Here is a 57,281-nt window from a genome sequence, read left to right as displayed (position 1 = left end):
TACGTCTCTGCGGATACGTGGGATTGCGCATTGGTGCTTTCGTTGGAAGGCGTGAAAGCGTCTCTGCTACTCCGTACATCCGTGGGAGTACGGCCATGACTCCACTCATCACCGCCGACGAGCGCATGCACCTGCAGGCCAACGGTCAGGCCCGCGCTGCCGGGCAGGACACCGACCCGCTGCCGGTGGTGCGCCTGTTCACGCCAGATGCGCATGCCACTTGGCTGCTGGCCTCGCTCGACCCAGCCGATGGCGATACCGCCCACGGCCTGATCGACTTGGGAATTGGCATGCCTGCGCTGGGTACTGTGAAGTTGTCCGACCTGGCCGCCATCGTCGGGCCGCGCCAGCAGCCCGTGATGCGGGATCGCTACTTCCAGCCGGTGCGGCGGCTGTCGGAATACCTGCGACTGGCCGAAGACAACGGCTCAATCACCGATTGAGTGCCACCGCCAAGCGGGGAGCACTGTGTCTATTTCGGTCTGATCTGTGACCCGTTCGGTCTGAATCGGCAGTATTGCACCGCAGTGGTGCGTGCCTGATCGAAACGGTCATGCTCTCTGGCGCGGGCTGCGGCAAGCTGACCGACGCGGCATGCCATTGGAGTGCGTTGCCGCCGTCGCACTCGGACGATTTCAGCAACGCATCGGAGTTCATCGGTCTTGACACAGCCAGCTTACGCTTCACCCATGACGTTTTGACGATGGCTTCGTAGCACGCCGTTTCGCCGTGGCGACGCACCCCCAGCACAGGGAGGTTGCCGCATGGCTGATCGCAGCGCCGAGCCGTGGTATGCCACGGCGGCCTATCTCTACGTTCTGCATCTGGATGGACCGGCGCTGGCCTGGGAGTACCTGCGCCGTCATCCAGACTATCGGCACGACTGGCTCCGCCGTCGTCGCCAACCGGATGCTGCCGGGCATTGGGGGCTTCGCCTGCTGGAAGATCCCGCTCTGGATGCGCGGGACGCGCACCCGGCCTGGTTCCCCGATCACGATGCGGTGGTGCAGCTCTACCCGGATGCCGATCCGCCGCCCGATGCCCTGTGCTTTGAGTTCTGGAAGCTGCCGGGCCACAAACACCTGATCCATGACGGCAAGCGCCTGGTGCTGGTGGCGCGCTGGCCCGGCTGCTGCCTGCGTTTCGTGCTCGCGCCAGGCTTGGCCGATGGCATGGCTTACGCCTATGCCATCCGGGCCTGCGCCGCGCCTTGCGAACGCTATGCAGCCCTGGCGAGCGAATTGAACAAGATCGCCGTAGCCGCCGGTGCCGCACCTGCGGCGACCGTCCGGCCACGTCCGCCGCTGTCCGCATTGCTGGAGTTGCACACGCTTCAGGCGCTGGACGCGACGCTGGCGGGTGCGTCCTTGCGCGAAGTCGCCGAAGGGCTGTTTGGTGTGGAAGCCGTTGCCGCCGACTGGCACGCCGACAGCGCTCTGCGCGCTCGCGTGCGGCGGCTGGTGCGCAGAGGCGATGGGCTGATGCGCGGCGGCGGTTATCGCCGTCTGGCACAGCTTCCGGCTGTCACTCCGCATGAGGGGGGACGTTTCGCATCCGCAGCAGAACGTCCCTGAGCAAGAGCCTCAAGTTTCTTGAGACTGCCTCCATCCGGCTGCGCTGTGTGGCCGGGCTTGATGGAGGTACATCCCATGCGACCCGCTCCTTTACGGCCTGCCGCCGCTGCTGTAGCTGCGCCCGCGCAGCCCCAACGCTACCTGACCAACGACGAAGCCGCCGACTACCTGCGCCTGTCACCGCGCACGCTGGAAAAACAGCGCGTCATCGGTGGTGGCCCGAAGTTTCGCAAGTTCGGTCGCCGCGTCATGTACGCCGTGGCCGACCTCGATGCCTGGGCGGAAACGCGCAGCTTCGAGACCACTTCCGACCCTGAATATGCCGAGCACCACTCGGCTGACAGCCGTGCGCGCTGATCGGCGCATCGTCGGTGGCTATCGCCATGTCTCGCCCACCAGGGCACGCCTTGCAGCAGCGCGAACAGCTCGACCTGTTCCGCGCACTGCCGGGCGAGGACATGGCACCGCGCGATGCCCAGGACTTGATGGCCTACCCGTTCTTCTCGCTGGCGAAGTCGCGGCGCACCGCGCCGATCGACTTCCGCAGCGGCCACATCACCATCCGCGTGGAAGGCACGCAGGAGCATGGTATTGCCACTATCTGGGATGCCGACATCCTGATCTGGGCGGCCAGTCAGATCGTCGAAGCCAAGGACGCGGGCATCCAGCCGTCCCGGCGGATGCAGGCTACGCCCTACGAGATCCTGCGCTTCATCGGGCGCGGCAAGTCGCTGCGCGACTACCAGCGCCTCAAGGCCGCACTCGACCGACTGCAATCGACCACGGTGGCCACGTCCATCCGCGAAACGACGGGAAGGCGGCTGCACCGATTCTCGTGGATCAACGAGTGGAAAGAGCTGGCCGATGCCAACGGCACGCCGCTGGGCATCGAGCTGATCCTGCCGGACTGGTTCTATGCGGGCGTGCTGGACGCTGCTCTGGTGCTGACCATCGACCCGGCGTATTTCCGGCTCACGGGTGGTATCGAGCGTTGGCTGTATCGCCTGGTGCGCAAGCACGGCGGCAAGCAGGAGCACGGCTGGCAGTTCGACTTCCGCTATCTGCACCAGAAATCCGGCAGCACCGCCAAGCCCTACGACTTCGCCTGCGATTTGCGCGCCCTGGTCGCCCGGCAATCCTTGCCTGGTTACGCGCTGGGCATCGTGCGCATGCCGGAAGACAACATGGAGTTGCTGACTTTCCGGCCCGTGCCACCCACGGCACGGGGATAACTTCGGGACAAGCTGTGGATGGGGTCGTGCTATCGGGCGTGCGGGGTGTCGTGCTATCAGGCGTGTCCCTATCGTGCTATCAGGCGTGCCAATCGGCCGCAAAGCCGCGCCAGCACTGGGTTTTCTCGCCCTCTAACTTACCTAACTTAAATTCTCTAACTTTTAGTAGAGAAGCAACGTTGCGGTGGACAACTGCCGAACCGCAAAAAAGCCAGCAGCCTGAAAGGCGAAATCAGCTCACAACCCAACCCCGTTCGGCACGGCAAAAACAGCCCGTTCTTCCAGACTGGAGGGCCGCGCCATGATCATCGCCTTGCTCAACCAGAAAGGCGGCGTCGGCAAGACCACGCTCGCCACCCACATCGCAGGGGAACTGGCATTGCGAGGCCAGCATGTCGTTCTGCTGGATGCTGACCCGCAGGGTTCCTCACTGGACTGGACACAGCGCAGAAGCCAGCAGGGCTTGCCACGTCTGTTTAGCGCCGTGGGCCTGGCACGCGAAACGCTACACCAGGAAGCCCCAGAACTCGCCAGGCGAGCCGATCACGTCATCATCGACGGGCCACCCAGGATCGCTGCCTTGGCGCGCTCTGCGCTGCTGGCGGCCGAGCGCGTGCTGATCCCGGTGCAGCCTAGCCCATACGACCTCTGGGCCAGCGCCGAGATGGTGGCGCTGATCCGTGAGGCCCAGGTGTTCCGGCCTGCGCTACGCGCGGCCTTCGTCATCAACCGGCGCGTCAGCACCACGGTAATCGGGCGCGAAGCACGGCAGGCCTTGGCCGAACAGCCGTTGCCAGCGCTGCGCAGCGAGGTGCGCCAGCGCATCGTCTTTGCCGACAGTGTGGCTGCGGGTCGATTGGCGCGGGAGACAGCCCCCGATAGCGCGGCAGCGCAGGAAATCACCGCGCTGGTCGATGAGCTGCTGCGGTGGCCGTCATGAGCGACAACAGCAACCCACCCAACGGCAAACGCCCGGCCAAGCGGGTAGGCATCGGCGCGCGTCCGCCCGCCAATCCGCACGCCGAGGCGTGGATTCGCCAAGGCGATGCCGATGTGCTGGGCAAGGGCGACCTCTACACGGCTCGCCTCACTCTCGACATCACGCCCGCGCTGCGGGCGCGCATCAAAGTGTCGGCCTTCACGCAAGGCGTGACCGTGGCTGACCTGCTGCGCGGTTTGCTGGAGCGCGAGTTTCCAGAACACCGCAGGGAGAACACGCCATGACCGCATCCGCATTGTCTGCTACCGCACGTGCCGCCATCGCGGTCACGGCTGAGCACGCTGCACCTTCCAGGCCGCCTAGCAGCGCACCGATGACGCGCGTATCGCTCGCCTACATCGAATCCAGCTTCAAGCTCTACCTGCGCTTCGGCAAACCAGCGCGCACGCTCCAGCTCGACCGCTGGCGGCGTTGCGCCATGTTCATGCCAGGTGCAATCCTCTGCCGCGTTCGTTGGCAGGCCAACGACTACGGCACGATCCGCTGGCAGCTCATGGTGATGCAGGCTGCTACGCCGCTCGATGCCGTACAGCGCATCCCAGGCGTGCAGCCAGGCGCGTGCCTGCTGCTGCACGCAGAAGGCGATGCCAACGTGCGCGCCGTGCTGGAGCGCATCGACGCCATCGAAGCGCTGGGCATCGCCGCCATCGACGTGTCGCCCGCGTACTGGCGCACGCTGGGCAACCGTCTGGCGGCTCGCCTTGCGCTGCCCGAATACACCGCCGAGCGGCACGCCGCTTGGTTGGCCGGGAAGGTGCTGCCATGACTGCCCATCCCACCACCGCACACACACCCAAAGCCGCGCCGCTTCCTCGCTCGCGCCTGCGCGCTCGCCTCGTGCTGGCGGGCTTCGCCGCCGTCGGCTTCGCTGCGCTGGCCTGGGCGGCTTTCGTGTCGCCGCTGCCGCGTCTGACCTACAACCCGTCCGACAGCGTGGCGGTCGGCTGGTATCGCATCGAACCGTTTGACCCGCGCACCACCTCGCTGCCACGTCCGCTGTCCGTGGAAAGCATCGTGCTGGTGCCGCTGCCCGACAGGGCCGCCATGCTCGCTGCGCAGCGCGGCTACCTGCCGACGCGCGTGCCGCTGCTCAAACGTGTAGGCGCGGTCGCGCCGCAACACGTTTGCATCGTCTCCGGGCGGGTACGCATCGACGGCGTGCCTTCGGCCACCGTGCTGCCTGCCGACCGGCTGGGCCGGCCGCTGCCATCCTTGCAGCTTTGCCGCCGCCTTGAACCGGGCGAACTGTTCCTGTTGAGCGTGACAAATCCGGCGTCGTTCGACAGCCGGTATTTCGGCCCGGTCAGCGCATCCGCCGTGATCGGCGTCGCGCATCCGGTCTGGCTGGAGACGCGCCCATGATGGCCGCCGATTCGCTGCACGTTGCCGTGCATCTCATCGTGCCATCAGGCGTGTCGTTCCGGCTGTTGCTACCGTGTCGTCGCGCATGCAGTGCGGATGCATTCGCATCGCACTTCGCGCTGTCTTCGGCGCAGCCGTCCGATGTGCAGGCGTCTTGCCTCGAACGCGCTAGGCCTGCGGCCCCAGGCTTGTCCATCTGCGCGTTCGCCGGTGGGCTGGCTGCGGGTGCAGCAGAGCCACCGGGCCGCCGATGCCCGGAGCGGGAGCCAGGGGTAAAGGCGGAAGGCAAGACAAAAGGACGCGGCACTGGGCCACGTCGAAAGCCTGTCTGCACATGGGGGTGGCGCGGCACGGAGCGGCTTCGCCGCCGTGCCGCGTGGGGCGCGAGGCCCGCGCCAATGCAGGCATGTCTGCGTGCTTCGCACGACCGGACACGCCGTAGCTTGCGGGGAGCGCAGCCATGACCGACCACCGCGACGACGATTTCCGCGTGCGTCCCAGCGCCCCGAAGAACCGGGGCAAGGGCCAAGGGCAGAGCTTCGTTTCCAAGGTGCTCAAGCAGGCGGGCAAGGCCAGCGGCGGCAAGTCTTCGGTGCGCCATTCCGCAGCCGGTGGCAGCGGCGCACGCGCAGGCCAGCGGCCCGGCTCGCGCTTGGGGCGCGGCCACACGGCGGCACGCTTCGCGGGCGCGAAGCTGACGCCCATGTCGCGGCGCGTGACCATCAAGACGCTGCTGGTCAATCAACGCAATGCCAGCCCGCAATCGCTCGCCAAGCATCTGCGCTACATCGAGCGCGACGGCGCCGGTCGCGATGGCGAACCGGGCCGGGCCTATGGGCCGCAGAGCGACGAAGCCGACCTGGATGCCTTCAAGGAGCAGGCCGCCGACGACCGGCACCATTTCCGCTTCATCGTCTCCCCGGAGGACGGCGCCGAGCTGGACGACCTGCGCACCTATACCCGGCATCTGGTGAATCGGATGGAAGCCGACCTGGGCACGCGCCTTGATTGGGTGGCGGTCGATCACTGGAACACCGACAACCCGCACACCCACCTGATCGTGCGCGGGCGCGACGATACCGGCAAAGACCTCATCATCGCGGGCGACTACATCGCCCACGGTTTCCGCCATCGCGCCGCCGAGCTGGCGACGGAATGGCTGGGGCCGCGCACCGAACTGGAGATCCAGCAGACTTTGCAGCGCGAGGTGGAGCAAGAGCGGTGGACGAGCCTCGACCGCACGTTGCAGCGCGAGGCCGGCGAGGAGGGCCGGGTGCAGATCGAACGCTTCAACGAACCTCGGCTGCAACGCCAGCGCCTGCTGCTGATCGGCCGCCTGCAACGTTTGCAGCGCCTGGGCCTAGCCGACGAGACGCAGCCCGGCACCTGGGCCGTCCATGCGGACGCGGAGAAGACCTTGCGCGCCCTGGGCGAGCGTGGCGACATTATCCGCACCATGCAGCGGGCCATGAGCGGCAAGCCGCGCGAGCTGGCGGTGTTCGAGCCGGACGACGACGGCCGTACCGTCATCGGCCGAGTGGCTGCAAAGGGACTGGCCGACGAGCTGCACGACCGCGGCTATCTGGTCATCGACGGCGTGGACGGCAAGGCCCACTACGTCGCGCTGAACGCCCGCGACGAACCGGCGAACTATCCCACCGGCGCGGTGGTGGAGGTGCGCGGTTCCGCCGAGGTGCGGGCCGCCGACAAGAACATCGCCGCGCTGGCGAGCGATGGCCTGTACCGCACCGATCATCACCTGGCGATCGAGCAAGGCCGGGCCAAGCCCGGACGCGATCCGCAGGAAGTTATCGCGGCACATGTCCGCCGGCTGGAAGCCTTGCGCCGGGCGGGCATCGTGGAGCGCGTGGCCGAAGGGCTATGGAGGGTGCCGGACGACCTGGCCGAGCGTGGCCGCCAGTACGACGAGCAGCGGCTGGGCGGCGTGGCGGTGGAACTGAAATCGCACCTGCCGATCGAGCGGCAGGCCCGCGTAATCGGCGCGACCTGGCTCGACCAGCAATTGATCGGCGGTGGCCGAGGGCTGGGCGACCTGGGCTTTGGTGGCGAGGTCAAGAACACCCTGCAACAGCGCGCCGACTTCCTCACCGAACAGGGGTTGGCCGAACGGCGCGGGCAGCGCGTGATCCTCGCCCGCAATCTGTTGGGCACGCTGCGCAATCGGGAGTTGGCGCGGGCCGCGAAGGACATCGCCGGCGAAACTGGCCTGGAGCATCGGCCAGTGGCCGATGGGCAGCGCGTGGCCGGCATCTACCGGCGCTCGGTCATGCTCGCCAGTGGGCGCTATGCGATGCTCGATGACGGCATGGGATTCAGCCTAGTGCCGTGGCGGCCAGTGATCGAACAACGGCTGGGGCAGCAGATCGCCGCGACGGTGCGCGGCGGCGGGGTGTCGTGGGAGGTAGGGCGCGCCCGAGGGCTGTCAGTCGGCTGACGCCTGGCTCAGCCACGGCCTTGTACCAAGCTCCCCCACGATCCAGTCTGTGAACGCCCGCGTCTTGGCTGGCACCAATCGCGCGGATGGATGCACCAGGTAGACCGTCTCGTTGTTCTCCACGGGATGGTCGGGAAGTACCGGCACCAGCCGGCCGCTGCACAGTTCCGGGCCGGCCAGCCAGTCGGACACCATTGCGATGCCTGCACCGGAAACGGCTGCTTGTACGAGGCTTTGCGCATCGTCCGTGACCAGCGGGCCTGCGATCCGAATCGCCGTTGCCTTGTCGCCGTCGCGCAGGTGCCAAAGAGGATGGGAGGCCAAGCGCGAGAACCCCAGGCAGGCGTGTTGCGCAAGATCGGCTGGCCGGACAGGCGTGCCGTGCGCTTGCAGATAGGCGGGCGACGCACAAAGCAAGCGCCGCGATGGCGCGAGCCTGCGTGCCACCAGCCTGCTGTCGGCCAATGTTCCGATGCGGACAGCCACATCGAAGGACTCCGCCACCAGATCGACATAACGATCCTCGAAGGCCGCTTCCACGAGCAGATCGGGATAAGTTGCCAAGAAGGCGGGAAGGATCGGGGCAACCCACATCCGGCCGAAGGTCGCAGGCAAGGCGATGCGCAGCGTGCCGCGCACGCCGGTCGCCGCTGCTGCGGTGTCCTGCTCGATCTCCTGCAAGGCTTGCAAGGCCCCGCGCATGCGCTGATGGAAGGCTTCGCCCGCTTCGGTCAATGCCAGCCTTCGCGTGGTGCGCTCCATGAGGCGCACGCCCAGGCGCCTTTCCAATGCCGTGACGCGCCGCGAGAGGATGGAGCCATCACGCCCCAGCGCCTGCCCGGCAGAGTTGAATCCGCCATGCTCGATGGCGGCCAAAAAAGCTGTGATTTGCTCGAACTCAGTGCCGTTCATATCTGCATTATTTGCAGTAGTCATATGTATTTAGGCCATATTATCATCTTCCGGTGAATTAATTAACCTGTAGGGCAATCGTCAAGCCCTCGGCTCTATGCGCATCCGGCGTGGACGGAGGGCGCATTGGAGTTGTAATGGAAAAGACACGTTCAGCGGTCGCCGTGGAAGACCGATACAAGATACTGGCGGCGATCTGCGTCTCCGCGATCATCATCCCTCTGGTTTTCACTGGCCCGGCCATATCCACGCCGGCGGTCGGGCGCGACTTAGGCGGAGACCAATCCAGCTTGAGCTGGATCGTCAACGCCTACGCCATCGCGTTCGGTGGTTGCGTCATGGCCGCAGGTGCCATCGGTGACCAGATCGGCCGCAAGCGTTGCTTCGTGGCAGGACTCTGGATATTCATCGCCACGTCGCTGCTGATCGGCCTGACCCCCAGCCTACTGTTGCTCAACCTGCTGCGCGCCGCCGAAGGTGTCGGCGGCGCTTTGGTGCTGACCTCGGCCACGTCGCTGCTGGCACAGGAGTTCGAGGGAGCGGAACGCACTCGGGCTTTCAGCTTCCTGGGGACCGCGTTTGGCGTCGGTCTTGCATTCGGACCAATGGCGTCAGGATTCCTGATCGAGCACTGGGGCTGGCGTTCGCTTTACTTCGCCATCGCGCTGATCGCTGTTTTGATCCTGCTGCTAGGTACGCCAAGAATCAGGGAGTCTCGTGACCCCAATGCCCAAGGCATCGACTGGCCAGGCACCATGCTGTTCACGGCCGCCCTTGTGTCTCTGACGTTCGGTATCGTGCGCGGGCCGCAAGACGGCTGGGCTAGCCTGCGCGTGCTGTCGCTGCTGAGTTGCACTGTTCTCCTGTTCGGCGCCTTCGCCACCGTGGAACTACGTCGTCCGCGACCCATGTTGGAACTCGCCCTGTTCCGTTATCCGCGCTTCATCGGCGTGCAGTTGCTGCCGGTGGCGACCGGGTTTAGCTTCATCGCCCTGATCGTCTATGTGCCGATCTGGTTCATGGTCATCCAGGGACGCGATGCGTTCACGGCCGGTCTTGCAATCCTTCCGTTGACCGCGCCGATGCTGGTAGTGCCGCTGCTGGCCGGGCGAGTAGCCCAGCACATCTCACCCGGCTTGCTGTCGGGCATCGGCTTCCTCATCTCCGCACTTGGCGCCTGGCTGTTGATGGGCCTGTCTGCTGACGGGAGCTTGTGGGCGATGGCGATCCCCATGCTGCTGATTGGCATCGGCAATGGTCTCCCGTGGGGCTTGATGGATGCCTTGTCGGTCAGCGTGGTTCCCAAGGAGCGCGCAGGAATGGCGGCCGGCATCTTCACCACTATGCGCGTAGCAGGAGAAGCCATCGCCATTGCCGTAATTGGTGCCGTGTTGGTTGGCTTGACGGCCGCGAATCTGCGCGCAGCGGCAAAGACCGCTTCGCTGTCGCTCCCGCAGAGCGCCACGGCGATCGCCAGCCAGATCGGAGCCAGCGCCGAGCACAGTTCGTCCGTCGACCCCATCAGCACGATAGACGGGGCGGTTATTGAACTTGCCCATCACGCCTACACCTCGGCTTTTCACGGCATCTTTGCTGTCCTGGCCGTGCTCTCAGTCCTAACCGCCGTGGTCTGCATTCTGACGCTGCGACGGTCAGCCGATCAGTAAGGCACATATTTGAAATCTTGAGGCAAGTCAATGAGCGAAACAACAATCAGTGGAAGCCGAGCGATATGGAGCTTCGCCATCTGCGCTGCTTCCTAGCTGTCGCTGAAGAACTGCACTTCGCCCGCGCAGCAGAGAAGCTGCACATAGAGCAGTCGCCCTTGTCGCGCGCCATCAAGGAACTGGAAGAAGAACTGGGCGTGGTGCTGTTTGCGCGAACTACGCGCAGCACGCGGCTGACCCGTGCGGGCAAGCTGTTCTTGGAGCATGTGCCGCGCGTCTTCTCTGCCTTGCAGCAGGCCCGCGACAGCGTGAAGGCAGCGGCCAACGGTTTCCACAGCCAATTGCGCATTGCACTATCCGACGGTATGACGCCCTCGCGTCTGCCGGCCTTGTTGGCACTGTGTCGGCAGGAAGAACCCGAGGTTGAAATCCGCTTCTTCGAGGTGCCGCTGTCGCAACAGATCAAAGGGCTGCACGGCGACCTGTACGACGTGGGCTTTGCGCGCGCTGATGAGGTCGGTGATGGCCTCATTGCCGAGCCGGTATGGAGTGATCCGCTGATGGTGGCCGTGCCGGCACGGCATCCCCTGCTGGCCCACAAGCGCATCCCTTTGGAAGAACTGCTGCGCTATCCCCTGGTGCTGTGCGATCCGCAGGCGTGCGAGGGCCATGCCCGGCAAGTGGATCGTGTGCTGCGCCGTGTGGACATGGAACCGCTGGTGGCCGAACGGGTGGCGTCCTGCGACCTGATGATGGCGCTGGTGTCCGCAGGCATCGCCCTGGGGCTGACGGGCTGCGCGCACATCTTGGCCAGCCAGGAACCTGGCGTAGTGGCACGGCCACTGACAGGCCGTTCACCGCTGCTGACGACCTACTTGCTGCGTCCGGGAGGCGAGCCTTCGGAAATGCTCGCCCGCTTCATCGACCGTGTGCAGGCCATCGAATCACCCGAAGGTAGCAGGCCCACGCCGGGTCTTGATGCCGACTCCCTGGAGGAACCCGCATGATGAGAAACTCCATTCCGTTCCTGCTGGCCGTGGCATTAACCGCTTGCGGCCAATCGGAAACGCCAAAGCAGGCCCAGGTGCCGACCGTGGAGGAACTGGCCGCCGATCCGGCACTGCTGAAGGAGCTGCGCCAGCAGTGCAAGACTGATCGCGCCAGGCTTGGCGACGTGCTGTGCAATCGAGTCGCCGAGGCTACGCGCAAGCGGTTCTACGGCGATGGCAACACCCCGTACACGCCCCCGAAGGAACCGCCCAAGTTCTGATCGCGGTCGATTCAACAACATATTCCGTTTTCTCGCCATACACGCCGCAATGCGCCTTCGCTTGCGGCGTTTTTCTTTGGCTCGACGCTGCACGAATTCTTTCCTTTTTCTAGAGCTTTCTCCCGATAGCGGTCTTTGACCGGCACCGACTCGGCACCGATCCTCGCGCTATGCGGCACGTCCTTGTGCTGCGTGTGAACGAGGAATCAGCGCAGAGGAAATCGGAGGCCAGTCAATGCAAGCTCAGGGTGTGCTATTCGGGCAGATCGCGGTTGTTTACAGCATCGTGATCGCCGGTGTGTGGAGTGCAACGCAATGGACAGCCGCCGCTCTGGCCTACCAACTACGCCTTGGCTCGCCCTGGTTCGACTTCTTCGGTACGCCGGTCTATCACCCCTGGCGGCTGTTCGAGTGGTGGTTCTTCTTCGATGCCTACGCGCCGCACGTCTTCGACATAGGCGGCGCCATTGCGGGCGGCAGCGGCCTGGTCGCCGTAGTGGTCGCCATCGCCATGTCGGTGTGGCGTTCGCGGCAATCGCGCCTGGTCACGACCTATGGCTCGGCACGTTGGGCCAATACCGCCGACATTCGCAAGGCCGGGCTGGTGCAGTCTGCCGGCGTCTTTCTCGGTCTGCATGACGGACAGTACCTGCGCCATGAAGGCCCGGAACACGTCCTGACGTTCGCGCCCACGCGCTCGGGAAAAGGCGTGGGCCTGGTGGTGCCGACCTTGCTGTCATGGCCTGCATCGGCAGTGATCCACGACATCAAGGGCGAGAACTGGCAGATCACCGCTGGCTGGCGCTCGCGTTTCTCGCATTGCCTGCTGTTCAACCCCACCGATGCTAGTTCGGCCGCGTACAACCCGCTGCTGGAAGTGCGGCGCGGCGCGCATGAAGTGCGCGACGTGCAGAACATCGCGGACATTCTCGTTGACCCCGAAGGTGCGTTGGAGAAGCGCAATCACTGGGAGAAGACCAGCCATGCGCTGCTGGTCGGCGCCATCCTGCATGTGCTCTATGCGGGCGAAGACAAGACGCTGCGCGGCGTCGCCAACTTCCTCTCCGATCCGGCGTGCCCGTTCGAGCTGACGCTGCACCGGATGATGACGACGAAGCACCTGGGCGATGCACCGCACCCGGTTGTCGCGTCCGCCGCGCGTGAAGTGCTCAACAAGTCGGACAACGAGCGGTCGGGCGTGCTCTCCACCGCGATGAGCTTCTTGGGCTTGTACCGCGACCCCACGGTAGCCGAGGTCACATCACGCTGCGACTGGCGCATCGCCGACCTGATTGCGTCCGAACATCCGGTGTCGTTGTACCTGGTGGTGCCACCTTCGGACATCAGCCGTACCAAGCCGTTGATCCGGCTCATCTTGAACCAGATTGGGCGACGCCTCACCGAATCGCTCGATGGCAGCGACGGCATCGAACGCCGCCACAAGCTGCTACTGATGCTCGATGAGTTCCCGGCGCTGGGCCGGCTCGACTTCTTCGAGACGGCGCTGGCCTTCATGGCCGGCTACGGCATCCGCAGTTTCCTCATCGCGCAGTCGCTCAACCAGATCGACAAAGCCTACGGCCAGAACCATTCGATTCTGGACAACTGCCATGTCCGGGTGACGTTCGCCACCAACGACGAACGCACGGCCAAACGCATTTCGGAAACGCTGGGCACCGCGACCGAACTGCGCGCGCAGCGCAACTACGCCGGCCACCGACTCGCGCCGTGGCTCGGGCATCTCATGGTGTCGCGGCAGGAAACCGCCCGGCCGCTGCTCACCCCTGGCGAGGTGATGCAGCTTCCGCCCGATGAATCCGTGGTGATGGTGTCCAGCGTCGCGCCGATCAAGGCGAAGAAGCTGCGCTACTACGCCGACGCCAATTTCAAGCAACGCGTGCTGCCACCGCCCGCGCTGGCGGCCGGACAGTACGCCGACGTGCCACCGGCCCGCGCCGACGATTGGAGTGGCCTGGCGATCCCCGTCGTGCCCGCCACATCAGCCACGGCATGCGCCGATGACCTGGGTGGCACCGATGACGGCGGCCCGCGCCGCCAACCCGAACTCTCCGAATCCGTCGCTTACGACCCCGAACTGGATGCGCCAGATGACCTGGCGCTGCTCGATGACGACGACGACCTGCCGCTGCCGCTCCCAGGCCAGCTTGACCCGGCCATGCAGCGCACGGCGCGGCTGGCCTCTCTCGACCCCAACGACGGAATCGACTTATGAGCCAATACCGCCTCAACCTGTTCATCCAACACGAGCATGCCAAGCGGCTGGAAAAACTGGCTGCCAAGAAAGGTGTCTCGAAATCCAGCATTGTCGCGGCGGCGCTGGCGTCCTGGCTGTCGCCCGATGCCGGAGACCGGCGCGAGGCCGCCATCGCCAAGCGACTGGATCGCCTGTCGCGGCAGGCCGAACGACTGGAGCGCGACCAGAACATCCAGATCGAAACGCTGGCGCTGTTCATCCGCTACTTCCTGACCGTCAGCACGCCGGTGCCCGAGGCGCATCAGGACGCGGCCCGTGCCCAGGGCAAGGCGCGTTTCGAGCAGTTCATCGAACAGCTCGGCAGGCACCTGCTGCGCGGCCGCAGTCTGGTGCGCGACGTGGTGGAAGAACTGCACCCGGACACCGCGCGCATGGATGACGCGGCGGCGCTGGCCGAAGCCCATGAACGTGCTGCGGAGCGTGCCTCATGAGCGCCGTTCCACAGATCCCACCCGAACCACGCTCGTCGGCCACCACTTCACAGGATCGCCGCATCCAGATGCTGCGCACGGCAATGGGGCCGCTGATCGCCGCCGCGCTCGAAGACCCGGACGTGGTGGAAATCATGCTCAACCCTGATCGCACCCTGTGGGTGGATCGGCTGTCGTCGGGCCGCGCACCGCTGGGCGTCGAGCTGCCCGAAGCCGACGGCGAACGCATCATCCGCCTTGTTGCCGCGCACGTCGGCGCGGAAGTCCATCGCGGCCAACCGCTCTTGACCGCCGAATTGCCCGAGACGGGCGAGCGTTTCGAGGGCATCTTGCCGCCGGCCGCGCCGGGGCCAGCCTTCGCGCTGCGCAAGCGGGCCGTGAGCATCATCGGCCTGGATCGCTATGTGGCCGACGGCATTCTGACTGCCGGTCAGGCGGACTTCCTGCGCCGCGCCGTGCGCGAGCGGCAGAACATCCTGATCGCCGGCGGCACCAGTACCGGCAAGACCACGCTCGCCAATGCCTTGCTCGCGGAAATCGCTGCCACGGGCGATCGCGTGCTGGTGCTCGAAGACACCATCGAGCTGCAATGCGCCGCCCGCGACCATGTGCCGCTGCGCACGCGCGCAGGCGTCGTGTCGATGCAGGAGCTGGTGCGCGCCACGATGCGCCTGCGCCCTGATCGCGTGATCGTCGGCGAGGTGCGCGGCGGCGAAGCCCTGGACTTGGTGAAGGTGTGGGGCACAGGCCATCCGGGTGGCATCGCCACTATCCATGCGGGTTCCGCGCTGGGCGCACTGCTTCGCCTGGAGCAACTGATTCTTGAAGTAGCGGTGAATCCGCCGCGCGCGTTGATCGCCGAGGCCATCAACGTCGTCATCCACATCGCCGGGCGTGGCCGCAAGCGCCACGTCGAAACCATCGCCCGCGTCGTCGGCTTCGACGGCGTGGGCTATCGCCTGGCGGATGCGCTGGAAACGCCGTTTCCCGAGCTGCCGCCAGTTCCTTCCCCGTCCCCTGAACCCTCTGGAGAACTGCCATGACGCAGATGCACATTCATGCTTTCCGCATTTCCGTAAATCCGGCTTCGGCCTGCGCGCGCCTGCTGCGCCTGGCCGCGCCGGCGCAGCACGGCCTGCTGCTGGCCGCCATCATGCTGATGACGGCCGGCACGGCGAAAGCCTCCGGTTCCTCGATGCCCTGGGAAGGGCCGCTGACCTCGATCCTCGAATCCATCCAGGGGCCGGTGGCGCGCATCGTCGCGGTCATCATCATCATTTCCACCGGCCTGGCGCTGGCCTTCGGCGATACCAGCGGCGGCTTCCGGAAGCTGATCCAGATCGTCTTCGGCCTGTCCATCGCGTTCGCAGCTTCGAGCTTCTTCCTGTCGTTCTTCAGCTTCTCCGGCGGGGCCGTCGTATGAGCACCGCCAACGAAGGAGCGCCGGGCTTCGCGTCCGGCTTCGAGATCCCGCTGCATCGCTCGCTCACCGAACCGATCCTGCTCGGCGGCGCGCCGCGCACCGTGGCGATCGCCAACGGCACGCTGGCCGCCGCCGTCGGGCTGGGCCTGCAACTGTGGATTCCCGGTGCGGTGCTCTGGATCGTCGGCCATTCGCTGGCGGTGTGGGGTGCCCGCGTCGATCCGCAGTTCATGCAGGTCTTCGCCCGGCACATCAAGCACAAACCGCTGCTGGACGTATAGGGGACGCCGCCATGCTGAACCTTGCCGAATACCGCCAGCGCCCGGCCTTGCTAGCCGACTGGCTTCCGTGGGCCGGGCTGATCGCGCCGGGCGTCGTCTTGAACAAGGACGGCAGTTTCCAGCGCACGGCGCGCTTTCGCGGGCCTGATCTGGACAGTGCCACGCAAGGCGAACTGATCGCCACATCAGCGCGGCTCAACAACGCGCTGCGCCGGCTAGGTTCGGGCTGGGCGCTGTTCATTGAGGCCGAGCGCCGACCGGCGGCGGACTACCCGCACTCCGACTTTCCCGAACCGCTGTCCTGGCTCGTGGACGAGGAACGCCGCGCCGCGTTTGAGGAATCGGGCCATCACTTCGAGAGTGCCTATCACTTGACGGTGGCTTTCCTGCCGCCGGAGGAATCCCGCGCCCGCGCCGCGAAGCTGCTCTACGAGAACTCACCCGGCGATGGCGTGGATTGGGGTGGCCGCCTCGATGCCTTCGTGGCGGAAACCGATCGCGTGTTCGACCTGCTCGACGGCGTGATGCCGGAAATCGCCTGGCTCGATGACGCCGAGACGCTGACCTACCTGCACGCCACGGTGTCCACGCGGCGCTACCGCGTGGGCGTCCCCGAAGTGCCGTTCCATATCGACGCACTGCTGGCCGACTCCGCGCTGGTCGGCGGCCTGGCGCCGACGCTGGGTGACCAGCACCTGCGCGTGGTGTCGGTGCGCGGCTTTCCGACTTCGACCTGGCCGGGCCTGCTGGACGATCTCAACCGCCTGGGCTTCGCCTACCGCTGGAGCACGCGCTTTCTCTGCCTGGACAAAGCCGAGGCGGAAAAGGAACTCGGCCGCCTGCGCCGCCAGTGGTTCGCCAAGCGCAAGAACGTGGTGGCGCTGCTGCGCGAAACCATCTTCCAGCAGGAAAGCCCGCTGGTCGATACCGACGCGAGCAACAAGGCGGCCGACGCGGATGCCGCGATGCAGGAGCTGGGTGGCGATCAGGTCGCCTTCGGTCACTTCACTGCCACGGTGACGGTGCTCGATGCCGATCCAGCCGCGGCCGACGAAAAACTGCGCATGGTGGAGCGCGTCATCCAGGGCCGGGGTTTCGTGACCATCCCCGAAACTCTCAACGCCGTGGATGCGTGGCTGTCGTCCATCCCCGGCAATGCCTACGCGAATGTCCGCCAGCCCATCGTCTCGACGCTGAACCTGGCGCACATGATGCCGCTGTCGGCGGTGTGGGCCGGGCCGGAGAAGAACGACCACCTCGACAGCCCGCCGCTGATCGTCACCCGCACCGATGGCGCGACGCCGTTCCGGCTGGTGACGCATATCGGCGACGTGGGGCATACCCTGGTCGCCGGCCCGACCGGCATGGGCAAGTCGGTCTTGCTCGCCATCCTGGCGATGCAGTTCCGCCGCTACTTCGGCTCGCGGATCTTCGCCTTCGACATGGGCCGCTCGATGCGCGCCACCATCCTGGGCCTGGGCGGCGAGCACTACGACCTGGGTGCCGATGGCGGCATTGCCTTCCAGCCACTCGCGCGTATCGACCGGGAAAGCTATCGCTCCTGGGCGGGGGAATGGGTGGAAGGCCGCCTGCTGCATGAGGGCGTGACGGTCGGCCCGGACGAGAAGGCGGTCATCTGGTCGGCGCTGGGCAGCTTGGCCGGGGCGCCCGTTGAGCAGCGCACGTTGACCGGGTTCTCGGTGCTGCTGCAATCGAACGCGCTACGGCAGGCACTCGCGCCCTATGTGCTCGGTGGCGCGCACGGCAAGCTGCTGGACGCGGACACCGATCGTCTCGGCTTCGGTGACGTGCAGGGCTTCGAGATGGAAGAACTGATGCACAGCCCCGCCGCCGTGCAGGCGGTGCTGCGCTACCTGTTCGCCCGCTTCGATGAGCGTTTCGACGGTGCGCCGACGCTGCTGATTCTGGATGAGGCGTGGCTGTTCCTCGATGAGCCGTCTTTCGCCGCGCGCATTCGCCAATGGTTGAAGACGCTACGCAAGAAAAACGTGTCCGTGATCTTCGCCACGCAGAGTCTGGCGGACATCAAGGATTCGAGCATTGCGCCCGCAATCATCGAGAGCTGCCCGAGTCGGATTTTCTTACCCAACCCGCAGGCGACCGAACCGCAGATTCGCACGATCTACGAGGGCTTCGGCCTCAACAGCCGGCAAATCGAGATCGTCGCCACCGCCCAGCCCAAGCGCGACTACTACTACCAATCGCGTCTCGGCAATCGCCTGTTCGACCTCGACCTGGGGCCGGCCGCGCTCGCCTTCGCGGGCGCATCCACACCGCAAGACCAACGCGACATTGACCGCGTGCTGACGCAGGCCGGCGCTCCCGGCTTCGCCGGTGCGTGGCTGCGCCATCGCGGCCTCGACTGGGCCGCCGACCTGCTGCCGTCCTCGCCTGCGGCGGCTTCTTTCCTCGCTTCTCAACCGCTGGAGGTTTCGCCATGAAGACCCGTGCTCTTTCCGTATCCCTGACTGCCGTGCTGTCGGTGACGCTGCTGACCGCGCAGCCCGCATCAGCGCTCACGTTCATCGACCCCGCCAACCTTGTGCAGAACACGCTGACGGCAATTCGCACGATGGAGCAGATCAACAACCAGATCAATCAACTGCAAAACGAGGCGCAGATGTTGATAAACCAGGCCCGCAATCTGACGAGCCTCGATTTCAACATCGTCAACCGCCTGCGCTCCACGCTCGCCACCACCGAACGCCTGATCGCCGAGGCACAGGGACTGGCCTACGACGTGCAGAGCATGGATGCCACGTTTGCCCGTCTGTACCCGGAGCAGTACGCCGCGACCATCAGCGGCGACCGCATGGCGCAGGACGCCCGCGAACGCTGGAAGAACACGCTCGATGGCTTGCATACCGCGATGCGGATGCAGGCGCAGGTGTCGCAGAACCTGGCCCAAGACGAAAGCGCGCTGGCCGACCTCGTGAGCCAGAGCCAGTCGGCCACCGGTGCCTTGCAGGCGCAGCAGGCGACCAACCAGCTTCTTGCCTTGCAGGCCAAGCAGTCCATCCAGTCCCAGCAGCTCCAGATCACGCAAGACCGCTCGGCCTCGCTGGAACTGGCGCGGCAGGCGGCGGCCACCGAGCGCGCCCGCGAAGTGCGCCGCCGCTTCCTCGGCAGCGGCACGCCGTACACGCCGCAGTCCGTCAATTTCTACAACAACTGACGGAGGCGGCCATGCGATGCGCTTCCGTCCTGCTGGCCGTACTGCTGACCGCTTGCGGCCAGCAGTCGGCCGAGAGCCTGGCCGACGCCTTGACCGCCGATCCCGTGCGGCTCAAGGCGTTGCGGGCGCAGTGCGCAGCCGACCAGCAGGCCGTGGGCGAAGACGACTGCCGCGCCGCCGCCGAAGCCTTTCGGCGGCGCTTCTTCTCCGGCCAGGCCGGGCCGGATGAATACCGGACGCTGGCCGAGCTGCCACCGATTCCGGCGAGTTTCGATGAACCCATTGGAGGGGACGCGCCATGAACGACGTGACCATCATCGACCGCTTCCTCGATACGTTTTCGCGCTACATCGACTCCGGGTTTGGCTTGCTGCAAGGCGAAGTGGCGTTCCTGACGGCCACGCTGATCGTCATCGACATGACCATCGCCGGCCTTTATTGGGCCATGAGCCACGCCACCGGCCAGGGCGAGGACGTGATCGCCAAGCTGCTGCGCAAGGTGCTCTACGTCGGTGCCTTCGCCTACATCATCGGCAACTTCAACTGGCTGGCCGGCATCGTCTTCCGCTCGTTCGCCGGGCTGGGCCTGACGGCCACCGGCTCGGCCATGACGATGGAGAACTTCCTGCAACCGGGGCGGCTGGCCAAGACCGGCATCGACGCCGGCGCGCCGATCCTCGACCAGATCGGCGACATGGCGGGCTTCCCCGAAGTCTTCGTGAACATCGACCCCATCGTGGTGATGTTTCTCGCCTGGCTCACCGTCATCCTGTGTTTCTTCGTGCTGGCGATCCAGCTTTTCATCACGCTGATCGAGTTCAAGCTGACCACGCTGGCGGGCTTCGTGCTGGTGCCGTTCGCGCTCTGGAACAAAACCTCGTTTCTCGCCGAAAAGGTGCTCGGCAACGTGGTGTCGTCGGGCATCAAGGTCTTGGTGCTGGCCGTCATCGTCGGCATTGGCTCGGGCCTGTTCGCCGAGTTCCAGACCGTGCCGGATGAACCGTCCATCGACCATGCCCTGGTGGTGATGCTGGCCTCGCTTGCGCTGCTGGCGCTGGGCATCTTCGGGCCGGGCATCGCCACCGGCCTCGTGTCCGGTGCGCCGCAGCTTGGCGCGGGCGCGATGGCCGGTGCCGCTGTCGGTGCTGTTGGCACGGGCGTGGCCATTGGTGCCGCCGCGACTGGCGTGGGCGGTGCGGTCATGGCCGGGGCGCGGATGGCGCCGGCCGCCGCCAAGCTGGCTGGCAGCGGAGCGCGTGCCGCCGCCTCGGCGGCCGGTAGCGCACGCTCGGCGTTCCAGGCCGGTTCCGCCGCTGCGGGCGGAGGGGCCAAGGGCGCGATGGCCGGCTTGGGCAATGTCGCCAAGACCGGCGCGCAGTCTGCCGGGCGCAGCGCCGCATCCGGGGCGTCCGGCGCAGCGCAGAAGATGGCCAGCTCTTTCCGCGCTGGATGGAACGGCACAGAGGCAGGTGGCGGCGCTGCGCCCGGTGCGGCTGGCTCCGGCCAGGCGGCCGCAGGCGAAGCCGCCGACGGCGCCGCCAGCTCGCAGAAGCAAGAGCAGCCCGCATGGGCCAAGCGGATGCACCGCCGCCAGCAGATCACCCATGCCGCGACCACTGCCGCACACACGTTGCGCGGTGGCGATGGCGGCGGCTCCGGGCAAGGCCCGAGCCTGCGCGGCTCCGACGACTGAAGCGATTCACAAGGAGAACTGACCATGCGATTCAAACGACCGCAGGTGCGCTATGCCGATACGCCGCAGCCTGCCACTCCGTATCAAGCCGCCGCCCAGGTGTGGGACGAGCGTATCGGCTCGGCCCGCGTGCAGGCGAAGAACTGGCGGCTGATGGCCTTCGGCTGCCTGGTGCTCGCCTTGCTGATGGCCGGTGGCCTGGTGTGGCGTTCGGCGCAGTCCATCGTGACCCCCTACGTCATCGAAGTCGATCAATCCGGCCAGGTGCGTACCGTGGGCGAGGCCGCCACGCCGTACCGGCCCGCCGATGCGCAGATTGCGCATCACCTTGCGCGCTTTGTGACGCTGGTGCGCTCGCTGTCCATCGACCCCATCGTGGTGCGGCAGAACTGGCTCGATGCCTACGACTACACCACCGACAAGGGCGCGGCGGTGCTCAACGACTACGCGAGCAAGAACGATCCGTTCGCCCGCGTCGGCCGCGAGTCGGTGACGGTGCAGATCACCAGCGTCACGCGTGCCAGCGATGCCTCGTTCAACGTCCGCTGGACGGAACAGCGGTTCGTCAACGGCGCACCCGCTGGCACCGAACGCTGGAACGCCGTGCTTTCGACCGTCCTGCAAACCCCGCGCACGGAGCAACGCCTGCGCAAGAACCCGCTGGGGATCTACGTCAACGGCCTGTCGTGGAGCCGCGAACTGGATTCTTCCGAAGGAGCCAAGCCATGAACCTGCCTTTCCGCTTTTACGCTTTCGTGCTGATGTTCGCGGCCCTGTCGGGTTGCGCCTCGCAGGGCAAGCCGCCACCGACCATCTCGCTCGATGAGCCGGTGCGGGCGCAGCCCCTGCCCGAACCGCCCAAGCCGGTGGAAGTCGTCGCCATGCCCGAGCCGCTGGCGCTGCCGGCGCAATTGAAGCCGCTACCGGACGTGGACGAGGCAGCGCCCGTGCCAGAGCCGGCCGACGAGAAAGTGCGCGTCTCGCGCGCCAATGCCGAGGCACGCATCGCGCCGACCCGCGAGGGCTACGTCAATGCGATCCAAGTGTGGCCGTACAGCGACGGCGCGTTGTATCAAGTCTATGCCGCGCCGGGGCGCGTCACCGTGGTTTCGCTCCAGCCCGGCGAGGAGCTTGTCACCGTCGCTGCCGGCGACACGGTGCGCTGGATCGTGGGCGACACGTCCAGCGGCAGCGGTGAGGCGCTGCGCGTCAATGTGCTGGTCAAGCCCACTCGCTCGGGCTTGAAAACCAATCTGGTCATCACCACCAGCCGGCGGACGTACCTGCTGGAACTGACCTCGACGGAAAAGGCATGGATGGCGTCGGTTTCCTGGGACTACCCCAAAGACCGGATGCTGGCCTTGCAGCGCCAGTCGCAGGCCGCACAGACAGCCGCGCCGGTCGATACCGGCTTGGCGTTGGAGAAGATCCGCTTCCGCTACGCGATCAGCGGCAGCAATCCGCCGTGGAAGCCGCAACGGGCCTTCGATGATGGCGAGAAGGTCTATATCCAGTTCCCGCCGGGTATCGCCCAAGGCGAACTGCCGCCGCTGTTCGTCATCGGCGCGCAGGGTGACGGCCAGCTCGTCAACTATCGTTTCCGTTCGCCGTACTACATCGTGGATCGCCTCTTTGGTGCGGCCGAACTGCGCCTGGGTGGCGATGGCGGCGACGTGGTGCGAATCGAGCGCACCGATGGCGTTGCGCGGAGGAACTGACCATGAGCCAGGACGACACTCCCGACCTCGCCGCGCCGCAGGCTGCGGGCAAGATCGCGCCCGAGGCGATGGCGCTGCGCGCCCAGCCGCGCCCGGTCACGCGCCTGAACCGGCGCACGCTGGCCATCCTCGCCGGCGGCCTGTCAGTCGCCGTGCTCGGCGCGCTGATGTGGTCGCTGCAACCGCAGCGGCGTGGTGCTGGTGAGCAGACCGAGCTTTACAACGTCGATCGCGTCTCCAAGTCCGAAGGGCTGGATGCGCTGCCGGCGGACTACTCCAAGCTGCCGCCGGCCTTGCCGCCCACGGTGCCCGAACTGGGGCCGCCGCTGCCGGGCGATCTTGGCCCGGCCATCGTCAAGTCGCAGCAGCCAGTGACGGCCGCCTATGCGGCCCCTGGAAACGACCCGAACGATGCGCTGCGCAAGGAAGCCGAAGCGGCCGCGGGTTCATCGGTGTTCTTCCGCTCTGGCACGCAGAAGGCCGCGCCGGTGGCGCAGTCGCAGGCTACCGCCGCGCCGGGCTTCGCCGCCAATGCGGCGTTCGACCCGATGGCGGCCGGGCCGGCCTCGACGGCGGCGCAGCCTGCCGACCCGACGGCGGTACAGAACCGGCAAGACCAGAAAGAGGCATTCCAGAAAGCCGGAACCACGGAAACCCGTAATTCCGGCAACCTGACCCTGCCGGCTTCGCCGTATCAGGTGATGGCCGGGGCGGTCATCGCCGGGGCGCTGGTGACGGGCATCAAGTCGGATTTGCCGGGCGATGTGATCGCCACGGTGACGGAGCCGGTCTATGACACGGCCACCGGGCGCTTTCTGCTGATCCCGCAGGGTTCGCGCATCCTGGGCCGCTACAACAGCCAGGTCAGCTACGGACAAAGCCGCGTGCAGGTGGTGTGGAACCGGATCATCCTGCCGGACACGTCTTCGCTGACACTGGACAACCTAGTCGGCACCGACCCGGCGGGCTATGCCGGACTGGAAGACGACGTGGACTACCACTGGGGCCGTATCTTCGCCGGCGCGGCGTTGACCACGCTGCTGGGCGTCGGCGCCGAGTTGGCCGCGCCCGAGAACCGCCAGGATGGCGACCGCATCATCATCGCCGGGCGCGACAGCGCGCAGGACAGCATCAATCAGGTCGGCCAGGAGATGACTCGGCGCAACATGAACATCCAGCCGACGCTGACCGAGCGGCCGGGCCTGCCGGTTCGCATCATCGCCAACCGCGACTTGGTGCTGCGGCCCTACCAGCCGTTGTTCTTCAACAAGGGGACTTCACGATGACGACGCGCAAGCTGCGGCTCGGGCCGCTACCGAAAACGGAATCCACGAAGCTGACCTTTGCCTGCCCGGCCAGCCTGAAAGCCGACCTCGACCACTACGCCGCGCTGCACGCGCAGGCGTATGGCGAGGCGGTCGATGCCGTGACGCTGATCCCGCACATGCTGGAGGCGTTCATGGCTGGGGATCGGGGATTCAGGAAGGGAGGCGCGGCCAAGGCCGCGCCTCCGAAGCCAAGCTGATGATGCCGCTTCCCCTTGTCGGCCATCCCTCGAACGCGCAGCCCAAGGCTGCGCGTTCGTCGTTATGGAGAGCTGCGGCCGATTGGACTATGATGAAAAACGAGTCCGTCATCTGCTGGCAATCACCCCCCGATGCAGCACGCTCCGGCTTTCTACCGCGACGCTCTCATGTGGCTCCTAGCCCACAACGCCGCAGCCCCGCAAAGCGGCCCAGAGTAGAGCTAACCCCGCGTCCCATATAGACTTCCAGCCATCCGGTCGGTTTCACTAAGCGCTTGACACCGGCCCTTTTTTGTGGCTCAGTTTTGCGCGGTGGGCGCAGCCAGACGGCTGTACTGGTCCTGGCTGATCCAACCAATGAACGAGCGGCCTTCGGCGTTGACGAACTCGACCTGGGCCCAGCCGTCCTTGTACGCCAGCACACCGACCACGTCACGCTTGACGATATACGGGCGCTTAGCGACCTTGGCACCCGGGGTTTTCTGCAAGTAAGCCTTGTCGGCGGACACCGTGACCAGGCCGATCCAGTTTTTGCTGGCGGTCTGGCTCAGGTCCAGGCCGGTGGCGATTTCCGGCATCAACACGTTCAGGCAACCGGGGTGCTGGCGGCCTTGTTCTACGGTCAGGGTCACGCCATCGCCAGACGCTGCGATGCTGCCGGGATAAGCTTCCTGGCCCCAAGTGGTCAGCGCGCCCGGTTTACCCTGCAGGTAAAACGTGCAGCCGCGGGTGACGCCCTCGCCCATTTCTTCGGCGTAGTAGCCTTCGACCTGCTGCTGCGGCGTGACCGCCAGCATCAGGCCTTCATACTTGCCCGAATGCAAAGCGCTGCTGGCGGCCAATGCCGGCACTGCAAAGCACAACGACAACACACCCATCGTCAGAAAACGCGTCATCCTATTTTTTCCCTTCAAGTTTTTCGTAGGCTTTCTTCATCAGGACGTCGTAGTTGCCGTAGTCCTCACCGTTGTAATTACGCGCCATGCCGGTGAAATCCTTGGCCTTCATGGCTTTCATCAACGCTGGGCTCTTGCTGCAGAAACCCAGGAAGGCTTTGAGCTGGTTGCCAGCATTCACTTTCAAGGCGGCCGCGAATTCAAACACGGTCTTGTAACCGCACGATTCGAAGTTGAAGCCCATGATCTGGAACATGCCCCAGGACGCCGACATCAAGGCCGCTTCCTGATCCAAGGCAAACGCAGTAGCCATGGTTTCCCAGGCTTTGATCTGGTCCTTGTTGTTGGTCTGCCACTGCGGCCCGGCCTTTTTCACGTAGGGGTAAGACAGCAGCGGGTGGGCCTGGTCGTAGATGCGCTTGGTGTACTTGCGAAACAGGTGCCCTTCGAAAGCGATCACCGGCAACTTGGCCGGCCCGAACCCCGAACGCCCGCCGGATTCCACGGTGGCGAAGGCCTTGATGATATTGACCGAAATGCCGTTGCCCAACTGGGTGGCGGCGTTCTGGAAATCAGTGTCGGAGAGGGTCATGCCACCGTCGCAGGTGGGCTGCAACATCAGTTGCCGGTTGCGGCGCTCCGCTTCGATCATCGCGCGCATGCGGTCCAAGTACACATTCACCGTAGCCTGCACTGCATCGCCGTGGTTATTGCCGAAGGCATTCAGGAAGGTTGGAATGCGCAGCGTCGGAGAGGCCTTGACCGGCACCTTGACGGCCTCTTCGATCAGACTGTTGAACGTACGACCGGTGGGGTCGATCACGCCGTCGGGATGGGCGTACTTGAGGTGGCGAAACTGATACTGGCTGATGCACTGCACCAACTGGCCGTCGCACTTGCCGTTTTCCGGCAGGGGAAAGCCCATTTTGGGAATGATCAGATTGAATAAATACTGGATGCACTGCACATCGGCGGGCAAGTTGCGGGCTTTACCGGGAGCGCCCACCGAAGCACTGATCAGACGGGGCAACCCTTGCAGGCTTTTCATCAGAGACATCCTTGTTAGTTAAAGAAGTGATATCACTTCAATATCAATGCGGTACTGTTGTCATATTCTGAAACATGCGGCTGGCGGAAACTAGCAAGGCAGTTTTAGGTTGTCCAGAGGGGCGCTCAAAAGTTGTGAGACAACCGAACTAAATCCCTTAATAACCATGAATTTCACGGGTCTTCTGATACTTGTGGTAATCGATCCACTCGACCACATCGTAAGGCAAATAGAGCTGGCGCCTGGCCCGTGAAATCGCGATGTACACCTCGCACAATCGTTGATCGAAGGCATACGCATCCTTGAACTTCACGTTGCTCAGCAATTCCGGGGTGAGCAACACGCAGTCGAACTCCATGCCGCCGGCCTCTTGCGCCAGCATCAGCCGGCAGCGTTTGTCGGGCTCGCCGGCCAGGCGGTTCAGGCGGGTGACATCGGCCACATTGAAGCCTTTTTCCAGCTCATGCTCGACCCACAGGAACGCTTCGTCGAACTGCCCGGCCTCACGCACCTGCTGCCAGTCGGCCAGGTCGCTGAAATAGGCGTGGGGGCCTTTGTCGGTGTGCTCGGTGCTGTAGAACTGCGGTTTGAACAACGCAATGGCGCTGATCATAAAACGCTCCAAATCGCGCTGCGCCGCGCTGTCGAACAAGGTGAACGGGCAATTGGCCTGCTGTAACTGGATCGCCCACTTCATCGTGTCCCAATGGGACGCGGTCAACACTACGCAGCCTTCCGGCGGCACGAAGCCCTGGGGGTAATGTTCGATGCCGACATCGGCGTCCCGCGCGCCTTCGAACGGAACCTTGCTCTTCTGCGAATGTACGCTGATCAAGGGGTTGACCAGGCGCTCGACGTTGCGGCCGGAACGCACCGAATAGCTGATATCGGTGTGCCGGACTTCACGCTTGCGCCGCACCATCACGCCGGTGGCCAACTGATATTCGTCGCCCAGGGTGATCAGCACCTGACGGCCGCGCTCGATGATCTGCAGCAACGAGGCCGGGATGTCCTGGCTTTCATCGATCAGCACATGGGTAAACCGCGGCGGCACTTCGCAGCCTTCCAGGCTGGCGCGCTTGATCAACCACAATGTGGCGAACTCGGTCTGGACGACCCACTGCGGGTTGCGCTCCAGGTACGTCCACACGCGGCTTGAGTATTCCAGCAAGACCTGGGCATCCAGGCTGGACAAGGCGTGCTTGAAGTGAGGAAAGTGCCGGGCCGAGAGGCTGTGATGGCTGGAGTCGCAGTAGTTCTCAAGCACCTTGAGGCACACATTCAACGTCGCCTGACCATCGTGGCCGCGCCAACCCAGGATATCCAGGGCTTGGGCCACCGCCTGCTTACTGGGCAACCTGGCCGATGATTTGTCTGCGGTTGGCCGCCCGTTCTGTAACAGCGCTTTGGCAAACGCGGCGAAGGTCGAACCGGCCTTGCTGTCCCGCGTCAGCCCCATGCGCTCGCGCAACGTGGCCAATTTGGCTCCGGTGCGTGCCAGGATCAGGGTTTTTTCCGGGCGCAGACATTCCAGCAACGCGCCCAGCAAGTGGCTCTTGCCGATACCGGCATAGCCTTGCACGTGCAGGTCTTCATTGAGATTGGCGCGAAAGGTGCGCACCAGCTTGTCCTGCGCCGGGCTGAGCCAACGCTCGCGGTGCCGGGGAGTGATCATCTGCTGGCTGAAGGGATCGTTGCTGCGCCGCTGGCGGACTTTGTAGGTCACATCCCACTGGCCGTCGGGCAGCAGATAATCACGCGCCGCGACCTCTTCGGCCAGTAACAGGCGCAGGTTGAGGTTTTTGAGCGCATTGATGCCGAAGTACAGCTTGCGCGGATCGAACAACCGCCGCGCTTCGGACAGCAACGCCGCCGTGCCGGACGTCGGCGTGTTCAGCGCCCAACCGATCAACTTGCCCAGCACACGCTCGGCGGCGGCACCGTTGAGGTCGGCTGGCGCGGCCTGCGCCAGATTCTGAATGACCAGCACCGCCGCCAGCTCCGGGTCTGTCATGGTGTCCAGGTGCGTGGCACCGTCGGCACCGAGCAAGGCGCTGCAGGTGTCGTCGGTAACCGGCAGGAAAACGGGGCTGGATAAATCGAAGTGTTCCGGTTGCATACATCCTCGCGGCCAGGGGCCGAATGAGGTCAGTCAAATGGATTCAGCGGCTAAGCCTGTCAGGCATCCTGACCGACGCCCACCTCGAATTGATAGCCACCCAGAGAACCCGCCATGCCACCGGGGTAACGCCGTGGCCCGGTGGAGGCCGGGGCGCTGGCCAGTTCAATCTGCCGTTGCAGTTCATGAACGGCCATATCGAGCAAACGCCGCAGGTCTTCGGCGCTGTGGGCGGACACGTCCAAGTGCAATTGGTAGGTAGCGGTGACCGGTGGAGGCTGATCGACGCTCGGCCCAGGGCTCGGCTCGGCAGTACGGACAAACTGCGCACCGCTCATAATCTCGGCGTGCTCCTCGTCCATAAGGTCCAACACCTTCGACAACGCCAGGGTCTGCTCCGGGTGTGCCTGGATACGGTCCTTGATCTCCAAGCGCCGCATCTGCCATTCCCGCAGTTTTTCTCGTGTGAGGTCGTCAACTTTTTCCACTTGCGCTGCCTCCGGTTGCCAGGCAGTGAAGTATGCCACCGATAAACTGCCGAGCTGGCGTGAGTTTTTGGCCGTCGCGACAATGCCACCATGGACTGCTCAAGGGCAGATGGTTCGCAAACAGTTTTTTTGGATATTGGGATGAACAACTAAAGAAGAGCGCTATGGAGGCAACCCCACCAGCCACACCCCGGCACACAATGTTCCCGCTGTGGCTGCTCCCTTCCGGGCCTGACCAGGTTAACGGGTAATCGTTGCGGGGGGACCGATGGGGTCACCATAACGACGCTGGCCTCTCGGCAAGCCGCGCCATTGTACCGATCTCATCGGAAGTTACAACCGTTGGTGACGGATTAAAAATATGAAGAGGTTCAAGCACTTGCCATGGCCCTCAGCATGCCCTTCCCACATGGGTTGATCATTGTGCTTGCAGCACCTCGTCCGCACGGCCGCCCTCTTCCTGGATCACCAGATGGATAAAGTGCAGTTTGGCGATCACCGCCGGTGGCAGTACGAAGGGGTAGAAATCCGGTTGGCCCATGCTGCGCGACAGTTCGTTGAGCATGCCGGCCAGTTCGATCCACGCATTGACGAACGCCAGAAACGCCGGACCGCCGGGGTGCGCGGGATCGTAGAGGGTGGCAAGGGGGAATGGTTGGTAATCCAGGTCCATCTCCCGCGCGCTCATGCCGAAGCCTAGGGCGGTATCCACGGCGTCCATCATGTGCAGGTAATGCGCCCAGGTTTCCGCCCAGTCTTCCCAGGGGTGCATGGTGGCGTAAGCGCTGACGCAGGCTTCCTGCCAGTCCGGTCGCGGGCCGTGCTGATAATGCCGGTCGAGGGCCTCGGCGTAACTGGCGCGTTCGTCACCGAACAGTTGGCGAAACGGTTCGATCCAGTGGCTGCCGGCGATCAGGCGATCCCAATAGTAGTGGCCGACTTCATGGCGAAAATGGCCGAGCAAGGTGCGGTAAGGCTCGTGCATCTGCACGCGGACTTTTTCGCGGTGAGCGTCGTCGGCTTCCTTGATGTCGAGGGTGATCAGGCCGTTGGCATGCCCGGTGGTGGGCGCGTTGCCCTCCAGGTCGACACCGATAAAGTCGAAGGCCAGGCCGGTCTCTTCGTCGACGCTCTTGGGCACCACCTGCAGGCCCAGGCTGATCAATTGCGCCACCAGGCGGCGCTTGGCGGTTTCCACTTTGCGCCAGCGTTCGTGGTTGTCCACGATGGACAGGTCGGGAATGGTGCGATTGAGGCTGCAAGCCACACACAGCGGCGCGGTGCTGTGAGCCGGGATCAGCCAGTTGCAGGCCGCCGGGGTGTCGAGGTTGGCGCAACGGCGGAAGGCCCCGGCGTCGAGATTGCCGTCCTGCAGCCACGTTCCGGCAACGGGTCCGGGCCGAAGGGACGCCAAGCGGCTCTGCTGCGGCTGGTACCCCAACAGCGCCGAGCAAGCCAGGCACTGACTATTGCGAAAGAACAGCGGCTGGCCGCAGCGGCATTGCCAGACTTTGCTGTTACGCGAAGTGTCGGCCATGAACGGTGCGGCGATGCGCGAACTGAGTTGCTCGAAATAGCGGAACATGGCGATCTCTCCCTAGGTGACCCAGACTAGATCATTCAGGGCTCAGGATCGTTCCACTTCGCTGCTGTAGGGTTGCAGCGCCGCCCGACGCGCGGCAAGCCAGCGCCCGGCACACGCCATCAGACGGTCACGTTATGCTGGGCAAGAAAGGCAACAAACGCCTCTTCATCCAGCACCTTCAGGCCCAGCTCGGTGGCCTTGGCCAGCTTTGAACCAGCCCCAGGGCCCGCCACCACACAGTGGGTCTTGGCCGAGACGGAACCGGCGACCTTGGCGCCCAGGCTTTCCAGTTTGTCCTTGGCCACATCGCGGCTCATCAGCTCCAACGAACCGGTCAGTACCCAGGTGTGGCCGGCTTCCGGCAAGCCTTCGACGACCTTCTTCGCGCTGTGCCAGTGCATGCCGAAATCCTTGAGCTGCTGCTCGATGGCCTGGGCACGGCGGGCGTTCTGCGGATTATCGAAGAAGTCGCGCACGGCCTTGGCCTGCTTTTCAGGCAGTGCCTGGCGCATGTCCAGCCAGTCGGCCTGGATTACGCCGTCAAGGCTGCCGAACTTGTCCGCCAGTTTCTGCGCGGCGCCAGGGCCGACGCTGGGGATATTGAGCTTGTCGAGCAGCCCGCCCAACGTCGCGCTGGCGGCAAATTCCGCGCTCAGGTCGCCCTGATCCTGCAATTGCAGGCCGCATTCGTCCGGAGAAAGCAACGCACCGATCACCTGCTGGTTATGGCTGTCCTCAAAGAAACTGTGGATCTCGTGCGCCACTTCCAGACCCACGTCCGGCAAGTACGTCAGTACCTCCGGCAACGCCTGCTGCACGCGCGCAAGGGACGCCAGCGAGCGCGCCAACACCTTGGCGGTCTCCTCACCCACATCGGGAATGCCCAGGGCGTAGATAAAGCGTGCGAGGGTCGGCGATTTGCTGTTTTCGATGGCGGTGATCAGCTTTTTGCTGGAGATATCGGCAAAGCCTTCCAGGTCGATGATCTGCTCGTACGTGAGCTTGTACAGGTCGGCCGGTGACGCGATGAGATGTTCATCCACCAATTGCTCGATGGTTTTGTCGCCCAAGCCGTCGATGTCCATGGCGCGGCGGGACACAAAGTGGATGATCGCTTGCTTGAGCTGCGCGCCACAGGCCAGGCGCCCGACGCAACGGTACACCGCGCCTTCGCTGACGGTTTCCTTGCCCTTGCTGCGCTTGACCAGTTGCGTGCGTTCCACATGGGAACCGCACACCGGGCAGCTTTCAGGGATCTGCACCGCACGCGCATGTTCCGGGCGGCGATCGGTGACCACTGAGACCACCTGAGGGATCACATCACCGGCACGGCGGATGATCACGGTGTCGCCGATCATCAGGCCCAGGCGCGCCACTTCGTCCATGTTGTGCAAGGTGGCGTTGGACACGGTCACACCCGCGACCTTGACCGGTTTCAGGCGGGCCACCGGCGTCACGGCGCCGGTACGGCCGACTTGGAATTCCACGTCGAGCAGTTCGGTGAGTTCTTCCATGGCCGGAAACTTGTGGGCGATGGCCCAGCGCGGCTCACGGGCGCGAAAGCCCAGTTCGCGCTGGGAGGCAAGGCTGTTGACCTTGAACACCACACCGTCGATTTCATACGGCAGGCTGTTACGTCGCTCGCCGATGTCACGGTAGTAATCGAGGCACTCCTGAATCCCCTTGGCCAGCTTCAGATCGTGACTGATCGGCAGCCCCCACTTCTGCAACTGCTTGAGGTTGCCGATATGGGTGTCGCTGATATCCGCCGTGACCTGACCGATCCCGTAGCAACAGAACTCCAGCGGGCGGCTGGCGGTGATTTTCGAATCCAACTGGCGCAGGCTACCGGCAGCGGCATTGCGCGGGTTGGCAAAGGTCTTGCCGCCCACTTCCAGTTGCGAAGCGTTAAGCCGCTCGAAACCGGCCTTGGACATAAACACCTCGCCGCGCACTTCCAGGGTCGCCGGCCAGCCGCTGCCATGCAGCTTCAGGGGGATATTGCGCACGGTGCGCACGTTGACGCTGATGTCTTCGCCGGTGGTGCCGTCGCCCCGGGTGGCACCGCGCACCAGCTCGCCGTCTTGATACAACAGGCTGACCGCCAGGCCATCGAGTTTCGGCTCGCAGCTGTACTCCACCGCCGCGCCACCGCCAAACAGATCGCCCACCGGCAGATCGAGACCTTCAGTAACGCGACGATCGAACTCAAGCATGCTGGCTTCATCGAAGGCGTTGCCCAGGCTGAGCATCGGAATCTCATGCTTGACCTGAGTGAACGCCGACAGCGCAGCCCCGCCGACGCGCTGCGTCGGTGAATCCCGCGTGACCAGCTCCGGGTGCTCGTCTTCAAGTGCCTTGAGCTCGTGGAACAGCCGGTCGTATTCGGCGTCCGGGATGCTCGGCTCGTCGAGGACGTAATACCGGTAGTTGTGCTGATCCAGTTCAGCGCGCAGTTCGAGGATGCGGGTATGGGCGGCGGTCATGGGTGTTCTCTCATAAAGCAAAAGAGCAGCCGAAGCTGCTCAAATGGTGGTGCGCTTATTCTATCGACAACGCTTGAGGCCAATCCTCAGCGTTTCTGTGTCAGGGCGCGACGCTCGAACTCGACGATGCGCTGACGGTAGTGTTCGATGGTCTGGGCGGTCAGGACGCTGCGTTGGTCGTCCTTCAGCTCGCCGTTGAGTTCCTGGGACAGCTTGCGTGCTGCGGCCACCATCACATCGAACGCTTGTTTCGGGTGGCGCGGGCCTGGCAGACCGAGGAAGAAGCTCACCGCAGGCGTGCTGAACAAGTCGATATCGTCCAGATCGAAAGTACCTGGCTTGACGGCATTGGCCATGGAGAACAGCACTTCGCCGTTGCCCGCCATGCTTTCGTGGCGGTGGAAGATATCCATCTCGCCGAAGCGCAGGCCGCTTTCGAGGATGTTCTGCAACAGCGCCGGGCCTTTGAAACCGGCGGCGTCGCGGCAGATCACGCTGATCACCAGCACTTCTTCGGCGGCCGGCTGATCGTTGACCGATTGGCGCGGCGCGTTCTTGGCGGCGTTCTCATCGGGGAAATCGTCGTCACGGCTGCTGAAACTCGGGCCTTCATCCACGTCAAGGTTAAGGTCACCCTGATGGGGTTCGGCAACCGCTACGCCACTGCGTTTACCGCGTTTGGACGATGGCTCGCGGGCTTCACGCGCCGGCGCGCTCATCGACGGCAGGTCGTGCTCGTCCAGTTGCGGCTCTTTATGGGTGTCCAGCACACGGGGCGGCCCCAGCAGCTCGGCGCTGCCGTCGTCGTCGGGCAGGTTGGACAGGTTACGGTCCAGACGGAATTTGAGCTTGCCCTTGCCACCGCGCATGCGGCGCCAGCCATCAAAAAGAATACCGGCAATGACAATAATGCCGATGACGATCAGCCACTCGCGCAGACCGATTTCCATGTAATCCCGTGCCTCTAATAAAAAATGCTGAAAAATAAGGGGTTTAGCATCGTGCAAACCGCTTTAAAACGTGGCGCCAACTCTATGTTCTGACTGACGTTTTGCCCACGCACACGAAAAATTGACATTAAACTAGCACGACCAAAGATAACTTTACACAGTTGGCGCGAAATGTGTCGAATTGCCAGCTTTCAGGCGTAGCAGGCAATCTCCTACAGCAGACGCCAACTGTGAACCACAGGCCCTGAGCGACAAGCTTCAAGCTGACTCACTTACCGCTTGAAGCTTGCCGTCAGGCGTCCACCATCGCCATCGCCTCTTCCACATCCACCGCCACCAAGCGCGAACATCCCGGCTCGTGCATCGTCACCCCCATCAGTTGATCAGCCATTTCCATGGCGATCTTGTTGTGGGTGATATAGATGAACTGCACGGTCTGGGACATCTCTTTGACCAACCGCGCATAGCGTCCAACGTTCGCATCATCCAGCGGTGCATCCACTTCATCGAGCATGCAGAACGGCGCCGGGTTCAGCTTGAAGATGGCAAACACCAACGCCAAGGCGGTCAGGGCTTTTTCCCCACCAGACAGCAAATGAATGGTGCTGTTCTTCTTACCCGGCGGGCGCGCCATGATCGTCACCCCTGTATCGAGTAGATCTTCGCCCGTCAGTTCCAAGTAAGCGCTGCCGCCACCGAAAACTTTTGGGAATAACGCCTGTAAACCGCCATTAATCTGATCAAAGGTATCTTTGAAACGGTTGCGGGTTTCCTTGTCGATCTTGCGAATTACGTTTTCCAGGGTGTCGAGCGCCTCCACCAGATCCGCGTCCTGAGCGTCCAGGTAGCGCTTACGTTCGGATTGCTGCTGGTATTCGTCGATGGCCGCAAGGTTGATTGCGCCGAGGCGTTGAATCCGCGCGGCAATGCGTTCGAGTTCTTCTTCGGCGTCTTTCTCGTTGGCCTGGGCGGTCAGGGTATTGAGCACGCCGTGCAGGTCGTAGCCGTCTTCGAGCAGTTGGTCCTGCAAGGTTTTGCGGCGCACGGTCAGGGCTTGCCATTCCATGCGCTGTTGTTCGAGCTGGCCGCGAATCAACTGGGACTGCTGCTCGGCCTGGGTCCGGCGTTTTTCCGCGTCGCGCAGTTCGCGGTCGGCGTCTTCCAGGGCGATCTGTGCGGTCTTGAGTTCTTCGTCGACGGTCATGCGCTTGTCGAGCAACTCTTCGAGCTTGAGGCGCAACTCTTCCAGCGGCGCTTCGCCCTCTTCCAGATTCAGGCTCAGTTGCTCGCGCTTTTCGGTCAGGCGCTCGGATTGCATCTCCAGGCGCTCAAGGGCCTGGGCCGTGGACGCGTGCTGGGCCTTGAGCGAGCCCAGGCGCACCGCCAACCGATGGGCGTGGTCTTTGTGCTGGCGCGCTTCCTGGCGCACGCGGTCGAGACGTTCGCGCAGGCTGTCGCGCTGGGCCAGCAGCAGTTCCCGTTGCTCGGTGTCCTGAGCCATGCTGTCGAGGGCTTCCTGCAAGTGCAGGCGCGCTTCGCCGATTTGTTCGTGCTCCAGCGCGCGTTGCTCGCCCATCTCGGCGACTTCTTCGTCGAGACGGGTGCGACGCAGGCTCAGTTGCTCGACCTTGGCCTTGCTTGCCGATAGCTGCGCCTTGAGTTCGCCTTGCTGGCGCGCCTCATCCTGCAAAAGCCGACGCAGGTGCTCGCGGCCGGTCTCTTGCTGACGCTGAGTGGCGCGCAGGGTTTGCAGTTCGGTTTCCAGGCGTTCGAGGGTGGCTTCGCGCTCTTCGCGCTCGGCGCTCAGATTGACGATTTCCTGGCCACGGGCCAGAACGCCGCTTTGCGCTTCACTGGCGCGACGCACGCGCAAAAAGTGCCGGCCGACCCAGTAACCGTCGCGGCTGATCAGGCTTTCGCCGACCGCCAGTTGACCGCGCTGGGCCAGGGCCTGCTCCAGGGACTCCACCGGCCGCACCTGGCCCAGCCACGGCGCCAGATCGATCGCGGCTTCGACCTTATCCAACAAGCTGCCCGGCACCCGCGCACCATCCGCGGCGGGGCTGAGCAAACGCAGATCGCCCTGGGCAAAGCCGGAGAGATCGAAGCCGCCAAAATCGTCCACCAACACGGCTTGCAGATCGGCGCCCAACACGGTTTCCACGGCCAGCTCCCAACCGGCGTCGACCTTCAAACCTTCAGCCAGGCGCGGGCGCTCGGCCAGGTGTTGGTCGCGCAGCCACTCGGCCGTGCCGATGTCCGGGTCCAGCGCGGCTTGTTGCAAGGCTTCAAGGGACGCCAGACGCCCGTTGAGCCGTTGCAGGTCGCCCTGGGCCTGCTGCTGGGCCTGGGTCGCCTGTTGCAGTTGCTGGCGCAGTTGCTCCAGGCGCTCGACTTGCTGCTCTTCGCTGGCTTCGAGTTCTTCCAGGGTCATTTCGCTTTCGGCCAGTTGCTCGCTGAGCGCCATGATCGCTGCATCTTCCGGGTCGGCGGCGAGCAGCACGCGCTCTTCCTGCAAGCGGCGCTGGCGCTCGGCCAGACGTTCCATACTGGTTTCCAGTTGCTGGATGCGCGACTGCTGCACTTCGGCCTGGCGGCGCGGTTCGGCCGATTGCAGGTTGAAGGCGTCCCACTGTTCCTGCCAGCCGTGCATAGTGGTTTCGGCTTCTTCCAAGGCGGCGGCGGCTTCTTCGGCGGCGGCGCTGGTGATCTCCTGCTCAGGGGTGAGCATGTCCAGCTCTTCGCCGAGGGTCAGCAGCAAGGTGCGGTCGTGGCCCAGGTGGGATTCGGTCTCCAGGCGCGCGCGCTCGGCTTCCTTCAGATCGTCCTGCAATTGGCGCAGACGTTGCTGGCCGTGCTGGATGCTCTGCTCGACCCGGGCGATATCGCCACCCACCGAATAGAAGCGGCCCTGCACCAGATTGAAGCGCTCGGACAGATCGTGGTGCCCGTCGCGCAGGCGTTCGATGCTGGCGTCGGCGTTGCGCTGCTCGGCCACCAGCGCTTCGAAGCTGATTTCCTGGGTGCCGATGATCGCTTCGCGCTGGCCCACTTGATCGTTCAAGGCTTGCCAGCGCAGGGCCGACAATTGGGCCTTGAGCTGGCGCTCTTCGCCCTTGTATTCCTGATACTTCTCGGCGGCCTGGGCCTGCCGGTGCAGGCGCTCCAACTGGCGCTCCAGCTCTTCGCGCAGGTCGGTCAGGCGGGCGAGGTTTTCGTGGGTGCGGCGGATGCGGTTTTCGGTCTCGCGGCGACGTTCCTTGTACTTGGAGATGCCGGCCGCTTCCTCGATAAAGTTGCGCAGGTCCTCGGGCTTGGCTTCGATCAGCTTGGAGATCATGCCCTGTTCGATGATCGAATAGCTGCGCGGGCCCAGGCCGGTGCCGAGGAAGATATCGGTAATGTCACGACGGCGGCACTTGGTGCCGTTGAGGAAGTAGCTGTTCTGGCTGTCGCGCGTGACTTTGCGGCGGATGGAGATTTCCGCATAGGCCGCGTATTCGCCGATCAGGGTGCCGTCGGAGTTGTCGAACACCAGCTCGATGCTGGCCTGGCTCACCGGCTTACGGCTGGTGGAGCCGTTGAAGATGACGTCGGTCATCGACTCGCCGCGCAGGTTCTTGGCCGAGCTCTCGCCCATCACCCAGCGGACGGCGTCGATGATGTTCGACTTGCCGCAACCATTGGGCCCGACCACCGCCGCCATATTACTGGGGAAGTTCACCGTGGTCGGGTCGACGAAGGATTTGAACCCCGCCAGTTTGATGCACTTGAGCCGCACGTTTAGACGTCCGCCAACGCTGCGATAACCAGCGAGCAACTGCGCTGACCGTAGGCCGACAGCACCTGGCGGATCTGCGGCAAGTCACGGGCCAGCACGGCGGCGAGCAGTTGCTCGAACAGCGCCAGGTACTCGCTCATCTCGGCCTTGCGCTGGTCCAGGGCCAGGTAATAGGCGCGGTTCATCGCCGGCTGCAGGTTTTCGACGGTTTCCTGCAGGTACGGGTTGTTAGCGAAGGGGTACGCGGCGCGCATCACATTGAAGCTTTCTTCGACGAACGCGCGGATGTCCTGACGTTCGAAATTGCTCACCAGACGCTGCTGGATCTGCACGAACGGCGCCATATCGGCCTGGGTCTGCCAGCCTTGCGCCACCGCATTGCCGAGCAGGATGTACAGCTCGCCCATCAACGTGCACAGGCTTTGCACCTTATGCGCGGTGAGTTCGGTGACGTGGGCGCCACGGCGCGGCAGGATCGCGATCAGGTGCCGGCGTTCAAGGATCAGCAAGGCTTCGCGCACGGAGCCGCGGCTGACATTGAGTGCCAGCGTGACCTTCTGTTCCTGGATGCGCTCCCCAGGCTTGAGATCGCCGCGAATGATACGTTCGGCGAGGTGGTGAGCGATCTGCTCGGCGAGACTGTCCGGCGCCTTGAACGTCATGGGTTTCCTTCAAAATCGTCTATCGGTACAAGCGCGGCAGTGTAGCGCATTGGCCCGCTGATGGCGCTACGCCCACTGTCGCGAATTGGCATGAAATAAGCAGCTCTGCCTGTCTACACGCCGCCAAAAACGCCGGTTCCAGAAGACTGAACCATAATTGAATGGGTTGTGACCGCATTTTCTTGACCCTTAGGTCAGAAAACAATTGACCGAAAAGTCAGACATGACTAGATTCGGCCCACAGCGGTTAACAACAATAATGAGTCTGCGAGGCCTTCCGTGATCCAGTTTTTACTCAACCAGGAACTCCGTAGCGAGCACGCCCTGGACCCCAACCTGACCGTGCTCAACTATTTACGTGAGCATGTGGGCAAATCCGGCACCAAGGAAGGCTGCGCCAGCGGCGATTGCGGTGCCTGCACCGTGGTAGTCGGCGAGCTGCACAGCGATGCCCAGGGCGTCGAGCTGATTCGCTATCGCAGCCTCAATTCGTGCCTGACCTTCGTTTCGTCATTGCACGGCAAACAACTGATCAGCGTCGAAGACCTCAAGCACCAAGGCCAACTGCACAGCGTGCAGCAGGCGATGGTCGAGTGCCATGGCTCGCAATGCGGGTTTTGCACCCCCGGTTTCGTGATGTCGTTGTTTGCCCTGCAGAAAAACAGCGACGCCCCCGACAGCGCCAAGGCCCATGAGGCCCTGGCCGGCAACCTGTGCCGCTGCACCGGCTACCGGCCGATTCTCGCCGCCGCCGAACAGGCCTGCTGCAACAAGCCCGCAGATCAGTTCGACAGCCGCCAAGCCCAGACCATTGCACGCCTTAAAGCCATCGCCCCGACCCAGACCGGCGAACTCAACAGCGGCGATAAACGCTGCCTGGTGCCCCTGACGGTAGCCGACCTGGCCGACCTCTACGACGCCTATCCGCAAGCCCGCTTACTGGCCGGCGGCACCGATCTGGCGCTGGAGGTCACCCAGTTCCACCGCACGCTGCCGGTGATGATCTACGTCGGCAACATTGAAGAAATGAAGCGCATCGAGTCGTTCGACGACCGCCTGGAAATCGGCGCAGCCACCCCGCTCTCCGACTGCTACGCCGCGTTGCACCAGGCATATCCGGACTTCGGCGATCTGCTGCACCGCTTCGCCTCCCTGCAGATCCGCAACCAGGGCACCCTGGGCGGCAATATCGGCAACGCCTCGCCGATCGGCGATTCGCCGCCGCTGCTGATCGCCCTGGGCGCTCAGATCGTGCTGTGCAAAGGCAACACCCGGCGCACCCTGGCGCTGGAGGACTACTTCATCGATTACCGCGTGACCGCGCGCCAGGACAGCGAGTTCATCGAGAAAATCATCGTGCCCAAGGGCCATACGCTGTTCCGTGCCTACAAAGTCTCCAAACGTCTGGATGACGATATTTCCGCGGTCTGCGCCGCGTTCAACCTGACCCTCGACAACGGTGTGGTCCAAGCCGCCCGCGTGGCCTTCGGCGGCATGGCCGCCACACCCAAACGCGCGCGGCACTGCGAGGCCGTGCTGGTGGGCGCGACTTGGAACGCCGCCACGGTCGAGCAAGCCTGCGCCGCCCTCGCCGAGGATTTCACCCCGCTGTCGGACTTCCGCGCCAGCAAGGAATACCGCCTGCTCAGCGCGCAGAACCTGCTGCGCAAATATTTCATCGAGCTGCAAACGCCGCATATCGAGACTCGGGTGACCGCTTATGTCTAACCATCACGCCGTGGAAAAAACCCAGGCCGAGCTGGCCGAACTGTTCGCCCAGGACTTGACCAGCGGAGTCGGGCGCAGCGTCAAGCATGACAGCGCCGCCAAGCACGTATCGGGGGAGGCGCAGTACATCGACGACCGCCTGGAATTCCCCAACCAGTTGCATGTGTACGCGCGTCTGTCCGACCGCGCCCACGCCCGCATCCTCAGCATCGACACCGCCCCCTGCTACGCCTTCGATGGTGTGCGCATCGTCATCACCCATGAAGACGTGCCAGGTTTGAAAGACATCGGCCCGCTGTTGCCTGGCGATCCGCTGCTGGCCATCGACACTGTGCAGTTCGTCGGCCAGGTGGTGCTGGCCGTCGCCGCCCGCGACCTGGAGACCGCGCGTAAAGCGGCGATGGCGGCGGTGATCGAATACCAGGACCTGGAACCGGTGCTGGATGTGGTCGAGGCCTATCGCAATAAACACTTCGTGCTCGACAGCCACACCCACCAGCGTGGCGATTCGGCGGGCGCGTTGGCCGCGGCTCAACATCGCATTCAGGGCACGCTGCATATCGGCGGCCAGGAGCACTTCTACCTGGAAACCCAAATCTCCTCGGTGATGCCCACCGAAGACGGCGGCATGATCGTCTATTGCTCCACGCAGAACCCCACCGAAGTACAGAAGCTGGTGGCCGAAGTGTTAGACGTTTCGATGAATAAAATCGTCGTGGACATGCGTCGCATGGGCGGCGGTTTCGGTGGCAAGGAGACCCAGGCCGCCAGCCCGGCATGCCTGTGCGCGGTGATTGCCCACCTGACCGGCCAGCCGACCAAGATGCGCCTGCCGCGGGTCGAAGACATGCTGATGACCGGCAAGCGCCACCCCTTCTATATCGAATACGACGTGGGCTTCGACGACACCGGTCGTCTGCACGGCATCAATCTGGAGCTTGCCGGCAATTGCGGCTGCTCGCCGGACCTGTCGAACTCGATTGTCGACCGCGCCATGTTCCACGCCGACAACTCGTATTACCTGGGCGACGCCACGGTCAATGGCCATCGCTGCAAGACCAACACCGCCTCCAACACCGCTTACCGGGGGTTCGGCGGCCCGCAAGGCATGGTCGCCATCGAAGAAGTGATGGACGCCATCGCCCGCCATCTGGCGCTCGACCCGCTGGCCGTGCGCAAGGCCAACTACTATGGCAAGACCGAGCGCAACGTCACCCACTACTACCAGACCGTCGAGCACAACATGCTCGAAGAGATGACTGCCGAACTGGAAGCCAGCAGCCAATATGCCGAACGCCGCGAAGCCATTCGTCGCTACAACGCCCATAGCCCGATCCTGAAAAAAGGCCTGGCGCTGACCCCGGTCAAATTCGGCATTTCGTTTACCGCCAGTTTCCTCAACCAGGCCGGCGCGCTGATCCATGTCTACACCGACGGCAGCATCCACCTGAACCATGGCGGCACCGAGATGGGCCAGGGTTTGAACACCAAGGTCGCGCAAGTGGTGGCCGAAGTGTTCCAGGTCAGCATCGACCGCGTGCAGATCACCGCCACCAACACCGACAAGGTGCCCAACACTTCGCCGACCGCCGCCTCCAGCGGTGCCGACCTGAACGGCAAGGCCGCGCAGAATGCCGCCGAAACCATCAAGCAGCGCCTGGTGGAATTCGCTGCGCGCAAGTACGACGTCAGTGAAGCGGATGTGCAGTTTCATAACGGCCATGTGCGGGTGCGCGAGCAGATCCTGACCTTCGAGGCGCTGATTCAGCAGGCGTATTTCGCCCAGGTCTCGCTGTCGAGCACCGGGTTCTACAAGACCCCGAAAATCTTTTACGACCGCAGCCAGTCCCGTGGCCGGCCGTTCTATTACTACGCGTTCGGCGCGGCGTGTTGCGAAGTGCTCGTCGATACCCTGACCGGCGAATACAAGATGCTGCGCACAGACATTCTTCACGATGTGGGCGCTTCGCTGAACCCGGCTATCGACATCGGCCAGGTGGAAGGCGGTTTCATCCAGGGCATGGGCTGGCTGACCATGGAGGAACTGGTGTGGAACGACAAAGGCAAATTGATGACCAACGGCCCGGCCAGCTACAAGATCCCGGCGGTCGCCGACATGCCCCTGGACCTGCGGGTGAAGCTGGTGGAAAACCGCAAGAACCCGGAAGACACGGTGTTCCACTCCAAGGCCGTGGGTGAACCGCCGTTCATGCTCGGCATTGCCTCGTGGTGCGCGATCAAGGATGCGGTGGCGAGCCTTGCAGGTTATCGCCATCAGCCGAAGATCGACGCGCCGGCGACACCCGAGCGGGTGTTGTGGGGTTGCGAACAGATGCGCCAGTTGCAGGCGGCGACAGCCGTTGAGACTGAAGCCGAGATGGCTTCGCTCTAGATCGAGGTGCTGCCATCGGGGGCAAGCCCCCTCCCACATAGTGATCTGCGAATGCTTTCAAATGTGGGAGGGGGCTTGCCCCCGATAGCGGCCTGAAAGACATCACTAGAGGTGACTATGAACAACTGGATCAGCGCCCTCGCCGACCTGCAGAACCAGGGCGAACCTTGCGTCCTGGTGACCATCATCGAAGAACTCGGCTCCACGCCACGCAATGCCGGTTCCAAGATGGTCATCAGTGCGTCGCAAACCTTCGACACCATTGGCGGTGGGCACCTGGAATACAAAGCGATGCAGATCGCCCGCGAGATGCTCGCCCGTGGCCAGCAAAACACCCATCTGGAGCGCTTCAGCCTGGGCGCGAGCCTGGGCCAGTGCTGCGGTGGTGTCACCGTGCTGCTGTTCGAACCCATGGGCCAGGTGCAGGCGCAGATTGCGGTATTCGGCGCCGGCCATGTGGGACGCGCCCTGGTGCCGTTGCTGGCGAGCCTGCCGTGCCGGGTGCGCTGGATCGATTCGCGCGAGCAGGAGTTTCCGCAACAGATCCCCGAGGGCGTGCGTAAAATCGTCAGCGAAGAACCGGTCGACGAAATCGCCGACTTGCCGGTGGGCAGCTACTGCATCGTCATGACCCACAATCACGCACTCGACCTGGAACTGAGCGCCGCGTTGCTCAAACGCAACGATTTCGCCTACTTCGGCCTGATCGGCTCGCAGACCAAACGCGTCAAGTTCGAACACCGCCTGCGTGATCGCGGCTTCGACGCCGCCCAGTTGCAACGCATGCGCTGCCCCATGGGCCTCACCGAGGTGAAGGGCAAATTACCGGTGGAGATCGCCATCTCCATCGCCGGCGAAATCATCGCCACTTACAACGCCAATTTCGGCCAGCACAACGCCAGCGCCGAACCGATTGCCAAACTGCTGCCGGTGTCACGCCGCAGCCAAGCGACCCATTGAGAAGACCATGCCTTTGACCCGCAAAGCCTACCGCGCCGCCATCCTGCACAGCATTGCCGACCCCGCCGAGGTGGGCATCGAAGCGTCCTATGAGTATTTTGAAGACGGCCTGCTGGTGATTGATAACGGCCAGATCAGCGCCCTCGGGCACGCCAGCGAATTGCTGCCGACGCTGCCGGCCGATATCGACGTGACCCACTACCAGGATGCGCTGATCACCCCAGGCCTGATCGACACCCATATCCACCTGCCGCAAACCGGAATGGTCGGCGCTTATGGCGAACAGTTGCTGGATTGGCTCAACACGTACACCTTCCCCTGCGAAAGCCAGTTCGCCGACAAGGCCCATGCCGAGCAAGTGGCGGATATTTTCATCAAGGAACTGCTGCGCAACGGCACCACCACCGCATTGGTGTTCGGCAGTGTGCACCCGCAATCGGTGAACGCGTTTTTCGAAGCGGCGCAGAAACTCGACCTGCGCATGATCGCCGGCAAGGTGATGATGGACCGCAACGCGCCGGACTATCTGACCGACACGCCCGAGTCCAGTTATCAGGACAGTAAGATGTTGATCGAGCGCTGGCATGGCAAAGGCCGGCTGCACTATGCGGTCACGCCACGCTTCGCCCCCACCAGCACGCCGGAGCAATTGACACTGGCCGGGCAGCTGCTGGGGGAATATCCGGATCTGTATATGCAGACCCACATCAGCGAGAACCTGCAGGAAGTGCAGTGGGTGAAAGCGTTGTTCCCGGAGCGCAGCGGCTACCTGGATGTGTATGACCATTACAAGCTGCTGGGCGAGCGCTCGGTGTTTGCCCACGGCGTGCACCTGTGCGACGACGAATGCGCGCGCTTGGCGCAAACCGGCTCGGCGGTCGCCTTCTGCCCGACCTCGAACCTGTTCCTGGGCAGCGGCCTGTTCAACTTGCCGATGGCCGAGAAGCACAAACTGAACGTTGGCCTGGGCACCGATGTGGGCGGCGGCACTAGCTTCTCGCTGCTGCAAACCTTGAACGAAGCCTACAAAGTCATGCAGTTGCAGGGCGCGCGGTTGAGCCCGTTCAAATCGCTGTACCTGGCGACCCTGGGCGGCGCGCGGGCGCTGCGCCTGGAAGACAAGATCGGCACATTGCAACCGGGCACGGATGCGGACTTCCTGGTGCTGGACTACAACGCCACACCGCTGCTCAGCTACCGCCTGAAGCAGTCGAACAGCATCGACGAAACGTTGTTTGTATTGATGACCCTGGGGGATGACCGCACCGTGCTGCAGACCTATGCCGCCGGCCAACGGGTGCACCAACGCTGATCTTGGCACCAGCACAAAACCAATGAGGGAGGGGGCTTGCCCCCGATAATAGAGTGTCAGTCACTGCATGAGGTGACTGTTCCACTGCTATCGGGGGGCAAGCCCCCTCCCACATTTTGTCCTTGGCAAACCAGGAAAATTACAGCTTTATCGAGGAACGCCCAGGCTTCTTGGTCTGCAACAGATGCGAGAACACCGCATGCAGATCATCCGACGCGCTCTCTTCATCGAGGTTGAGCTTGCTGTCGATGTGATCCATGTGATGCATCATCAGGTTCACCGCCAACGCCGCGTCGCGGGCTTCGATGGCATCGATCAACTGGGTGTGCTCATCGTAGGAGCAGTGGGAGCGGTTACCGCTTTCGTACTGAGCGATGATCAACGAGGTCTGGGACACCAGGCTGCGCTGGAAGCTGATCAGCGGTGCATTCTTTGCCGCTTCGGCCAGTTTGAGGTGGAATTCGCCGGAAAGGCGGATACCGGCACCACGATCGCCACGGGAAAAACTGTCGCGCTCGTCGTTGACCATCTGGCGCAACTCGGCTAGTTGCTCGGCGGTGGCGTGCTGCACCGCCAGCTCGGTGATCGCCCGCTCTACCAGGCGACGGGCCAGGAACACCTGACGCGCTTCTTCGACACTCGGGCTGGCCACCACCGCGCCGCGATTGGGCCTCAGCAATACCACGCCTTCATGGGCCAGGCGCGACAGGGCGCGACGAATGATGGTGCGGCTCACGCCAAAGATTTCCCCCAGTGCCTCTTCACTCAACTTGGTTCCGGGCGCCAGGCGTTGTTCAAGGATGGCCTCGAAGATATGCGCATAGACAATATCGTCCTGGGTTCCGCTGCGACCGGCCTTGCCGGCTCGCGGTTGTTTCTTGAGAGGTTGCAACTGTTCGTTCATGGGCACTCGGGTTTGGAGAACGGCGGCGAATTATCGGTGATACGGCGACTTTACGGTAATACGGCAACAGCGGGTCGCTGGCAAGTATCCGCTAAAAACAGCGCACATTGTACACAACCCAACAGGCCAACACACTGTACGGCTGTTTGCGGCCTCGGCTGTATTGCAATGCGTCGTTACGTTTGAGTTTAGGCTTGAATCTGCGCCTTCACCGGCAAACCCCAGGTAAAAAGGAACAGCGTTCATGACTGACGCCACCCAAGCGCCCCTGCGCCCACTGGCCGACACTTCCCCTTCGGCGGTTGTCGCCGGCTTTATTGCCATGATGACCGGCTACACCAGCTCCTTGGTGCTGATGTTTCAAGCCGGACAGGCCGCAGGTTTGACCACGGCGCAGATCTCCTCATGGATTTGGGCGATTTCCATCGGCATGGCGGTGTGCAGCATTGGCTTGTCCCTGCGTTACCGCACGCCGATTACCATCGCCTGGTCCACCCCCGGCGCGGCGCTGTTGATCACCAGCCTGGGCGGTGTCACCTACGGCGAAGCCATCGGCGCCTATATCACCTGCGCGGTGCTGGTGACGCTGTGCGGGCTGACCGGCAGCTTTGAAAAACTGGTCAAGCGCATTCCGGCGTCGCTGGCAGCCGCGTTACTGGCTGGCATTCTGTTCAAGATCGGCAGTGAGATTTTCGTCGCGGCGCAGCATCGCACCGGCCTGGTGCTGGGGATGTTCTTCACCTACCTGATCATCAAGCGCGTGTCACCGCGCTATGCCGTGCTTGCCGCGCTGATCATCGGCACCCTGTTGTCGGGCGCGATGGGGTTGCTGGATTTCAGCGGGTTTCATCTGGAAGTCGCCACGCCGGTGTGGACCACCCCGCACTTCTCGCTGGCAGCCACCATCAGCATCGGCATTCCGCTGTTCGTGGTGGCGATGACCTCGCAGAACATGCCGGGCGTGGCGGTGTTACGTGCCGATGGCTATAACGTGCCGGCCTCGCCGCTGATCACCGCCACCGGCCTGGCCTCGTTGGTGCTGTCACCGTTCGGCTCCCACGGCATCAACCTGGCGGCGATCAGCGCGGCCATCTGCACTGGCCCCCACGCCCACGAAGACCGTAACAAGCGTTACACAGCAGCGGTTTGGTGCGGTGTGTTCTACGGCATTGCCGGTGTGTTCGGCGCGACACTGGCGGCATTGTTCGCAGCCTTGCCCAAGGAACTGGTGCTGTCGATTGCGGCGTTGGCGTTATTTGGCTCGATCATCAACGGCTTGAGCATTGCCATGAACGAACCCAAGGAACGGGAAGCGGCGCTGATCACCTTTATGGTCACCGCGTCAGGCTTGACGTTGTTTTCCATCGGCTCGGCGTTCTGGGGGATCGTGGCGGGGGTGTTGACGCTGTTGATTCTAAATGGGCGCAAGGCCTGAGTTTTCAAAGCCCCAAACGAAACAGCGACCCGGGCGGGTCGCTGTTTCAGCACATCAGGCTACCGGGTTGATCGGCGTCTCTGGGTGCCATGCGTCCAACAGCGGGCTCACTTCAACGCGAGTCAGCTCTGGGCGGGCCTTGAGCCACGCCTCGACGGTTGCACGCTGCTCTTCGCTGACCGAACCGCGTTTGGCCGAGCACACCAGACCGAAGTCGTCGCCGCCTACGTAGTCCAGGCCATTGCCGTCCATCGCTTCAGTCAGGAATGCTTCGAGGAAAGCGTCAACCGCTTCATCGTCCAAACCTTCTTTGAAGTCCAGGTTCAGTTCGAAACCCAGCTCTTGAAATTCATCAACGCACAGTTTTTTGCGCAGACGCCGGGAACGGTTAGTCGCCATTGGAACAGTCCTCTTAAGTAATAACGGCCGGCACTTTAGCAGTTTAAGACGGCGATTGCCCGACTCTCTGGGACGGGCGGCGGTTTGTGTGGAAAAAAACGCGCATTAGCAGCTATCGTTCAGCTACAAGAGCCCGCGCCTTGGGGCATAATGCCGACACTTTCTTGACCATTGAGGGATTTTTCCTATTTACCCCTCGCCTTTTTCACCCTCCTCAGCAGTAGGGTCTTATTCTTTATGATCAAATCTTTGCGTCCATTGTTACTTGCCGGGTTTCTTCTGCCACTGGCCTTTTCCGTCACCGCCGCTCCGATCAACACCACCCTGCCGCCCAACGTCGCGCAGGCCCTGCAAAAAGCCAAACTGCAAAATACTGCGTTGTCCCTGGTCATGCTGCCGCTCAACGGCCCCGGCACGCCCACCGTATTCAACGCCGACGTTTCGGTGAACCCGGCCTCTACCATGAAACTGGTCACCACCTATGCGGCCCTGGAAATGCTCGGCCCCAACCACCAGTGGAAAACTGAGTTCTATACCGACGGCACCCTCAACGGTGGCGTGCTGCATGGCAACCTGTACCTCAAGGGCGGTGGCGACCCCAAGCTGAATATGGAAAAGCTCTGGCTGCTGATGCGCGATTTGCGCGCCAACGGTGTGCAGCAAGTCACTGGTGACCTGGTGCTGGATCGCGGCTTCTTTATCCCGCCGCAATTGCCGGAATTCAACGACGATGGCAATGACGAGAACAAGCCGTTCCTGGTCAAGCCCGATGCGCTGCTGGTCAACCTCAAGGCCCTGCGTTTCGTCACGCGCAACGATGGCGGACGGGTACTCGTTTCGGTAGAGCCACCGATTGCCAGCATTCGTATCGACAATCAGGTCAAGGTCTCCAACGCCAAGCAATGCACCGGCGATGTTCGTTACAACCCGGTAACCGCCGCCGATGGCAGCGTGACGGTGACCGTCAGCGGGCAACTGGCCGACGGCTGCAGTTCACAGACCTACCTGTCGCTGCTCGACCACGCCACCTACACCGCCGGCGCGGTGCGGGCGATCTGGAAGGAACTGGGCGGCAGCATCCAGGGCCGCGATATCCAGGCGCCGGTGCCCAAGGATGCCAAGGTCCTGGCACGCGCGTTCTCGCCGGACCTAGCGGAAATCATCCGCGACATCAACAAATACAGTAACAACACCATGGCCCAGCAGTTGTTCCTGAGCCTGGGCGCGCAGTTCCGTAACGATGCCGACGGCGACGATGCCAAGGCCGCGCAGCGCGTGGTGCGTCAGTGGCTGGCGAAAAAAGGCATCACCGCGCCGCACTTGGTGATGGAGAACGGCTCCGGCCTGTCCCGCGCCGAACGGGTCAGCGCTCGTGAGATGGCGGCCATGCTGCAAGCCGCGTGGAGAAGCCCTTACGCGGCGGAGTACATCAGCTCGATGCCCATCGCCGGCACCGACGGCACTATGCGTAAGCGCTTGAAGACCACCGCCATGCGCGGCGAAGCCCACGTCAAGACCGGCACCTTGAACACTGTGCGCGCCATCGCCGGGTTCAGCCGCGACAACAACGGCAATTCATGGGTTGTGGTGGCGATCCTCAACGATCCGAAGCCATGGGGCGCGTCGTCGGTACTGGACCAGGTGCTGCTGGATCTGTATCGCCAGCCAAAACTGACGGCGGCGGCACCGGTGCTCTAGCACACACCATCGTTCACCTGTGGAAGGGATTTACTGGCGAGCAGGCTTGCCCTGCTCACCACCGAGTCATGCGTAAGCCTTTAAGTATCCCGCCAGCCTTTCAAGCCTGAACCCTTTCGGCCTCCACCCGGTCCCTGCCCGCCTGCTTGGCCACATACACCGCCGAGTCGGCGCGCAGCAGCAGCCCATCGATGCCTTCATCGCCCCGCCAGCTGGCCACGCCAAAGCTGGCGGTGACGATCCCCACCGGCTCCATCGGCGCACTGCGCAACGACTGCCACAATTCCAGCGCCAGGCTGTAGGCCTGTTCGCCATCGGTGGTGGGGCACAACACCATAAACTCTTCGCCCCCAAAACGGCAGAACACATCGGTGCGGCGCAGACGTTGGCTGATACGCGAGCACAACTCCTGCAACACGCCATCGCCTACCGCGTGGCCATGCTTGTCATTGATGCGCTTGAAATGATCGATATCCAGCATGATCACCGACAACGCTCCGCAGGTTCGATTGAGCCTGGCGATTTCGGCGCGCAAGCGATCCTGAAAGTAGCGCCGGTTATAAATGCCTGTCAGCGAGTCGGTGATGGACAAGGCGCGCAGCTCCTCCTCTACCCGCTTGAGATCGGAAATATCCGACACATACCCATGCCACAGTGTGCCGCCGCCGGGTAACTCTTCCGGGGTTGCTTCGCCACGAATCCAGCGCAGGCCACGTTGCGGTAACAGCACGCGATATTCTTCGCGCCAGTGGCTCAGTTGCAACGCCGACAAGCGCACCGAGGCGCGCACCCGCTCCGCGTCCAGCGGATGGATGCGTTCGAACACGCGCTTGGCATCCTGCTGCAACAGCCCGGTTTCAATTTCGTAGATATCGCGCATGCCGTCGCTGGCATAGAGGAAGCGCCAGTTGTCCTGAGGTTCCAGGGTGAACTGAAAGATCCCACCGGGGACATGGGCGCTGAGTTTTTTGAGCAATCGATCGCGCGCGGCCAAGGCTTCGTAGGCGCGCTTTTGCTCGGTCACGTCCAGGTAGATCGCCAAATGCCCGACCCAAAGGCCGTGGTCGTCCAGCAGAACGGTGGCCAACATGGTGACGTTCAACGGGCTGCCGTCGTTTCGAATCAACGTCCACTCACGGGCCTCGTGCAAGCTGTCGGGGCTTTCTACCAACATGGCCTGGCTCGCGGGGATGCGCTTACCCAGGGTCACGCCCAGTTTGACAGAGCGCATTTCCAGCTCCGTCGCCAGGTGCAGGCTTTCCAGGGTCAACTTGCCCACCACTTGATCGGCCGTGAAGCCAAGCATCTGTTCGGCACCGGCATTGAACGTGTTGATCACACCGCGCAAGTCAGTGGCAATGATGGCAACCTGGGTGGCCGCGTTCAGCACACTGCGCAATTGACCGTGCGCACCGCGCAATTCCTGCTCACGCAGACGCAACTGCTGAGTACGCTGCTCGACCATCTTCAAAGCACGCTGGCGCTGGCTGACCAGCATATACAGCAAGATGCTCAGCAGCAGGCTGAGCAAGCTACCCATGGTCAGGATAGCGGCCAGCGAAGAATGGTTGGCCCGGGCGAATACTTCGCTCGGCCGCAGGGTCAAGGCGTAGACATGATCGCCTAGGGTCAAGCGCCGCACCCCAACGAGGCCGCTGTCGGCCACGGCATTGTTGGATTCATAAAGCACACGTTGTTGCTGGTCGGAGGTGTCGACAATCTGCATCACCAGGTTGTCCCGCTCCGGCTTGGGCAAACCGTCGGCCATCAGCTGGCGCATGCTGATCACCGCCATGACGTAGCCATAAGGTTGTTCTGCGCCCACCTCACGGCTCACGGGCGCCACCAGCAATACGCCGGCTGCATAAGCTGGCTCCACGCCCACCAACTGCATGGGTTGAGATACTGCCAGCTTGCCGCTTTTATGCGCGCGCTCCAGCGCCGAACGCCGCAAGGGCTGGGCCAATAGATCGAAGCCCAAGGGCGAGCCCAACAGGCTTTGGGTTTGACTGTAGAGCACTGGTACGTACTCCTCGCGCTCCGGCGCGGGGGCCAGTTCACCCGCCGGGTTCAACTCACGGATCACGAAATCCACGCCCCTTTCACGGGACACTTGCTGTTCAAACTCGCTGCGTTGCTGACGCAGCACCCGTGGCGCCCAGGCGTACGCGCGGGCGCGCAGAAGCAACGGTTGGGTAAACCCATCGAACTCTTCGCGGGACACATCGGAGGAATTGACAAAAAAACGCCGCAGGCTGTTAAGGCGTTGTTCCTGATCTTCAAAGCGCTCCTGCAAACGGGTGTAGCGCTCGTTGACCAGCAGTTGAAAGCGCTGGCGTACCTGCTGCTGATACAGATCGTGAGTGGCCCAGGCGACGATACCCGTCAAGGTACAACCGGCCAACAGCACCACCAATGCCACCAGCCAAGCCGATGCCTGCTCACTGATGAAGCCTAGGATTTTCGGGCGAACGGCTTGCAACGGCATAGGCAACACTCACAACGCCAGCGTGCGGGGGGTGTCACTTTGGCTTGGCCTTAAGTTATAGCTATCGGCCAGTAGTTTGACCAGCGCAAAAAAGCCGTAAGCCTGGAATATCCTGGCTTGCGGCCTTTTATGCAGTCATCAACGGGCGGTGATTTTCCACGCGCGGTGGATTTTGGCATTGCGCGCGAAATCCGGGTCGATGGTTTTGTCGCTGATTTCCTCGACCGCATAGCGTTCGCTGAGATTGTCTTCCAACTGGAACTTGCGGAAGTTGTTGGAGAAGTACAGCACGCCGCCCGGTGCCAGGCGGGCCATGGCCAGGTCGAGCAACTGCACATGGTCGCGCTGCACGTCGAAGATGCCTTCCATGCGCTTGGAGTTGGAGAAGGTCGGCGGGTCGATGAAGATCAGGTCGAACTCATCGCGACTGGCTTCCAGCCACGCCATCACATCGCCCTGCTCCAGGCGGTTCTTGTCGGAGAAACCGTTGAGGGAGAAGTTGCGACGTGCCCAGTCCAGGTAAGTCTTGGACAGATCGACACTTGTAGTGCTGCGCGCACCGCCCTTGGCCGCGTGCACACTGGCAGTAGCGGTGTAGCAATACAGATTGAGGAAGCGCTTGCCGGCCGCCTCTTTCTGAATGCGCATACGCATCGGGCGGTGGTCGAGGAAGAGGCCGGTGTCCAAGTAATCCGTGAGGTTGACCAGCAGCTTCACACCGCCCTCGCTCACCTCAGTGAACTTGCCCTGGGCGCTCTGGCGCTCGTACTGCTTGGTACCGCTCTGACGCTCGCGCCGCTTGACCACCACGCGGCTCTTGTCGATGTTCAGCGCCTGGGGAATGGCCGCCAGGGCATCGAACATGCGCGCGGAAGCTTTTTCCGGGTCGATGGACTTGGGAGCGGCATACTCCTGTACATGCACCCAGTCGTGATACAGGTCGATGGCCATGGAGTATTCCGGCATATCGGCGTCATACACACGGTAGCAATCCACGCCCTCTCGCTTGGCCCACTTGCCCAGCAGCTTGAGGTTTTTTTGCAGGCGATTGGCGAACATCTGCCCGCCTTCGCTCAGGCGCGCCTGTTCGACCACGGGAGCCGGGGCCGGTTTGATCGGGTTACCGTTCTTGTTGTACTGGCGTTCTTGCGGCTCGGTCGGGGCCTGGTCGTACGCAGCCTGCTCGCGTTCGGCCTGGCGCTGTTCCGGGGTGCGGCGCTCGCCGGTGACGAACTGGTCGGGGTTGACCTTGATCAGCAGCAATTTGCACGGCAAGGCGCCGTTCCAGAACGAATACTGCTTGTGGCTGCGGATGCCCATGCGCTTGCCCAGATCGGGCGCGCCGGTGAACACTGCGGCTTCCCAACCCATGCAGGCTTGGCGCAGACGTTCGCCGAGGTTCTGGTAGAGGTACAACAGGCTGGCTTCATCGCCCAGACGCTCGCCGTAGGGCGGGTTGCAGATCACCAGGCCTTTCTGGTTCTGGTCCGGGCGCGGCTCGAAGGTCCCGACCTCCCCCTGGTACACCTTGATCCAATGGCTGAGACCGGCGCGCTCAATGTTGTTGCGCGCGGGTTGGATCAGGCGCGGGTCGGCTTCGTAACCTCGAATCCACAGCGGCGTTTTGTTCATGCCAATCGCGGCGCGCTCGCTGGCCTCGGCGTGCAGCTTTTTCCACAGCGCCGGGACGTGACCGAGCCAAGTGGTAAAGCCCCACAGCTCACGGTTGAGGTTGGGCGCCATGTCGGCCGCAATCATCGCGCCTTCCACCAGGAAGGTCCCCACGCCGCACATCGGGTCGGTCAGCGCACCGCCTTCGGCGGCGATACGCGGCCAACCGGCGCGAATCAGGATCGCGGCCGCCAGGTTTTCCTTCAGCGGCGCCGCGCCCTGCTGCAGGCGATAGCCGCGCTGGTGCAGGCTATGACCGGAGAGATCGAGGGACAGGATGGCTTCGCCACGGTCCAGGCGCAGGTGGATGCGCAAGTCCGGGTTGATCTTGTCGATGGACGGGCGCTCGCCGGACGGAGTGCGCAGTTTGTCGACGATCGCATCCTTGACCTTCAGCGCGCCGAAGTGGGTGTTGTCGATACCGGAGCCGTGACCGCTGAACTCCACTGCCAGAGTGCCGTCGGGGACCATGTGGTCGGCCCAGTCGATATCCAGCACGCCGTGGTAGAGGTCTTCGGCGTCCTTCATGGGGAAGCGCTTGAGCACCAGCAGCACGCGGTTGGCCAGGCGCGACCAGAGGCACAGCCGGTAAGCGGTCTCCATGTCGGCCATGCCGCGCACGGCCGAAGTGTGCTCGCGCGCTTCCTCAAGGCCAAGCCCGACGGCTTCCTCGATCAGCAGGCCTTCGAGGCCCTTGGGGCAGGTGAGGAAGAGTTCAAAACGGTCCGACATGGGGCATTCCAGGCTTTTCAGCAATAAGTGAACGGGCGACGCATCGCCGGCTCGGTTTTCAATCAAGCACTTTTCTTGAAGAGTGCTCGCGTGGCACGAATGTGCCGTTCCACCCCGGCTGCCAGGCCGTTGGGCCTTTATTCACGGGGCAGATAAAGAATGTGCAGCAACAAAAAGAAATATTCCGACCCTTCGTCGAATAATAACCGACTGCATCAGACGGACATTCTTACTTAAGGATCAAACCTTTCCTCTATGCGGGGTGCATCATAGCTGGCTTTGCCAGACAAATGGGGCGTAAAGCCATCCCAGCTTATGGCTATAGCATCGTTATAGTTACGTGCTTATGACAAAACGATCATTGAATCCATGTGACCTATTGGTTAGAACTCACCACAGGTTGGCGCCGTAACGACGCCGACACATCGGCTCGCCACGCCGGCAGCGAGCCCACCAACGGCAGAAAAACTCTGCCCGGCCTCAGACGAGGCCGAAGGATATCAAGACAGTCAACAAGTGAGGGAAACACCCTATGAGAAGACTTAAGCGTGATCCGTTGGAAAGAGCGTTTTTACGCGGATATCAATATGGCGTTCATGGCAAATCCCGTGAGCTTTGCCCATTTACTCTACCGTCGGTACGCCAAGCCTGGATCAACGGCTGGCGCGAAGGACGCGGCGACAACTGGGACGGTATGACAGGCACTGCGGGAATCCACAGACTCAACGAACTTCACGCCGTCGGCTAATCAGGGCACTTAATTCCGACACACCACCTTTGAAGCTGTAACGACTTACCATGCGCGCCCCATCCGGGCGGCGGGCTTCGGCCCAGGGGGCTCCTTGATGGAGCCCTTTTTTATGGGCGCCGTTCAGGCCTTTCTGGGCAACGCCGCAATTGCATCCACCGACTCACGAATCAACGCAGGGCCTTTATAGATAAAGCCAGAATACAACTGCACCAGGCTCGCACCCGCGGCGATTTTCTCGGCCGCGTGCTTGCCTTCAGTGATGCCGCCCACCGCGATGATCGGCAAGCGCCCCGCCAGCTCGGCGGCCAGCACCTTGACGATATGAGTGCTTTTATCGCGGACCGGCGCACCCGACAGGCCGCCCGCCTCGTCACCATGGGCCAGACCTTCAACGCCGACACGGCTCAAAGTGGTATTGGTGGCAATCACCGCGTCCATTCCGGAATCCACCAGGGCCTGGGCCACCAGCACGGTTTCTTCGTCGCTCATGTCCGGCGCAATCTTGATCGCCAGCGGCACGCGCTTGCCATGGCGAACGGCCAGGTCTTCCTGACGCTGGCGCAGGGCTTCGAGCAATTGCTTGAGGGAATCACCGAACTGCAGGCTACGCAGGCCTGGGGTATTCGGCGAACTGACGTTAACGGTGACGTAGCTGGCGTGGGCATAGACCTTGTCCAGGCAGATCAAGTAGTCGTCCACCGCGCGCTCAACCGGCGTGTCGAAATTCTTGCCGATATTGATGCCGAGAATGCCGCTGTACTTCGCGGCCTGGACCCGTGACAGCAGGTGATCGACGCCCAGGTTGTTAAAGCCCATGCGATTGATGATCGCCTCGGCTTCCGGCAGGCGGAAGATGCGAGGCTTGGGGTTGCCCGGCTGCGGTCGCGGCGTCACGGTGCCAATCTCAACAAAGCCAAAGCCCAATTGCGCGAAACCATCAATGGCCGCACCGTTCTTGTCCAGGCCGGCAGCCAGCCCGACCGGGTTGGGGAAGTCCAGCCCCATCACCGATACCGGCATTTTTGCCGGCGCCTTGCACACCAGACCATTGAGTCCCAGGCGGCCACCGGCACCGATCAGGTCCAGGGACAGATCGTGGGAGGTTTCCGGGGAGAGTTTGAACAACAGCTGGCGGGCCAGGGTATACATGGGCGGGCTAGACTCGGATGGCGACGAAGGTGGCGGCGATTATAGCCGGGGTAACCGCGCGCAGGCGAGGCGTGCCGCCCAACGCCGCTAACGCTGCATGACCAGGGCCTCATAACGCGCCCAGATTTTTTCGGCATAGCGCTGGCGTAGTACATCGCGCTCCGGCCCAGAACCCGGCCCCGCATTGTAGGCGCCCACTGCTGTCCAGTTGTAGCCGAAGCGCTGGATAAACTCGGCGAGTATCGACGCACCAACCTCCACCGACAGGCAAGGCTCGTTCAACAATCGCTCCTCGGTAATCCCCAACTTGAGCAGGCGCGGCAAATGCATGCTGTTGATCTGCATCAGGCCGATGTCCCGGGTGCCATTGTTGTTGGCGGTGTTCACCGCGTCAGCTCGATAGCCCGACTCCACCGCGGCGATGGCTTGCAATAACTCCGGTTCGATATCGTAACGACCGGCAATTTCCTCCCAGCAGTAGGCCAACGCCGGATGCGCGCTCATCAACCAACCAAAGAGCAGCGCCTTGCTCCAACGCTTATCCATGTCGGACCTGACCGCAGGCAGAACACACTTGCCCCCCTTGAGTGTGCCCGTCTCGGCGCACCTTGACCGGACAGTTAAAGCGATAACCCCTACCGTAGATCGTCTTGATAAACCCCTTGTCGGCGCCCAAATGTTTGCGCAGCGAGTAGATGCACCGTGTCAGGGATTCTTCGGCGACCTCGCCTTGGGGCCAAACCAGCTCCAGCAAGCGATCCTTAGTCATCAGCGCACCACCCGACACCAGCAGCAATCGCAACACATGCCACTCCTTGGGCGGCAATTGAATATCGGCGCCCTCACCGGTCAAGCGCCCATCGCCATGCAAGGTCCAACAGGCAAAAACCAGGGAAACCGTCGTCAATTCATCATTCACGACGCCCATATCCACCTCGGTATCCGACAACTGACATTGAAGTCCTTATTTCCTTGACTGGCGCTTGCGCCCACGCGACGACTATAAAAACCCGCCTGACAACCCACCCTAGGAAAAAGCTCAGAGATCCTGCGTTTTTTGGGATCACTGCGTAGGGCGTTTCACAACGTGAACGCACCTGGGGCCCACTCTCGATAAACCTCATGCAGCTCAACCCCCAAGCGGTCCTCCAGTTGCACCAACTCGCCCAACGCCAGCAGTTGGCCGTTGACCCGAACTTCCACGCAGTGGATGACCGCTGGGGCCAACGGCAACACCTTCCCTGGCGCAAAAGCGGCCAGACGCTTGCGGCTGATCAGTTGTTCCTGCAGAAGAATTTCCAAATGCATGGGTCAATGCCTTTATTCACGAGAACCGTCGCGATTTGGCCGCACGAACGCACGTTGCACACGCTCATATTGCGCCGCGGTCAATGGAGGCGGCCCGCTGCCTGCAGCCGCGTCTTTCGCCTCTGCTGCGGCAGCGCGGGCCTGAATCACAAACAGGCGAACGTCGGCCGAACCTCCGGGCACCGTGCTACGGCCCTGCTCGCGCGGGTCACGGGGGAATGCGCCCAGCCACAGGCGCTTGCCCTGTGAGACGCGCACCACGCTGCTGACCCCTACCCGCCCCACCCCGGCCGGGTTTTAGCGCGGCCCCGTGGGCCGGATGGGG

General features: G+C 63.3%; 51 protein-coding genes and 1 other RNA gene. 32 read left to right on the top strand and 20 right to left on the bottom strand.

Translation table 11 applies throughout. The features are described from left to right. The first annotated feature begins 95 nt into the window (after window positions 1-95). The 9 genes from YA0848_RS06660 to YA0848_RS06620 all read left to right on the top strand — a co-directional run bounded on the left by YA0848_RS06660 (window position 96) and on the right by YA0848_RS06620 (window position 7,623). Complete coding sequence (locus YA0848_RS06660; protein WP_198712280.1) at window positions 96-443, top strand: DUF2958 domain-containing protein; 348 nt, start codon at window positions 96-98, stop codon at window positions 441-443. A gap of 321 nt (window positions 444-764) precedes the next feature. Then, window positions 765-1,574: a DUF2285 domain-containing protein gene (locus YA0848_RS06655; RefSeq protein ID WP_198712281.1), complete on the top strand. Its 810-nt coding sequence runs from the start codon at window positions 765-767 to the stop codon at window positions 1,572-1,574. A 75-nt stretch (window positions 1,575-1,649) separates the two neighbouring features. Beyond that, complete coding sequence (locus YA0848_RS06650) at window positions 1,650-1,931, top strand: helix-turn-helix domain-containing protein (RefSeq protein WP_010280414.1); 282 nt, start codon at window positions 1,650-1,652, stop codon at window positions 1,929-1,931. A 26-nt stretch (window positions 1,932-1,957) separates the two neighbouring features. Beyond that, window positions 1,958-2,806, top strand: a complete 849-nt coding sequence (locus tag YA0848_RS06645; RefSeq protein WP_198712282.1) for a replication initiator protein A — start codon at window positions 1,958-1,960, stop codon at window positions 2,804-2,806. A gap of 301 nt (window positions 2,807-3,107) precedes the next feature. Beyond that, a complete protein-coding gene (parA, locus tag YA0848_RS06640; RefSeq protein WP_198712283.1) occupies window positions 3,108-3,746 on the top strand; it encodes a ParA family partition ATPase in 639 nt (212 codons plus the stop codon). After that, a complete protein-coding gene (locus YA0848_RS06635) occupies window positions 3,743-4,030 on the top strand; it encodes a chromosome partitioning protein ParB (protein ID WP_198712284.1) in 288 nt (95 codons plus the stop codon). Before parA ends, YA0848_RS06635 begins: the two co-directional genes overlap by 4 nt. After that, complete coding sequence (locus YA0848_RS06630) at window positions 4,027-4,572, top strand: DUF2840 domain-containing protein (RefSeq protein WP_198712285.1); 546 nt, start codon at window positions 4,027-4,029, stop codon at window positions 4,570-4,572. The genes YA0848_RS06635 and YA0848_RS06630 overlap by 4 nt, the downstream gene beginning before the upstream one ends. Next, a complete protein-coding gene (locus YA0848_RS06625; RefSeq protein WP_198712286.1) occupies window positions 4,569-5,168 on the top strand; it encodes a S26 family signal peptidase in 600 nt (199 codons plus the stop codon). Before YA0848_RS06630 ends, YA0848_RS06625 begins: the two co-directional genes overlap by 4 nt. Window positions 5,169-5,628: 460 nt before the next feature. Further along, window positions 5,629-7,623 carry a DUF3363 domain-containing protein gene (locus YA0848_RS06620; RefSeq protein ID WP_198712287.1) on the top strand — a complete coding sequence of 665 codons (1,995 nt, stop codon included), beginning with the start codon at window positions 5,629-5,631 and terminating at the stop codon, window positions 7,621-7,623. Here YA0848_RS06620 and YA0848_RS06615 read toward each other — a convergent pair. After that, window positions 7,612-8,535, bottom strand: a complete 924-nt coding sequence (locus tag YA0848_RS06615) for a LysR family transcriptional regulator (protein ID WP_198712288.1) — start codon at window positions 8,533-8,535, stop codon at window positions 7,612-7,614. The two genes, YA0848_RS06620 and YA0848_RS06615, sit on opposite strands and share 12 nt — an antisense overlap. Window positions 8,536-8,672: 137 nt before the next feature. Between YA0848_RS06615 and YA0848_RS06610 the strand changes: the two genes are divergently transcribed. The 16 genes from YA0848_RS06610 to YA0848_RS06535 all read left to right on the top strand — a co-directional run bounded on the left by YA0848_RS06610 (window position 8,673) and on the right by YA0848_RS06535 (window position 24,014). Beyond that, window positions 8,673-10,202 carry an MFS transporter gene (locus tag YA0848_RS06610; protein ID WP_198712289.1) on the top strand — a complete coding sequence of 510 codons (1,530 nt, stop codon included), beginning with the start codon at window positions 8,673-8,675 and terminating at the stop codon, window positions 10,200-10,202. Between the two features lie 65 nt (window positions 10,203-10,267). Further along, on the top strand, window positions 10,268-11,209 hold the full coding sequence (locus YA0848_RS06605) for a LysR family transcriptional regulator (protein ID WP_198712290.1): 942 nt from the start codon (window positions 10,268-10,270) through the stop codon (window positions 11,207-11,209). Next, on the top strand, window positions 11,209-11,472 hold the full coding sequence (locus tag YA0848_RS06600) for an EexN family lipoprotein (protein ID WP_198712310.1): 264 nt from the start codon (window positions 11,209-11,211) through the stop codon (window positions 11,470-11,472). The genes YA0848_RS06605 and YA0848_RS06600 overlap by 1 nt, the downstream gene beginning before the upstream one ends. A gap of 235 nt (window positions 11,473-11,707) precedes the next feature. Further along, complete coding sequence (locus YA0848_RS06595) at window positions 11,708-13,705, top strand: conjugal transfer protein TraG (protein ID WP_198712291.1); 1,998 nt, start codon at window positions 11,708-11,710, stop codon at window positions 13,703-13,705. Beyond that, the gene (locus tag YA0848_RS06590; protein WP_198712292.1) at window positions 13,702-14,178 is read left to right on the top strand and encodes a CopG family transcriptional regulator; all 477 of its coding nucleotides are present in this window, start codon (window positions 13,702-13,704) and stop codon (window positions 14,176-14,178) included. Before YA0848_RS06595 ends, YA0848_RS06590 begins: the two co-directional genes overlap by 4 nt. Next, complete coding sequence (gene trbB / locus YA0848_RS06585; RefSeq protein WP_198712293.1) at window positions 14,175-15,221, top strand: P-type conjugative transfer ATPase TrbB; 1,047 nt, start codon at window positions 14,175-14,177, stop codon at window positions 15,219-15,221. The genes YA0848_RS06590 and trbB overlap by 4 nt, the downstream gene beginning before the upstream one ends. Continuing rightward, entirely contained in the window at window positions 15,218-15,601 is a 384-nt protein-coding gene (locus YA0848_RS06580) for a TrbC/VirB2 family protein (protein ID WP_198712294.1), read from the top strand. The genes trbB and YA0848_RS06580 overlap by 4 nt, the downstream gene beginning before the upstream one ends. Next, the gene (locus YA0848_RS06575; RefSeq protein ID WP_121040493.1) at window positions 15,598-15,882 is read left to right on the top strand and encodes a VirB3 family type IV secretion system protein; all 285 of its coding nucleotides are present in this window, start codon (window positions 15,598-15,600) and stop codon (window positions 15,880-15,882) included. The genes YA0848_RS06580 and YA0848_RS06575 overlap by 4 nt, the downstream gene beginning before the upstream one ends. Window positions 15,883-15,893: 11 nt before the next feature. Then, window positions 15,894-18,344: a conjugal transfer protein TrbE gene (gene trbE, locus YA0848_RS06570; protein WP_198712295.1), complete on the top strand. Its 2,451-nt coding sequence runs from the start codon at window positions 15,894-15,896 to the stop codon at window positions 18,342-18,344. Continuing rightward, the gene (trbJ, locus tag YA0848_RS06565) at window positions 18,341-19,078 is read left to right on the top strand and encodes a P-type conjugative transfer protein TrbJ (RefSeq protein ID WP_198712296.1); all 738 of its coding nucleotides are present in this window, start codon (window positions 18,341-18,343) and stop codon (window positions 19,076-19,078) included. Before trbE ends, trbJ begins: the two co-directional genes overlap by 4 nt. Before the next feature lie 11 nt (window positions 19,079-19,089). Then, on the top strand, window positions 19,090-19,380 hold the full coding sequence (locus YA0848_RS06560; protein WP_198712297.1) for a hypothetical protein: 291 nt from the start codon (window positions 19,090-19,092) through the stop codon (window positions 19,378-19,380). After that, entirely contained in the window at window positions 19,377-20,771 is a 1,395-nt protein-coding gene (gene trbL, locus YA0848_RS06555) for a P-type conjugative transfer protein TrbL (protein WP_198712298.1), read from the top strand. The genes YA0848_RS06560 and trbL overlap by 4 nt, the downstream gene beginning before the upstream one ends. A 24-nt stretch (window positions 20,772-20,795) precedes the next feature. Continuing rightward, window positions 20,796-21,500, top strand: a complete 705-nt coding sequence (trbF, locus tag YA0848_RS06550; RefSeq protein WP_053268282.1) for a conjugal transfer protein TrbF — start codon at window positions 20,796-20,798, stop codon at window positions 21,498-21,500. Continuing rightward, entirely contained in the window at window positions 21,497-22,489 is a 993-nt protein-coding gene (gene trbG / locus YA0848_RS06545) for a P-type conjugative transfer protein TrbG (RefSeq protein WP_198712299.1), read from the top strand. The genes trbF and trbG overlap by 4 nt, the downstream gene beginning before the upstream one ends. Before the next feature lie 2 nt (window positions 22,490-22,491). After that, entirely contained in the window at window positions 22,492-23,775 is a 1,284-nt protein-coding gene (locus YA0848_RS06540; protein ID WP_198712300.1) for a TrbI/VirB10 family protein, read from the top strand. Next, on the top strand, window positions 23,772-24,014 hold the full coding sequence (locus YA0848_RS06535; protein ID WP_198712301.1) for a DUF2274 domain-containing protein: 243 nt from the start codon (window positions 23,772-23,774) through the stop codon (window positions 24,012-24,014). Before YA0848_RS06540 ends, YA0848_RS06535 begins: the two co-directional genes overlap by 4 nt. A 299-nt stretch (window positions 24,015-24,313) precedes the next feature. Here the strand turns inward: YA0848_RS06535 and YA0848_RS06530 are convergent, their stop codons facing one another. From YA0848_RS06530 to YA0848_RS06485, 10 genes are all read right to left on the bottom strand, one after another. Further along, window positions 24,314-24,910 carry a hypothetical protein gene (locus YA0848_RS06530; RefSeq protein WP_034138934.1) on the bottom strand — a complete coding sequence of 199 codons (597 nt, stop codon included), beginning with the start codon at window positions 24,908-24,910 and terminating at the stop codon, window positions 24,314-24,316. A gap of 1 nt (window position 24,911) precedes the next feature. Further along, a complete protein-coding gene (locus YA0848_RS06525; RefSeq protein WP_040269099.1) occupies window positions 24,912-25,958 on the bottom strand; it encodes an N-acetylmuramidase family protein in 1,047 nt (348 codons plus the stop codon). 157 nt (window positions 25,959-26,115) lie between these two features. Further along, window positions 26,116-28,077 carry a hypothetical protein gene (locus YA0848_RS06520; protein WP_169902475.1) on the bottom strand — a complete coding sequence of 654 codons (1,962 nt, stop codon included), beginning with the start codon at window positions 28,075-28,077 and terminating at the stop codon, window positions 26,116-26,118. 59 nt (window positions 28,078-28,136) lie between these two features. Next, window positions 28,137-28,565 carry a hypothetical protein gene (locus YA0848_RS06515; RefSeq protein WP_034099692.1) on the bottom strand — a complete coding sequence of 143 codons (429 nt, stop codon included), beginning with the start codon at window positions 28,563-28,565 and terminating at the stop codon, window positions 28,137-28,139. Window positions 28,566-28,739: 174 nt separating this feature from the next. Beyond that, window positions 28,740-28,836: signal recognition particle sRNA small type (ffs, locus tag YA0848_RS06510), an RNA gene on the bottom strand. A gap of 147 nt (window positions 28,837-28,983) precedes the next feature. Further along, window positions 28,984-30,150: a zinc-binding metallopeptidase family protein gene (locus tag YA0848_RS06505; RefSeq protein WP_034099693.1), complete on the bottom strand. Its 1,167-nt coding sequence runs from the start codon at window positions 30,148-30,150 to the stop codon at window positions 28,984-28,986. Window positions 30,151-30,269: 119 nt separating this feature from the next. Next, window positions 30,270-32,636, bottom strand: a complete 2,367-nt coding sequence (gene ligA / locus YA0848_RS06500) for an NAD-dependent DNA ligase LigA (RefSeq protein ID WP_034099694.1) — start codon at window positions 32,634-32,636, stop codon at window positions 30,270-30,272. Between the two features lie 86 nt (window positions 32,637-32,722). After that, window positions 32,723-33,586 (bottom strand): cell division protein ZipA, encoded by an 864-nt coding sequence (gene zipA, locus YA0848_RS06495; protein ID WP_169868865.1) that lies wholly within the window; start codon window positions 33,584-33,586, stop codon window positions 32,723-32,725. A 292-nt stretch (window positions 33,587-33,878) separates the two neighbouring features. Further along, the gene (smc, locus tag YA0848_RS06490) at window positions 33,879-37,367 is read right to left on the bottom strand and encodes a chromosome segregation protein SMC (RefSeq protein WP_169902487.1); all 3,489 of its coding nucleotides are present in this window, start codon (window positions 37,365-37,367) and stop codon (window positions 33,879-33,881) included. A gap of 2 nt (window positions 37,368-37,369) precedes the next feature. Continuing rightward, window positions 37,370-38,029, bottom strand: coding sequence for a GntR family transcriptional regulator (locus YA0848_RS06485; RefSeq protein WP_034099697.1), 660 nt, complete (start codon window positions 38,027-38,029; stop codon window positions 37,370-37,372). A 279-nt stretch (window positions 38,030-38,308) separates the two neighbouring features. Here YA0848_RS06485 and xdhA point away from each other — a divergent pair, with 279 nt between their 5' ends. From xdhA to guaD, 4 genes are all read left to right on the top strand, one after another. Further along, window positions 38,309-39,757 carry a xanthine dehydrogenase small subunit gene (gene xdhA, locus YA0848_RS06480; protein WP_169902488.1) on the top strand — a complete coding sequence of 483 codons (1,449 nt, stop codon included), beginning with the start codon at window positions 38,309-38,311 and terminating at the stop codon, window positions 39,755-39,757. Further along, window positions 39,750-42,149, top strand: coding sequence for a xanthine dehydrogenase molybdopterin binding subunit (gene xdhB, locus YA0848_RS06475; RefSeq protein WP_169902489.1), 2,400 nt, complete (start codon window positions 39,750-39,752; stop codon window positions 42,147-42,149). The genes xdhA and xdhB overlap by 8 nt, the downstream gene beginning before the upstream one ends. A 117-nt stretch (window positions 42,150-42,266) precedes the next feature. Further along, window positions 42,267-43,109, top strand: a complete 843-nt coding sequence (gene xdhC, locus YA0848_RS06470; protein ID WP_040269108.1) for a xanthine dehydrogenase accessory protein XdhC — start codon at window positions 42,267-42,269, stop codon at window positions 43,107-43,109. Between the two features lie 7 nt (window positions 43,110-43,116). Continuing rightward, window positions 43,117-44,421 (top strand): guanine deaminase, encoded by a 1,305-nt coding sequence (gene guaD, locus YA0848_RS06465; RefSeq protein ID WP_034138943.1) that lies wholly within the window; start codon window positions 43,117-43,119, stop codon window positions 44,419-44,421. Window positions 44,422-44,560: 139 nt separating this feature from the next. On the opposite strand, the gene YA0848_RS06460 is transcribed toward guaD, so the two are convergent. Then, a complete protein-coding gene (locus YA0848_RS06460) occupies window positions 44,561-45,325 on the bottom strand; it encodes a GntR family transcriptional regulator (protein ID WP_015885332.1) in 765 nt (254 codons plus the stop codon). Between the two features lie 244 nt (window positions 45,326-45,569). Between YA0848_RS06460 and YA0848_RS06455 the strand changes: the two genes are divergently transcribed. After that, window positions 45,570-46,760: a benzoate/H(+) symporter BenE family transporter gene (locus YA0848_RS06455; protein WP_034099702.1), complete on the top strand. Its 1,191-nt coding sequence runs from the start codon at window positions 45,570-45,572 to the stop codon at window positions 46,758-46,760. A 54-nt stretch (window positions 46,761-46,814) separates the two neighbouring features. Here YA0848_RS06455 and YA0848_RS06450 read toward each other — a convergent pair whose 3' ends face one another. Further along, the gene (locus tag YA0848_RS06450; protein ID WP_034099703.1) at window positions 46,815-47,159 is read right to left on the bottom strand and encodes a YggL family protein; all 345 of its coding nucleotides are present in this window, start codon (window positions 47,157-47,159) and stop codon (window positions 46,815-46,817) included. A gap of 237 nt (window positions 47,160-47,396) precedes the next feature. On the opposite strand from YA0848_RS06450, the gene dacB reads away from it, so the two are divergent. Further along, entirely contained in the window at window positions 47,397-48,857 is a 1,461-nt protein-coding gene (gene dacB / locus YA0848_RS06445; RefSeq protein ID WP_034099704.1) for a D-alanyl-D-alanine carboxypeptidase/D-alanyl-D-alanine endopeptidase, read from the top strand. 100 nt (window positions 48,858-48,957) lie between these two features. Here the strand turns inward: dacB and YA0848_RS06440 are convergent, their stop codons facing one another. After that, a complete protein-coding gene (locus YA0848_RS06440) occupies window positions 48,958-51,345 on the bottom strand; it encodes a sensor domain-containing diguanylate cyclase (RefSeq protein WP_034099705.1) in 2,388 nt (795 codons plus the stop codon). A 138-nt stretch (window positions 51,346-51,483) separates the two neighbouring features. Continuing rightward, window positions 51,484-53,748, bottom strand: a complete 2,265-nt coding sequence (gene rlmKL, locus YA0848_RS06435; RefSeq protein WP_034099706.1) for a bifunctional 23S rRNA (guanine(2069)-N(7))-methyltransferase RlmK/23S rRNA (guanine(2445)-N(2))-methyltransferase RlmL — start codon at window positions 53,746-53,748, stop codon at window positions 51,484-51,486. 532 nt (window positions 53,749-54,280) lie between these two features. Here rlmKL and rmf point away from each other — a divergent pair. Continuing rightward, window positions 54,281-54,496 carry a ribosome modulation factor gene (rmf, locus tag YA0848_RS06430; protein ID WP_002553055.1) on the top strand — a complete coding sequence of 72 codons (216 nt, stop codon included), beginning with the start codon at window positions 54,281-54,283 and terminating at the stop codon, window positions 54,494-54,496. A gap of 123 nt (window positions 54,497-54,619) precedes the next feature. On the opposite strand, the gene YA0848_RS06425 is transcribed toward rmf, so the two are convergent. The 5 genes from YA0848_RS06425 to YA0848_RS06405 all read right to left on the bottom strand — a co-directional run bounded on the left by YA0848_RS06425 (window position 54,620) and on the right by YA0848_RS06405 (window position 57,217). Beyond that, entirely contained in the window at window positions 54,620-55,648 is a 1,029-nt protein-coding gene (locus tag YA0848_RS06425; protein ID WP_034099707.1) for a quinone-dependent dihydroorotate dehydrogenase, read from the bottom strand. An 87-nt stretch (window positions 55,649-55,735) separates the two neighbouring features. Further along, entirely contained in the window at window positions 55,736-56,194 is a 459-nt protein-coding gene (locus YA0848_RS06420; protein WP_034099708.1) for a transglycosylase SLT domain-containing protein, read from the bottom strand. Then, window positions 56,187-56,576, bottom strand: coding sequence for a winged helix-turn-helix domain-containing protein (locus YA0848_RS06415; protein ID WP_034099865.1), 390 nt, complete (start codon window positions 56,574-56,576; stop codon window positions 56,187-56,189). The genes YA0848_RS06420 and YA0848_RS06415 overlap by 8 nt, the downstream gene beginning before the upstream one ends. Before the next feature lie 152 nt (window positions 56,577-56,728). Further along, window positions 56,729-56,956 carry a FliM/FliN family flagellar motor switch protein gene (locus YA0848_RS06410; protein ID WP_169902490.1) on the bottom strand — a complete coding sequence of 76 codons (228 nt, stop codon included), beginning with the start codon at window positions 56,954-56,956 and terminating at the stop codon, window positions 56,729-56,731. 12 nt (window positions 56,957-56,968) lie between these two features. Further along, the gene (locus tag YA0848_RS06405; protein ID WP_198731223.1) at window positions 56,969-57,217 is read right to left on the bottom strand and encodes a hypothetical protein; all 249 of its coding nucleotides are present in this window, start codon (window positions 57,215-57,217) and stop codon (window positions 56,969-56,971) included. Between the last annotated feature and the right edge of the window lie 64 nt (window positions 57,218-57,281).

Source organism: Pseudomonas sp. S4_EA_1b, assembly GCF_016307435.1.
In the GTDB taxonomy this organism is placed as follows: Bacteria; Pseudomonadota; Gammaproteobacteria; order Pseudomonadales; family Pseudomonadaceae; genus Aquipseudomonas; species Aquipseudomonas rhodesiae.
This window is presented reverse-complemented; position numbering and strand designations above follow the sequence as displayed.

Coding starts and splice junctions, on each gene's coding strand:
- YA0848_RS06660 (WP_198712280.1), top strand. CDS start 96: ATGACTCCACTCATCACCGCCGACGAGCGCATGCACCTGCAGGCCAAC.
- YA0848_RS06655 (WP_198712281.1), top strand. CDS start 765: ATGGCTGATCGCAGCGCCGAGCCGTGGTATGCCACGGCGGCCTATCTC.
- YA0848_RS06650 (WP_010280414.1), top strand. CDS start 1,650: ATGCGACCCGCTCCTTTACGGCCTGCCGCCGCTGCTGTAGCTGCGCCC.
- YA0848_RS06645 (WP_198712282.1), top strand. CDS start 1,958: ATGTCTCGCCCACCAGGGCACGCCTTGCAGCAGCGCGAACAGCTCGAC.
- parA (WP_198712283.1), top strand. CDS start 3,108: ATGATCATCGCCTTGCTCAACCAGAAAGGCGGCGTCGGCAAGACCACG.
- YA0848_RS06635 (WP_198712284.1), top strand. CDS start 3,743: ATGAGCGACAACAGCAACCCACCCAACGGCAAACGCCCGGCCAAGCGG.
- YA0848_RS06630 (WP_198712285.1), top strand. CDS start 4,027: ATGACCGCATCCGCATTGTCTGCTACCGCACGTGCCGCCATCGCGGTC.
- YA0848_RS06625 (WP_198712286.1), top strand. CDS start 4,569: ATGACTGCCCATCCCACCACCGCACACACACCCAAAGCCGCGCCGCTT.
- YA0848_RS06620 (WP_198712287.1), top strand. CDS start 5,629: ATGACCGACCACCGCGACGACGATTTCCGCGTGCGTCCCAGCGCCCCG.
- YA0848_RS06615 (WP_198712288.1), bottom strand. CDS start 8,535: ATGAACGGCACTGAGTTCGAGCAAATCACAGCTTTTTTGGCCGCCATC.
- YA0848_RS06610 (WP_198712289.1), top strand. CDS start 8,673: ATGGAAAAGACACGTTCAGCGGTCGCCGTGGAAGACCGATACAAGATA.
- YA0848_RS06605 (WP_198712290.1), top strand. CDS start 10,268: ATGGAGCTTCGCCATCTGCGCTGCTTCCTAGCTGTCGCTGAAGAACTG.
- YA0848_RS06600 (WP_198712310.1), top strand. CDS start 11,209: ATGAGAAACTCCATTCCGTTCCTGCTGGCCGTGGCATTAACCGCTTGC.
- YA0848_RS06595 (WP_198712291.1), top strand. CDS start 11,708: ATGCAAGCTCAGGGTGTGCTATTCGGGCAGATCGCGGTTGTTTACAGC.
- YA0848_RS06590 (WP_198712292.1), top strand. CDS start 13,702: ATGAGCCAATACCGCCTCAACCTGTTCATCCAACACGAGCATGCCAAG.
- trbB (WP_198712293.1), top strand. CDS start 14,175: ATGAGCGCCGTTCCACAGATCCCACCCGAACCACGCTCGTCGGCCACC.
- YA0848_RS06580 (WP_198712294.1), top strand. CDS start 15,218: ATGACGCAGATGCACATTCATGCTTTCCGCATTTCCGTAAATCCGGCT.
- YA0848_RS06575 (WP_121040493.1), top strand. CDS start 15,598: ATGAGCACCGCCAACGAAGGAGCGCCGGGCTTCGCGTCCGGCTTCGAG.
- trbE (WP_198712295.1), top strand. CDS start 15,894: ATGCTGAACCTTGCCGAATACCGCCAGCGCCCGGCCTTGCTAGCCGAC.
- trbJ (WP_198712296.1), top strand. CDS start 18,341: ATGAAGACCCGTGCTCTTTCCGTATCCCTGACTGCCGTGCTGTCGGTG.
- YA0848_RS06560 (WP_198712297.1), top strand. CDS start 19,090: ATGCGATGCGCTTCCGTCCTGCTGGCCGTACTGCTGACCGCTTGCGGC.
- trbL (WP_198712298.1), top strand. CDS start 19,377: ATGAACGACGTGACCATCATCGACCGCTTCCTCGATACGTTTTCGCGC.
- trbF (WP_053268282.1), top strand. CDS start 20,796: ATGCGATTCAAACGACCGCAGGTGCGCTATGCCGATACGCCGCAGCCT.
- trbG (WP_198712299.1), top strand. CDS start 21,497: ATGAACCTGCCTTTCCGCTTTTACGCTTTCGTGCTGATGTTCGCGGCC.
- YA0848_RS06540 (WP_198712300.1), top strand. CDS start 22,492: ATGAGCCAGGACGACACTCCCGACCTCGCCGCGCCGCAGGCTGCGGGC.
- YA0848_RS06535 (WP_198712301.1), top strand. CDS start 23,772: ATGACGACGCGCAAGCTGCGGCTCGGGCCGCTACCGAAAACGGAATCC.
- YA0848_RS06530 (WP_034138934.1), bottom strand. CDS start 24,910: ATGACGCGTTTTCTGACGATGGGTGTGTTGTCGTTGTGCTTTGCAGTG.
- YA0848_RS06525 (WP_040269099.1), bottom strand. CDS start 25,958: ATGAAAAGCCTGCAAGGGTTGCCCCGTCTGATCAGTGCTTCGGTGGGC.
- YA0848_RS06520 (WP_169902475.1), bottom strand. CDS start 28,077: ATGCAACCGGAACACTTCGATTTATCCAGCCCCGTTTTCCTGCCGGTT.
- YA0848_RS06505 (WP_034099693.1), bottom strand. CDS start 30,150: ATGTTCCGCTATTTCGAGCAACTCAGTTCGCGCATCGCCGCACCGTTC.
- ligA (WP_034099694.1), bottom strand. CDS start 32,636: ATGACCGCCGCCCATACCCGCATCCTCGAACTGCGCGCTGAACTGGAT.
- zipA (WP_169868865.1), bottom strand. CDS start 33,586: ATGGAAATCGGTCTGCGCGAGTGGCTGATCGTCATCGGCATTATTGTC.
- YA0848_RS06485 (WP_034099697.1), bottom strand. CDS start 38,029: ATGACGTTCAAGGCGCCGGACAGTCTCGCCGAGCAGATCGCTCACCAC.
- xdhB (WP_169902489.1), top strand. CDS start 39,750: ATGTCTAACCATCACGCCGTGGAAAAAACCCAGGCCGAGCTGGCCGAA.
- xdhC (WP_040269108.1), top strand. CDS start 42,267: ATGAACAACTGGATCAGCGCCCTCGCCGACCTGCAGAACCAGGGCGAA.
- guaD (WP_034138943.1), top strand. CDS start 43,117: ATGCCTTTGACCCGCAAAGCCTACCGCGCCGCCATCCTGCACAGCATT.
- YA0848_RS06460 (WP_015885332.1), bottom strand. CDS start 45,325: ATGAACGAACAGTTGCAACCTCTCAAGAAACAACCGCGAGCCGGCAAG.
- YA0848_RS06455 (WP_034099702.1), top strand. CDS start 45,570: ATGACTGACGCCACCCAAGCGCCCCTGCGCCCACTGGCCGACACTTCC.
- YA0848_RS06450 (WP_034099703.1), bottom strand. CDS start 47,159: ATGGCGACTAACCGTTCCCGGCGTCTGCGCAAAAAACTGTGCGTTGAT.
- dacB (WP_034099704.1), top strand. CDS start 47,397: ATGATCAAATCTTTGCGTCCATTGTTACTTGCCGGGTTTCTTCTGCCA.
- YA0848_RS06440 (WP_034099705.1), bottom strand. CDS start 51,345: ATGCCGTTGCAAGCCGTTCGCCCGAAAATCCTAGGCTTCATCAGTGAG.
- rlmKL (WP_034099706.1), bottom strand. CDS start 53,748: ATGTCGGACCGTTTTGAACTCTTCCTCACCTGCCCCAAGGGCCTCGAA.
- rmf (WP_002553055.1), top strand. CDS start 54,281: ATGAGAAGACTTAAGCGTGATCCGTTGGAAAGAGCGTTTTTACGCGGA.
- YA0848_RS06425 (WP_034099707.1), bottom strand. CDS start 55,648: ATGTATACCCTGGCCCGCCAGCTGTTGTTCAAACTCTCCCCGGAAACC.
- YA0848_RS06420 (WP_034099708.1), bottom strand. CDS start 56,194: ATGGATAAGCGTTGGAGCAAGGCGCTGCTCTTTGGTTGGTTGATGAGC.
- YA0848_RS06415 (WP_034099865.1), bottom strand. CDS start 56,576: ATGGGCGTCGTGAATGATGAATTGACGACGGTTTCCCTGGTTTTTGCC.
- YA0848_RS06410 (WP_169902490.1), bottom strand. CDS start 56,956: ATGCATTTGGAAATTCTTCTGCAGGAACAACTGATCAGCCGCAAGCGT.